The sequence below is a fragment of the Faecalibacillus faecis genome (assembly GCF_003024675.1).
GTDB classification, from domain to species: Bacteria; Bacillota_I; Bacilli_A; order Erysipelotrichales; family Coprobacillaceae; genus Faecalibacillus; species Faecalibacillus faecis.
The window spans coordinates 1-53,739 of record NZ_PYLP01000017.1; the positions used below are offsets into that span (position 1 = coordinate 1).

The window sequence follows — 53,739 nt, forward strand, 5'->3', positions numbered from 1 at the left end:
CACAAGCACACTACAAGACAACAGGACCAGAAATCTATAGCCAAACAGAAGGGAAAGTAGATATCTTTGTAGCGGGAGTAGGAACCGGAGGAACAATTTCAGGGATTGGAAAATACTTGAAAGAACAAAATCCAAATGTAAAAGTAGTGGCGGTAGAACCAGCAAGTTCACCGGTATTATCAACAGGAAAAGGTGGAGCACATAAGATTCAAGGAATCGGAGCAGGATTTGTACCAGATACATTAGATACAAAAATCTATGATGAAATCATCACGGTAGAAAATGAAGATGCGTTTGCTACAGGAAAAGAAGTAGCAAAGACAGAAGGAATCTTAATAGGTATTTCATCAGGGGCAGCAATCCAAGCAGCGAAGGAACTTGCAAAAAGAGAAGAAAATAAAGGGAAGACAATAGTTGTCTTATTACCAGATGGTGGAGATCGTTATTTATCAACACCTTTAATTCAAGATTAGGGAAATTCTTTTCCCTTTTTTAATAGGAGAGATAGGATGAATCGAAAATTTGAATTTAAAGTACAACAAGACGTGCTTGATTTAGGAGTTAAAATTAAAGGTGTAAGAATACATGATATTGATAATACAGTGTATTCTTCTGCTTTAGATGATTATATAGATGTTCATGTAAAACGTCTTTTAGAAAACAATTCATTAGAATCTTTAAAAAAGAATCAAGTGATTCAAGGATTTTATGAATTACATAAAGAAGTTGGTATTCCCAAAAGAAAGAATTTACCAGCAAGTGAAAATCTTTTAAAAAATCTATTAAAGAAACAAGAATTTCATAAAATCAACCCCTTAGTAGATCTCTATAACTTAATATCTATGGATACTAAATTAGCTTTAGGAGCCCATGATTTAGATAAAACAGAGGGAAATATTACTTTAAGACTAACTCAAGGAAATGAAAATTATATTCCTTTAGGGAGTGAAGAAGCTAAAGAGGTCAAAGCAGGTATTTATAGTTATATAGATGATGCCAATGATATTATTTGTTTTAGTGAAATAAGACAAGTAGATAAAACAAAAGTCACAAATGAAAGCAAAGATATTTTCTTTATTGTTCAAGGAAATAAAGAAACCTCTGATAAATATGTAAAAGATATAGCTAAAGAATTAATTATAGTTGTTACTTATTATTTAGGTGGAACTGGGGAAATACTTTAAAAAAAATCAAAATTTAAGGGATGACATGATAAAATACAGGGATCTTACCCAAATTTGCAAAAATATGTCGAATTCGACATGTTTTTGTTGTAATTACATATAAGCGCTTTTATAATTGGGAAAGGGGAATATGTATGAATCAAGAATATCAAGTATTGGTGGCGTTAGATTTGCTGACGACACAGATGAATAAGTATGCCAATAAGAAGCTAAAACCTTATGGGCTTAAATTCAATGAATTAAATATTATTCGTTTTGTAGCACAAACAAATAAAGTGGTTTATCAAAAAACGATTTGTCAAAATTTTCAATTGCCTCATTCGACAGTTGTGGGAATTGTTTTTCGTTTAGAAGATAAAGGTTGGCTTTTAATGGGAAATAGTCATTTTGATAAACGTCATACACGTATTGTTATTACGGATAAAGGAAAAAACTTGATTCAGGAAACAGAAGATATCTATCAAGATATCATGAATAAAATGAAAATGATTTTATCTGAAGAAGAAATAGAAAATTGTATTCATTCAATAGATCAAATTAAAGAATTATTTAAATAGGAGGGTGCTATGGGAACTTTTAAATTTTCAATAAGAATGCTTGTCAAAGACTATAAAAAGAGTTTATTTTATGGAATTACTCTGATATTTGCGGTTACCGTATGTTTTGTGTTTTTCAATATTATTAATAATCCAGATTTAGCTGATCAAGCGATTGCTAAAAGTGGGGGTACATGGAATGAGGTACAAATGCCTTTTTCTTCGATATTGTCTTTTTTAATTATTTGTTTTTGTTGTTTTATGATTTTCTTCGCAAATAATTTCTTTTTATCAAGAAAGACAACAGAACTTGCTATCATGGCTATGTCTGGTTCAGGGTACATTAATTCAACGATGTATGTTTTATATCAAACATTTACTTTGTTGATTCTTGCTACACCTTTAGGAATTTTAATTGGGAGATGTGTGGTTCCCTTTTCGAATGCTTACATGTATCAAATGTTGGATGTTTCTAAAGATCCATCCATTATACCAGGCGAAGCTTATCTTTATTCATTTATCTTAGTTGCCATAGTTTTATCAATGATTTGTGTTTTGACGGCAGGCTTTTTACATAAAAATGATATTCAAACTCTTTTAAGTCAAGAAAAAGAAATGAAAGTTAAAAAAAATACGAAAAAAAGTGTTTCACTTGTTTTCTTTGGAATCTATATTTTTGGAATTGTTATGATGTTTATGAATCCACATGAACCAACCGCTTATATTGCGCCAACGCTTGTAGGGTTATCGGGGGCAGTAGGAGTGATTCGTTATGTGTTACCAGATGTTGTAAGAAATTTAAAAAGAGGAATTTTTCTTACAAAAAGATATGTTCTTATTTCAATTTCTAATTTAAATTATTCGATTCAAAGATCACTTCTTTTATTTTCTTTAATGACGATAGCTGTTACAGGAATGCTTGCCATTCTTGCTTCTAATATTCATTCACCACGTGAATTTACGACAGGAGTTATTGGTTATGTGGTTGTTATTGTTTTACTAGTTGTTTCGATTATTTATAAGTTATCGATGGAAGCTATGACTAGAAAAACACTTTTCTTGAATTTATGGAAAATCGGTTATACCAAAAAAGAACTTAATAAAATAGTACGACAAGAAGTTATTAGTTATTATTTTGTTTTGATTTTAATTCCGCTTATTTATATTGTTTTTATATCAGGACGTTTTATTTATTATGGGGATATGTCATTTCAATTTGTATTTGTCTATATTTTATCGTATGTTATACCAATTATTATTTCAGGATTTATTACTTATGTTCAATATATCGATGCAGTAGTTAAACCAATCAAAGGAGGAAAATAAAATGGAAAAAAAAGAAATACTTGTTGCTGATAAAATTACAAAAATTTATGGAATTGGAACAAAAACACTTTATGAAGCTTTACATGAAGTTTCACTAACAATGTATGAAGGTGAATTTGTGTGTATCATGGGACCTTCTGGGGCTGGTAAATCGACCTTCATTAATAACCTTTCAACCATTGATATTCCTACAAAAGGAAAAGTTTTTATTAATGGTAAAGAAGTACGTGTTATGTCAGAAGGGGAAATTGGTAAGTTTAGATATGAAAATTTAGGTTTTATTTTCCAAGAATTTAACCTCTTAGATAGTTTAACTATTTTTGAAAATATCGCTGTACCACTAACTCTTGCAAATGTGGATAAAAAAGAAATTACCAAAAGAGTCGAAGAAGTTGCTGAAAAACTCGATGTAGCGCAAACTCTTGATAAATATCCTAATGAATGTTCAGGTGGACAAAGACAAAGAGTGGCTATCTGTCGAGCACTTGTTACTAATCCTAAATTGATTGTGGCAGATGAACCAACTGGAAATCTTGATAGTAAAAACTCTCATGAAATTCTTTCTTTATTTAAAGTGCTTAATGAAAAAGAAGGTGTCTCTATTTTAATGGTAACACATGATAGTAAGATTGCTTCTTATTCTTCTAAACTATTATATATTAAAGATGGAATTATCGATCGTACGATTGAAAGAGAAGGATTATCACAAAAAGAATATTTTTATAAAATAGTTGATATTAATTCAAGCGAATCACAAGAACTCTTTGAATAATGGGTATCATTAAACTTGCATTTGTTTCTTTAAAGAAAGATATGTCAAAAAGTATCTTTTACTTTTTGACCTTTCTTCTTACAACTATTTTTATATTCTCTTTTTTTAATCTTACATTTAATCCTTATTCAGGCATTCATTTAGGAAAAGATGATACAACCTTTGTGACACCTATTGCAGTCTTTGTTATTGTTATTGCTATGCTTTGTGTTTTTCTCGCAAATAACTTTTATGTATCTAATAAAGGAAAAGAAATTTCGATTATTTTGATGTCAGGAGCAAGTATTTATCAATTAGGTTTCTACTTATTCTTACAAGTTTTTATAATCATGCTTTGCGCGATTCCTTTAGGTCTTATTTTAGGATATTTACTGATTCCAACAATTAATTCCTTATTTATGATGACTTTTAAATATAGCGGACAGCTTTTCTATTTATCAAGTCAAACCTTTCCAGCAACCTTCATGATTCTTGCTTTTGAAGTCATGTGGTGTTCTATGTTGAATTTAGGTTATTGTGTAAGAAGTACGATCAATTCCATGATACATGATAAAAATAAGATAGATCTAAGTGGTCTAAAAGGTCCACAAATTACGAGTAAAGTTTTTATTGTTTTTTATTTCGTACCTATGTTTTTATTTTTATTTGTGAAAGATTCGACATCTTATATGTTTATTGCTTTATTTGGCTTGATTGGTATATCAGGTCTTATAAAAAAAGTGTTACCAGAGTTTATTCGAAAAAGACAGAGAAATAATTCATTAGAGAATTCAGAAGATTTAATCGCATTAGGTTTTTTTCATAGTGATATTCAAAAAATCTTTGGACTATTGCTGATTTCTTTACTTTCCTCTGTTTTACTTACTTGTATGATCGTTTATACAATAAAACAACCACTTGTTTCAATGGTTGCTTTAATGTCTTATGTTTCAGTGATGATTTTAATGTCATTGACGATTGTTTTTAAAATAGGAATGGAACTTTCTAAAAGAAAAGGTAATTTTGAAAATCTTTGTCGTTTAGGTTTTTCTCTTGGACAATTAAAAAGAATTATAAAAAAAGAAATGATTTGTTTCTATGGTGTTATTCTTTTACTTCCATTATCCTATCAAATCATTATCTTATGTAATTTACTTCTAAGAGCTAAAATTACGTTTTATTTATTTTTAACTATCTTAATTATACAAATTGTTCCTTTATTAATAAGCTATCTATTAAGCATGAAACTTTATAAAGGTATTTTACCAACTTCAATCATTATGGAAAAATAATTATTTAAAGAATCTTTTAAAAAAGGATTCTTTTTTTATTTTTTTAAAAGGATTACAAGGAGAATCGGTCTTTAAATCATAAAATGTGACTTCTTGATTTGTGGTTTCAAATACACAATAAGTAGGATGAGGATACTGACCACGAGGAAAAGTCATACTTCCTGGATTGATAAAAATTGTGTTTTCTTTTTTATAATAAGTTGGATTATGTGTATGACCAAAACAAACGACATCTAGATGATGATTGGAAGCATACGCTTCAAGTTCATAAGGGGATTCATCAATGTGGAAAAGATGTCCATGACAAATAAAGAATTTCAAATGATCAATATCCAGTGTTAAATCTTTTGGTAAATCAATAAAATCATTGTTTCCTCGTACATTATAGAAGTGATCTACTTCTAAAGGAGTATAAGGCATATAGATATCACCACAGTGAATATAATAAGATGCTGGATGATTTTTAATAAATTGTAATAGGGTTTGTTTGGTCATAGAATGACTATCGGATAAAATAATGATTTTCATAAATAACCTCCTTAAATATGTTATAATTATTTTATCATAAAATAAGAAAGTGAGGTATTTTATGTCAGCATTTATACAATTTAAAGATGTGAAAAAAACTTATAAAGTAGGAGATATTGAGATTCATGCCAGTAATGGTGTCAATTTTGAAGTCAATAAAGGTGAATTTGTGGTCATTGTTGGACCGAGTGGAGCAGGTAAAACAACGATCTTAAATCTACTAGGAGGAATGGACCAACCTACAAGTGGTTCGATTATGGTTGATGGTCAAGATGTTGCACGTTATAGTGAAGCAAAACTTACACAATATCGACGAGATGATATTGGTTTTGTTTTCCAATTCTATAATCTTGTTCAAAACTTAACAGCCTTAGAAAATGTGGAATTAGCTTCACAAATTTCTAAAGATCCGCTTGATGAAAAAATGGTTTTGAAAAGGGTAGAGCTTGAAAATCGTATGAATAACTTTCCAGCACAGTTATCTGGTGGAGAACAACAACGTGTGGCTATTGCCCGTGCAATTGCGAAAAATCCTAAACTTCTTTTATGTGATGAACCTACAGGAGCACTTGATTATTTGACAGGAAAAGCGATTTTAGCGTTACTTAGAGAAATGTGTGATAAATATAATATGACCGTAATTGTCATCACTCATAATAGTGCTCTAGCGCCTATGGCTGATCGTGTGATTCATTTGAAAAATGGAAAGGTTGATCAAATGTTTTTAAATGAACATCCTCAACCGATTCAAGAAATTGAGTGGTAGTTATGAAGAAGAAAGCGTATTTAAAAAATCAGGTGCGTATTATTAAAAAAACAAAAGCTCGTTTTTTATCTATTTTTTGTATTGTTTTTTTAGGAGCTTCGTTTTTTGCAGGACTAAGACAAAGTCCGGTCATTATGAAAGAATCTATACACGATTATTTACAAACCTATCAATGGAATGATTTGAATTATATTGCAACATATGGATTTAATGATTCTGTGATAAAAAAGGTACAAAAATTGAAAGAAGTAGAAAGCGTTGATTATGGTTTTCGTTTTGATGCTTTGATGTCTTATGATGAAAAAGCAAATATTGGTATGACGGTTTATAGTGATGATGATTTTAAAACAGGTGTTGATCTTCCTGAACTTTTAAAAGGAAGATTGCCAAAAGAAGAAAATGAATGTTTGATGGATTATCAATATATGAAAAAATCCTCTTTAAAATTAAAAGACAGTGTTACTTTAGAAAGTGATTATGGTAAAAAGAAATATAAGATTGTTGGAATTGTGAATGATAGTCGTTATATTAGTGATTTAGAAAGAGGAACGAATAGCTTAGGAGATGGAAATAACAGTGGTTTTGTTTTTGTTTTAACGAAAGGAAATGAAAACATGGCTGTTCCTCAAGAGTTATTTGATTTACATGGTGAAGAGACTTTTTATAATGATTTGCGTGTTCATTTAAAAAATGGAAAAGATTATTATGAATTTGATGATGATTATGATACGTATGTCAAACCAACCAATAAGGAAATTAAAACGATTTTAAAAAGTTATAATAATGATTTATATGAAAAAAACAAAACAGATGCTTTAAATGAAATTGCAGATGGCGAAAAGAAGTATCAAGATGGTTTAAATGAATATCAAGAGGGTATGGATGCTTATAATCAAGGTAAAAAACAATATCTTGATGGTAAGAAACAATATGATCAAGGATATCTTCAATATCAACAAGGATTAAAAGATTATCAAAATGGCTTAACGAAATATAATCAGGGTTATCATCAATATCAAAGTGGCTTAAAACAATATGAAGAAGGCTATCGTCAATATCAAAGTGGGTATAACACCTATCTTTCATATGAAAATCAAGTAAAACAATATGATGAATCTTTAAAAACGATTGAAGATCAAATCAATCAATTAGGTGGATTAGAAGTTGTAAAAAATATTCCAAGTGAATCACCTTACTATCAACAATGTCAAGTTTTATTACAAGGCTATGATGCTTTGAAACAAAATGAAACACAAATCAATACATTGAAAGCACAGCTTCCAAGTATTCAAGAAGAACTTTCAAAAAATAAAGCGGTTCTTGATTCTTCAAAAGTAACTTTAGATCAAAGTAAGGAACAATTAGATGTATCTAAAAAGAAATTAGATGATTCTAAAGCTCTTTTAGACCAAACAGGAATTAAACTAGCAAATTCTAAAAAACAATTAAATCAAGCAAAGAATGAGCTTGAGACAAACTATCCAAAACTTGAAGAAGCAAAAGTTGATTTAGAAAAGGCTAAAGAAGATTTAGAAGAAGCTAAAGAACAAGTAAATGATTTAAAAAAAGGAAAAATCATTACACTTACGAAAAATGAAAGTGCAGCCATTTTAAGTTTTAGCGGAAACTGTGATTCCATCGATGCCTTATCTATAATTTTCCCAATTCTCTTTTTCTTAGTAGCGGCGCTTGTTTCCATGACAACAATGACAAGAATGGTCGAAGAATTAAGAGTACAAAATGGAACATTTATGGCTTTGGGATACAAGAAAAAAGATGTCATTATGCAATATCTAGTTTATGCCTTTTTAGCGACTTTCTTTGCTTGTAGTTTAGGAATTGTCTTTGGAACCTATTTTTTCCCAAGTATTATTTATTACCTCTATCGTATTATGATGTTTGATGTTGGCGCACCAACCCGAGTTATTTTTAAAGCATCGACATGTATTCAAACCTATTTGATTTCGGTAGGTATTATTTTACTTGTAACTTTTATGGTCTGTTCAAAAGAATTAAAAGAACGACCAGCACAGATTTTAAGACCAAAAGCACCAAAACTTGGAAAACGTATTTTACTTGAAAGAATGACTTTTATTTGGAAACGTTTATCTTTTAATCAAAAGGTAACAATGAGAAATATCTTTAGATATAAAAAACGTTTCTTAATGTCAGTTATTGGAATTGCTGGATGTACCGCTTTAATTGTGATTGGCTTTGGTATTAAATATTCAGTTTCTCCACTTGCAAGTGAACAATATGGTAAGATGTGGATTTATGATGGTGTTGTTAATTATCAAGATGACTTAACGGAAACTGAAGAAAAACAAATTCAACAAGATTTTAAAAATCAAAAACAAGTGAAATCAACAATGGGAATTTTTAATAAAACCACAACAATTGATAGTCAAATGGTCACAATTGAAATACCAAGTCAACCAAAAGAATTTGATAAATATATTCATATGAGTGATTATCAAAGTGGAAAAACATTGTCTTTAAATGATCAAGGTGTTTATATCAATGCGAAACTTGCAGAGCTTTTTGATTTAAAAGTAGGAGATCAAATGACGATTTCTTTAGATAATAAAGATTATAAGGTAAAGATTGCTGGTATTTATAAGCTTTATTTTAGACATTATATGTATATGTCACCAACCTATTATAAAAAACTTACAAATCAAGAAATACACTATAACAGTCAATACTTTAAACTTCATCAAAATGTAAATGAAAAAGCATTAACAAAATATTGTGATCGACAAAAAAATATAACATCCATTCAATATGTAAGTGGTATTTCTGAAGGATTCTATAGTCAAATGGAAAGCTTGGATAGTGTTGTCTTAATTTTAATTGTTTGTGCGGGAGCTCTTGCATTTATTGTTCTTTATAATTTAACGAATATTAATATTCAAGAAAGAAAGAGTGAAATTGCGACAATTAAAGTTTTAGGTTTCTATCCAAAAGAAGTTTATGATTATGTCTTTAGAGAAAATATTATTCTTTCTGTTATTGGATCAATTGTAGGTCTCTTTTTAGGAAAAATAATTCATGGTTATTTGATTCGAACAGTAGAAGTTGACATGGCAATGTTTATTCGTAGTGTCAATTTAAAATGTTATTTCATTGCCTTTATTTTAACAATGATCTTTACATTCTTAATTGATTATTATATGCGACGTGTTTTGAAAAAAATTGATATGGTAGAATCTTTAAAGAGTATTGAGTAATTTCTATCTAGCCAAAATTTGGTTTAGGATATCGTAAAATCAGCAAAATATACGAAAAAAATTAAAAAAAATTAAATCTTTTGAATCCTATGCTAGGGTTGACTTTCAAGAGAATGAGACCTTGTTTAGACATGCTCAAGGGTGGATTTTAGTGTTCATTTACGTTATAATACATTTGTATTTTGTTGAAAGGAGGAGACGAATGGAGAAAAATATTAAGGAAAGAGTTAGTCAAATTGTAAACGATAAAAATGTTAAAGAGAAGTTAACTCAGTTTTTCCAAGAAAAAATTGTAAATAGAAAAGCGATGTTTATCCCTATTGCAGGTGTTGCAACGTTTATGTTAGTTGGTTACGCTGCTGCTGATACAGAAGCACCAGTGATTGTCTCTGATCAAATTGAAGTAACTTATGGTGAAAAATTTGATGTAGATACATTAGATATTACTGACAACCGTGATGAAAGAAGTGACATTCAAGTAAATGCTGATCTTGCATCATTAAATGTTCAACAATTAGGTGATTATAAGATTACTGTAACAGCAACTGATTCATTTAATAATGAAACAACAAAAGAAGTTACAGTAAAAGTGGTTGACCAAGTTGGTCCAAAAATTGAAACTTTAGGTTCGAGTGAAGGATATGTTGTTGAGGTTCCTGTTAAAGGAAGCAATGACTTAGCAAGTTATGTAAAAGCAACAGATGATGTTGATGGTGATGTTACACCATTTATGGAATCTGATAAAGCTTTAGATACTTCTAAGTTAGGTACTCAAACAATTACTTTAAAAGCATCTGATGTTTCAGGAAATGAAACAGAAAGAACAATTGATTTTGCGGTAACAGATACAGAAGCGCCAGTTATTAGTTTAACAAATGGTGCAAATGTTACTGTTAACTATAGTTCTGATTTCAATTTATCAAACTATGTTTCAGTAAATGATAACTATGATGGTTCAATTCAACCTCAAGTTGAAGGAAGTGTTGATACACGTAAAGAAGATGGTACTCAAACATTAACAATTAATGCAACTGATTCATCTGGAAATAAATCAACTGCACAATTAAATGTTAATGTCAAAGATACACAAGCACCAACAATTTCTTTATCTAAATCAGAAGTTACAGTAAATGCAGGAGAAAGTTTAGATTTATCTAAATACTTATCAAGTGCAACAGATAATAAAGATGGTGATTTAAAATCAAAAGTTTCAATCCCATCAGTAAGTACTTCAAGAGCAGGAACATATACTGCAACTTATTCAGTAAGTGATTCTGAAGGAAATAAAGCAACTGCTTCATTATCTGTAAAAGTAAAAGCTATTCAAGCTGCAAGAACTTCTAGAAAATCATCTGTAGCAGTTGGTACAACTTCAAGACCAAACTATTATGGAACTTCGGTAATCGGAGCTGCTTATTCAAGACTTGGATGCCCATACGTATGGGGTGCTGAGGGACCAAATACATTTGACTGCTCTGGTCTAGTAAAATGGTGTTATGCAAAAGCTGGTAAATCTTTACCACATTCATCAAGTGCGATGAAATCATCTGGTACAGTAATCAGCGTATCAAGTGCACAACCTGGAGATATCTTATGGAGACCAGGACACGTAGCAATTTATGTTGGTGGTAACCAATATATTCATGCTCCTCAAACAGGAGATGTTGTTAAAGTATCTTCTGGTGTAGGAAGCTTTAGTTGCGCAATTAGACCTTAATATTAAAAAGTCGTGGAAAAATCACGGCTTTTTTTTACTTTAATTTTAAAAAAAGGTTCAGTAATAGTTTTGAAAATGTAAAAAATAGCGATAAATTCAACACATTTGCATTTTGTTTGAAAATATGTTATGATAAACAACGGTTAAAAAATATCAAAAGGAGAACACTATGAAAACAGACGTACAGACCAGGCTCAAAACATTGTTTGAAGAAACGGTTTTAAAACGTAAAGCAATGTTTATTCCAATACTTGGTGTAGCTACTTTTATGCTAGTAGGTTATGCTGGTGTGGATCATGAAAAGCCTGAAATACTATCGAATCATATTGAGATACCTTATGGTGAAAAGTTTGATACAGATATGATTGATATTATTGATAATCACGATGAAAGAAGTGAATTAGTGGTCAACGCTAATACACAATCTTTAAATGTGAATCAATTAGGAAGTTATCAAGTGGAGGTAGAAGCAACAGATCAATTTAATAATGTTGCCGTTAAAACAATTCAAGTAGATGTTGTTGATGACGAATCTCCAAAAATTAAAACTGTTGGAGCAAGTAATGGTTATTATATTGAAGTTCCTGTTTTTGGAAGTTCAGATTTATCATCTTACTTAAAGGCAACAGATAATGTAGATGGAGATGTTACACCATTTATTGAAAGTGACAAGAAGTTAGATACTTCAAAACAAGGAACACAAACAATTGAAGTATCAGTAAGTGATAATAGTGGAAACACAACAAAAGAAACCTATAAATTCTTCGTTGCAGATATGCAAGCACCAGAAATTACTCTAAAATCAGGAAATGATATTACAGTAAATTATGGCAGTGAATTTAAATGGCAAGATTACATGACAATCAAAGATAACTTAGATGTTAATGTTGAACCACAAATTGAAGGTAAAATTGATACAAAACAGTTAGATCAACAAACAACATTAACAGTAATCGTTAAAGATAGTGCCGGAAACACTTCAAAAGAAACCTTAAATGCGACAGTAAAAGATGTTACTGGTCCAGAAATTGTTTTATCAACAAATAAGGTTTCTCTTGATAAAGGAGCACAAGTTGATTTAAAGTCGTATATTACATCTGCCGTAGATAATTTAGATGGAGATATGAAAGATAAAATTACTTTTAATACTATCGATACATCAACTACAGGAAATAAAACAGTCACATATACAGGTATGGATACAGCAGGAAATAAAACAGAAGTACAATTACAAGTAGAAGTCACATTCTCTGGAGAAAGAATTGTAAATACTGGTTTATCTAAACGAGGATGTCCATATGTATGGGGTTCAACAGGACCTAATTCATTTGACTGTTCAGGGTTTACTCAATGGGTATATCGTCAAAATGGAATTTCTATTCCAAGAACATCTGCTGAACAAAGAGCGTCCGCTAAGAAGATTGTAAGTTTATCAGAACTTGAAGTTGGGGATATCTTATGGCGTTCAGGGCATGTTGGTATTTATATTGGAAATGGACAATATGTGCATGCTCCTCATACAGGAGATGTTGTTAAAGTATCTTCTGGTATTGGAAGTTTTACATGTGGACTTAGATATCAATAGAAAGGTTACGTAAGTAGCCTTTTTTTTTATTCTTTAAAAAGCTATAATAGGGAAAAGGGGTGGTATTGTGTATATTGCGACAAGTAAACAATTAAAAAGATATGATCGAGCATTATTGGATTATGGTTATTCTATAGAAGAATTAGTAGATAAAGCGAGTGATTGTTTAATTAAACATTTTCATCATTATCGAAAGGTCATGATTGTTTGTGGTCCAGGAAATAATGGAGCTGATGGGATTTCTTTGGGGATTAAACTTTTTAAGGAAGGAAAAGAAGTTTTACTTTGTTATAGCGGACTTCCTGAAAAATTATCACAGGCAAATAATTATTATGTTCAACAGGTAGATAATTTAGGAATTGAAACTTTATTTTTAGACGAAGAATCTTTAGATGAGTTTCAAAGAAGAATGAATGATTATGATGTTGTCGTTGATGCCTTATTTGGCTTTGGACTTAATAGTGATCTAAGAGGAATTGTAAAGTATGTCGTTGATGCTATTAATAATACAATGGAAAATGATGTGATTTCTATTGATATTCCCACAGGTTTAAATCCAGATACAGGAAATCCGTATAATAGTTGTATTTGTGCTTTGCAGACTATTACCTTGACAGCCTATAAACTTGCGTTTTTAAATCCTGATAGTAGTCTTTATACAGGCAAAATCAGTTTAGAATTATTAGATGCTAAATCGTTTCATGAAGAAATGTTATTTTCACAACCAATTGATTATAAGTGGGCAAAATATCATTTAAAAGAAAGAGTCTATGATGGTCATAAGGGTACTTATGGAAAGATTATACACGTTACAGGCTGTTATCATTATCGAGGAGCGGCTTTACTTGCTTCTAAAGCAGCTCTTTATACGGGAAGTGGTTTAGTCACTGTTTGTTCAAATGAAAAAGTCATTGATGCTTTAAGTTTATATTGTCCAGAAGCAACATCAATGGTTAGAAATACATATCTTGACGAAAAAGTATTTCATGATAAAGATGCTTTGCTTCTAGGCAGTGGTTTAGGACTAAATGAAGAAAATGAACAACTTATGTGTCGTCTTTTAAAAAATATCAAAATACCTACCGTTATTGATGGAGATGCTCTTACGATTCTTTCTAAACATTTAGAATTATTAGAAAATCATGAAGGACCATGGATTTTAACACCACATCATGGTGAATTTAAACGGTTTGTGAATTTTTCAAATATTTCAGAAATGATTGATCAAGCCAATGTATTTGCAAAGAAGTATCATATCATTCTTGTTTTAAAAGGGCCACACACTTTTATTAGTGATGGTTATGAAACGTATCGTATTGATTCAGGCAATAGAGGAATGTCTTCGGCGGGAATGGGAGACACACTTGCCGGTATCATTAGTAGTTTTTTAGGACAAGGCTATCTTCCTAAAGAAGCAGCCCTTTTAGGAACTTATCTTCATGGTTTATGTGGTGATGAAGTATATAAGGAAAACTATACAGTGATAGCTTCTAAGGTGATAGAAAAGATTCCGATGATGATGAAAAAACTAAAGGAAGACTAATTACGAAACGAAGGTTTCGTAATTTTTTTACTTTTTTGAAAAAATAAAAAGAAAAAAGGAATAAAAAAGACAATATATATAGTGATGTGATAAATATGGATGGTGTTATAGAAAATACATCAACAGATAAGATTATTATGATTGATAAACTTTGTAAAAGAATCCTAGGACATCCAGAAGTGCTAGGAAGAATCATAAAAGGCTTTATTAAAGAAGCAGAAAATTTATCTTTAGAAGAAATCATGGAACTTATTAAAGTGAAGAAAGATCATGAAGGAAACTATTATTTTCAACAGCTCAATAATGTAAGTGACATTCCTCATCATAGAAAAGTAGAATTTGACTATTTTTGTTGTATCAATCTTCCTCAAAAAGAAGGTACAACAAAAAGAATCTATTCAGATATGGAAATACAAAATGTAGAAAATTCAGGGTATAGCTTAGTTACAAGAGGTCAAGATTATCTTTCAAGAATGGTTATCTATCAAAATGGAAGAGAATATGATTATCGAAATTATAAGAATATGAAAAAAACTATGTCCTTCTCCAGGCAGCTAAAAAAAGAGATGGGCATATGAACCGTTATAAAACAACTGAACAAAATATCAATGGAACGACTATTGAAAAATTAGAAAATTATGATAAAGGGGAACAGATTATGATATACTTGAATAAAGATCATGATATAGAAAACAAGTATGACAGGGTTGATTGGGTATTAACACCTTTGGTTGTGTTTTTTAATAATACGTTAGATTTATTAGGAAAGAAAAATATTGAACATGTAAGAAATTTAATGAATGAACTTCCATGTTCAATGCAAAGAGCGATGGATATTTTAAAACTAACAACATATGAAAGAAAAGAAATTGAAAAATATTTCCAAGCTTAAATTATTATTTTTTGAATTGAAATATGATAGGCGATATGAATTTCATACCGCCTATTTTCTTTTGATGATTGTAACATTTCTTTGTCCATCATGATTAACACGATGAGAAAAGAACAAATCATTATTTTCATTTGTACAATAAGGTGTTACTTGAATATTTTCTTCTAAAACTCCTAAATTTAATAATTGCTGTTTGTTTAATCCTTTGTTATCTAATAAATAATGCGTTTCATCAACTTGTTTATAAAAAGGTGTTGTATCAAAATTCATTTGTTTGACTTGATCAATGACATCATCTTGTACTTCTAAATGATTTTTAGAAAGACAAGGGCCAATTAAACAATACATATCTTTTGGATTACAGTTTTCCTTTTCAATTAAATAACGAATTGTATGATCTACGATTTGACGAACAGTTCCTAACCAACCAGAATGAATAGCACAAACAATGCCTTGATCTTTACAATAAACAAGGATAGGTGTGCAATCTGCATGGAAAGATAGTAAATAAAGATCTTTATCTTTTGTATATGTTGCATCCACTTCGTATAAAGTATCCGTTTGTTTTAACATATTAGTTCCACCGTCTTTTAAATAAACTTGTTTAAGGTTTGTGGAATGGGTTTGACGAGGTGCAACCATGTGTTCTAAATCTGTATTTAATAAAGAAGCAAGTTCTTGTCTGTTTTGTAATACTTGAAGGATATTTGGATTATTTAAGGAAATATCTCCAAGCTCTTTAGTTGTTGTATAGGCTTCAACATCATCGTGAATATGCCATGGAATAAGTTTCATTTTTTGTTTCTCCTTTATAAAAGTCCAATTCTTTTTTATTAATAGCCATACCTTATATTAGGAGGTGTTTTTATGAGTTGTAATTGCCAACAATCATCATGTGGTAATGACTATGGTTCTTATTTTCAAACAAATATGAACAATGGGGGAGGTTGCATGCAACCTCAACCAATTGTTGCTCCTAAAAGAGTATGTACAACTTTTCAAAATCAATATGTAGAACAACCTATCATTTGTCCAATTGAATGCCGTCGTGTCAATAACATTATCTATGTACCACGTTATTATCCACGTTATGAACAAACTTGTTATACACAAGTAAATAGGTAGTAAAGAACTCTGACAGATGTCAGAGTTTTTGTGTAAGTTCTTTTAAAAATTCATCATCAGGATCAATATAGATTGTTTTATAATTATCTAAAATTACTTTTCCAGGTTTACTACCAGTTGGTTTTTTAAGTGTTTTAACGAGTGTATAGTTGACAGGAACACTGCTGGAATTTTTTCCTTTTGAGTAATAAGCTGCAATTTTAGCGGCTAAACGAATTGTATATTCATCTAAATCTTGAGCTTTGACGATGACATGACTTCCAGGCATATCTTTAGCATGGAACCACATATCATAACGATGAGCATATTTGAAAGTTAAATAATCGTTTTGTAAGTTATTTTTACCAATATCGATTTCAATGCCGTCTTTAGTAAGATATTTTTGAAATTGAGGGATTTTTTTCTTACGAATCGTATTTCTTTGTTTTTTCTTTTTTAAATAACCTTCATTTTCTAATTCTTCTTTAATTTCTAAAGCATCATAATAGGATGCTTGAGACATAGCTGTTATTAAAGAATCAAAATAATCAATTTCTTTTTCAGTAAGTTCAATTTGTTGGTGAAGAACATCAATTGAATTCTTTGCTTTTTGATATTTTTGATAATACTTTTGGGCATTAGCTTTAGGATCTAATTTAGGGTCTAAAGTAATCTTCATCTTTGTATTATCATAATAATTATCAACTTCTACAGAAATCATTCCTTTTTGCATTAAGTGCAAAGAAGCATAGAGAAGATCACCTTTAATACGATAATCATCACTATTTTCAGAATCTTCTAGTGTTGCTTTTAGTTTCTTTAGTTTTGTGGTGTTTTTTTGATATTCATTTTGAATGAATTTTAATAAATTACTTGTTTGTTGTTTAATTCTTTCTTTTTGATCAATTTCATTAAAATGAAGATCTAAACCATCAAACAAAGCATGCTTTGTTGTAATTCCTTGTAAATGAGTCAATTCAATGACATGAAAATATTCTTTATCATTTATTTTAGTAATATAAAGATCTTGAGATTTATCGATTTGTTTCATGATTTCTTTAAAATCTTCACCTTGATCAATACGATAAAGAATTTCTTTAGAAAGAATGGGAGCTATTCCTTGATAAATCTTTGTAAGTTGAATATCTTCAACAAAATCGCTTGTAAAAGGGTTAAGCTTTTCTACCATAGGTGGTAATTGATAAAGTGCTCCTGGTTGTAAAAAACGTTCTGTATTCATACTTGGTGAAATATGTTTAATACAATCAATAATTTTATTATTTTTTCCAACAAGAATAATATTAGAATGTTTCCCCATGATTTCTATATATAAAATATATTCAATCGCATCACCTAATTCATTGTGACAAGCAAATGTGATTTTTAAAATACGATCCAAGTCAATTTGTTCGATTTCTTTAATATAACCACCTTCTAATAATTTACGAAATAACATCGTAAGAGGATTAGGGGCTTCAGGTGTTGGATAAGTTAAAGAAGTAAGCTGTACACGCGCGTACATTGGATGACTGGAAATAAGTAATTGATAGTTTTTTCTATTGGCACGAACTTGAAATAAAAGCTCGTATTTGGAAATTTGATAGATTTTATTGATACGTCCACTTTGGATGGTATCAATTAATGATTTTTTTACTTGATGCATCATAATGCCATCATAAGCCATATTTATCACCCCAAAATACTATAACATATTTGAAATTAATTGACATTATCTCTTTGTTATTGTAGAGTAATTTTTATAAAAAAGGGGTGTGGAAAAATTGAAAAGAGGAATGTTGATCATTCTCAGTGGGCCTAGTGGTGTTGGTAAAGGAACAGTAAGAGAAGAATTATTCAAAGATGAAAGTTTAAATTTAAGTTATTCTATTTCAATGACAACAAGAAAACCTAGACCTGCCGAAACAGAAGGTGTAGATTATTTCTTTGTTGATGAAAAAACGTTTGTAGATAAAATTGCTCAGGGTGGATTATTAGAATGGGCAAGATTTGTAGGTAATTATTATGGTACCCCTAAAGATAATGTAGATCGTTTATTAGATGAAGGAAAAAATGTTGTTTTAGAAATTGAAGTACAAGGTGCATTACAAGTTATGAAAAAGTGTCCAGATGCCCTTACGATTTTCTTGGTACCACCTTCATTAGAAGAATTAGAAAGACGTATTCGTGGTAGACGTACAGAAAGTGAAGATATTGTGAAAGAACGTCTTGATAAAGCACGTAAAGAAATTCAAACAAAAGATGAATATAAATATGTTGTTGAAAACGATGATGTTCATCTTGCTAAAGATAAGATTGCTAAAATCATTAGAGAACATAAAATATAGATGTTACGATAGTTATTCGTAACATCTTTTTGATAGATAAAAGGAAAGAATATGTGTTTTATTCTTTCCTTTTACTAACGTTATTTAATTGTTTGCTTCCCAATAATTTTGAATTTGTAGAAGTTCTTCTAAATTAATTCGCAAGATATGCTCTTTGATATTATTAATAAAATCATCTCTTAATCTTGGACTTCCAAAATAATGGGGTTTACCATGAATATGGTCATTATCTAAAATTTCAATAAACATTCTAGAATATTCTACTTTGTAAATTTTAGAAGGATAATCATTATGATCTTTTGTACGCATATCTTTGAAATATAATGTGTTTTCCATGTTAAAAATTTCACCTCGATACACACAATTGTATCAAGAAAGAAAAATAATTGTAGTCTTGACATTATTTTTATTCATGTTTCAATAAAAACATAAAGTATGACCGATTTCTTGTCGTATTTTTTTTTACATTGTTGTGGTAAAATACATTCAAAGGGGTGAGGGTATGTATATTTTAAAAGTTCTTGTTGAACATTCTTCTTATCAATTAGATCGTACTTTTGATTATCTATCCAATGATTATGTGGAAACAGGGTGTCGCGTAAGTATTCCTTTTGGTAGACAAAAAATCATTGGTTATGTCACAGAATGCTATCAAACAGATAAAACAAAACACCAATTAGAAGAAGAAAAAGGTTTTCGTTATTCTTTTATTATTCAAATTATTGATCAAAAGCCTTTGTTAAATAAAGAACTACAAGAACTGGCTAAGTATATGGCAAAGCAAACCTTATCGACCCGAATAAGTTGTTTACAATGTATGCTTCCGATTCAATTAAAACCAAAGAGTCAAAAGACAGTAGGTATTAAATATGAAAAAGTTATTTCTTTTATTAAAGAAATTCCTTTAAAAACGCCTAAACAACAAGAAGCATTAAATTATATAAAAGAACATCCTTTACTACCTGTAAAGGATTGCCCATATTCTTTAGTGGTTTTAAATAATATAGAAAAACAAGGGGCTATTCAAATCATTCAACAAGAAGTTTATCGTGATCCCTATCATGAAAATATTCAACAAAATGATTTTCCTTTAACACCTATGCAACAAAAAGTTGTTAATGAAATTTTGTTATGTCATGATTTTCAAACCTATTTACTTCATGGGGTGACAGGCTCAGGAAAAACAGAAGTCTATCTTCAATTATCAAGACATATTATTGAACAAGGAAAAACAGTGCTCATGATGGTTCCTGAAATAGCATTAACACCAATGATGGTTGCTGCTTTTAAAAGTCGCTTTGGTAAACAAGTGGCGATTCTTCATTCTAAACTTTCTTCAGGAGAACGCTATGATGAATACCGTCGTATTGTAGAAGATGAAGTGAAGATTGTCGTGGGGGCGAGAAGTGCCGTTTTTGCGCCTCTTGAAAAAATAGGACTCATTATTATGGATGAAGAACATGATGCAAGTTATAAACAAGAAAGTAATCCACGTTACTTAACTTCTCAAATAGCTAGATGGCGTGGTAAGTATCACGAATGTCCGGTGGTTTTAGGAAGTGCAACGCCTTCGTTAGAAAGTTATAGCCGTGCTTTAAAAGGAGTTTATCATTTATGTTCATTACCTAAACGAATCAACCAAAAGCCTCTACCTACAATTGAAATGATTGATATGGTAGAAGAAATCAAACATCATAATTATGACCTTTTATCAAATAAAATGAAAACAAAAATTCAAGAAACGCTTGATAAAAATGAACAAGTGATGCTGTTATTAAATAAAAGAGGGTATGCAAGCTATATGCGTTGTTTATCTTGTGATGAAGTGCTAAAATGTCCTCATTGTGATGTTTCTTTGACGTATCATAAAGATAGCAAAACAATGCGTTGTCACTATTGTGATTATCAGATTCCCTTTATAAAAAAATGTTCACATTGTGGAAGTACTAATGTAAAACTTATTGGTAGTGGTACGCAAAAGATTGAAGAATATTTAGAAAATAATTTTTTAAATGCCCGGGTAATTCGTTATGATGTAGATTCAACCCGAAAAAAAGATGGACATCATGAATTACTCAAACGTTTTGAAAATCAAGAAGCGAACATTTTAGTAGGAACACAAATGATTGCGAAAGGGTTAAACTTTGAAAATGTGACTTTTGTTGGGGTCATTAATGCAGATCTATCATTAAATATTCCTGATTTTCGTGCCAATGAAAGAACTTATCAGCTTTTAGAACAAGTCTCTGGTAGAAGTGGTAGAGGTAAGAAACAAGGAACGGTCATGATTCAAACGTATAACCCTGATCATTTTGTTTTACAATGTGTTAAAAATCATGATTATCAAATGTTTTATAAAAAGGAAATGGAAATAAGGCAACTAGCGAAATATCCACCATACTGTTATTTGATTAGTGTTTTAGTACAGGGGAAAAAGGAAGAAGAAGTGATATGGAATGCTAAACAAATGAAAGAATATTTGAAAAAGCAACTTCCACATGTTGGTGTTTTAGGACCAGCACCGTGTACGATATATAAGATGAGTGATATCTATCGTCAAAGAATGACACTCAAGGTCACAAAGACAGATCATCTTTATGAAACATTACAGATGATGATGGATTATTATAATAAAAAAGGAAAGGTAAATGTGATATGTGATTTTAATCCATACACAACACTCTAGTTATGGCAAGAATACATGCGTATAGAATATTAAATCAATATTTTGAAGATGAAAGTTTTTTAAATATTGCATTAAATGAAGAATTAAAGAAAAGTGAATTAAAAAGAGAAGATAAAGATTTATGTACGACCATTGTTTATGGAACAATTCAAAATCTTTTAGCGATTCAATATCAATTACAACCTTATATCAAAGGAAAAAGAGTTAAAAAGAAAATAAAGACACTACTTTATTTATCTTTATATCAACTGATGTATTTAGATAAAATACCTGAATATGCAGTTATTAATGAAGCAGTAAATATCGCTAAAAAACAAGGCTATCAAACAAGTAAGTTTGTTAATGCGGTTTTAAGAAATTTTGTAAGAAATGAAAGAAGATCTTTAGAAGGTTTAGATGAATTAGAAAGAATTTCAATTGAAACATCACATCCTTTATGGATGGTTAAAATGTTTAATAAACAATATGGTTTAGAAAAAACAAAAAAGATTTGTTTAGAAGATAATACACCTCCTACTAGAAGTGGACGTGTCAATACTTTAAAAGCAAGCAAAGAAGAATTATTAAAAGAAGGATGCTTTAAAGAAGGAACTTTATCTAAAGATGCACTTCTTTATGATAAAGGAAATCTCGCTTTAACTTCTTATTTTAAAGAAGGAAAAGTAACAATTCAAGATGAATCAAGTCAGCTTGTTGCTAGATTACTTGATCCTCAAAAAACAGATTATGTTTTAGATATGTGTAGTGCACCAGGGAGTAAAACAACTCATTTAAGTGCTTTAATGGAAAATCAAGGAAAGATCGAGGCTTATGATCTTTATGAACATAAAGTAAAACTTGTAGAATATAATTTAAGACGTTTAGGTGTTAAAAATGTACACATTCAAGCAGGAGATTCAACGAAGTTAAAAGAGGTTTACTCAGAAAAAACATTTGACCGTATTTTATTAGATGCTCCTTGTTCAGGATTTGGTGTTTTAAAACGTAAACCAGAGATCAAATATCACGATTCTTCTATCATGGATGGGCTTGTTTCTTTGCAGGAACTTTTATTGGAAAATGCATATTATTTATTGAAAAATGATGGTACAATGGTATATAGTACATGTACAATCAATAAAAAAGAAAATGAATTAATGATTCAAAAATTTATTGAAAAACATCCAGATATGGAAGTTATTAAACAACGTACAATATTAAATTATGAATATCACACAGATGGATTTTTTATGTGTAAGATGAAAAAGGGTTAAAAGATGGAACATTTATATAATTATTCGTTAGAAGAATTAACAGAATATTTTCAATCAATTGGGGAAAAAGCATTTCGTGCGAAACAAGTTTTTCAATGGCTTTATCAAAAAAATGCTTATGATTTCCAAGAAATGTCTAATATTTCTAAAGATCTAAGAGAAAAATTAGAAAAGAATTGTGTTATTGATCAATTTGAAATCAAAGAAAAACAAGTATCCAGTGATGGAACAATCAAATACTTATTTTCTTTAGTTGATGGTAATTTAATTGAAGCAGTTTTAATGCAACACGATTATGGACAATCATTATGTGTAACAAGTCAAGTAGGATGTAATATGCAATGTGCATTCTGTGCCAGTGGTTTGTTAAAGAAACAACGTAATCTAACAGCGGGAGAAATGGTCAACCAAGTCATGGCCGTAAGTAAAGATACAGGAATTCGTATTTCTCATGTAGTTGTCATGGGTACGGGAGAACCTTTTGATAACTATGATGAAGTCATGAAATTTGTTAGAATTATTAATCATCCTCATGGGCTAGCCATTGGAGCAAGACATATTACGATTTCAACATGTGGACTTGTGAATATGATTGAACGTTATAGCAATGAAGGAATTCAAACAAACTTAGCGATTTCTTTACATGCTCCAAATGATGAAATTCGTGATCAATTAATGCCAGTTAATAAAGCTTTTAATATGGATGTTTTAAGAAAAGGTATCCAAGATTATATTGAAAAAACAAATCGTCGTGTCACATTTGAATATATTTTATTAGATGGAGTGAATGATTCACTCACACATGCAAGACAACTTGCTCATTATATGAGAGGTTTAAATGCCTATGTGAATTTAATTCCATATAATAGTGTTGATGAACATGGTTTCCAACCAAGTACAAATGTTGAAGCTTTTAAAGATGAGCTTTTAAGATTACATATCAACTGTACGGTTAGAAAAGAACATGGTAGAGATATTGATGGTGCTTGTGGACAATTAAGAGCAAAACGCAGTGGGGTGATATAATGGAGTATTATGCATTGACAGATATTGGTAAGATAAGAGAAAAAAATCAAGATCAAGCAGCCACGGCTATTAATTTAAAAGATCAGGTTTTAGGTGTTGTTTGTGATGGTATGGGCGGACATAAAGCAGGAGAAATTGCTTCTCATGTTGTAGAAGAACATGTTTTAACATGCTTTAAGGCAAATCCACCTTTTATTGATGATGATGAAGTTAAAAATTGGCTTATGGATACGGTTTTAGAAGCTCATCAAATCGTTAAAAGAATGGCAAATATGCAAGAAAATACCAAAGGTATGGGAACTACTGTTGCCATTTGTGTGGTAAGTGGGAATGATGCTTTTTTATGCCATGTAGGAGATAGTCGTATTTATCTTTATGATGAAGAAGAAATTACACAAATGACGAAAGATCATACACTTGTCAATGAACTCATTGAACGTGGAGCTATTACGAAAGAAGAAGGAAAGAATCATCGCCAGAAGAATGTTTTAATGCAAGCAATTGGTGTAGAGATGGATATTGTTCCCTCTATTCAAAAAGTTGAATTAAATGGTAAGAATATTTTAATATGTAGCGATGGATTATTTAATTCATTAGAAGATCAAAAAATCTTAGAAATTGTGAAAAAAGAAATGGATATAAAAGAAAAAGTTCATCTTTTAATAGAACAAGCAAATGAACATGGTGGACGTGATAATATTGCAGCTGTGTTAATAGAAGGAGGACGTTAGGATGAATAAAATCATTGCAGAACGTTATGAATTATTAGATGTTATTGGTAGAGGTGGAATGGCAGATGTTTATCTTGCAAATGATACGATTTTAAATCGTACAATTGCGATTAAGATTTTAAGAACTTCGCTTGCTAAAGATCCTGTTTATATTGCAAGATTCCAAAGAGAAGCGAGTGCAGCTGCGGCTTTGTCTCATAAAAATATTGTTGAAATCTATGATGTTGGAGAAGATAATGATCAATATTACATTGTTATGGAATATGTTCCAGGACGTACTTTAAAAGAATTGATTGCTAAACGTGGGGCTCTTCATGTCATGGAAGCTATTGATATTATGAAACAAGTTCTATCAGGAACAGCAAGAGCACATCAAATGGGAATTATTCATCGTGATTTAAAGCCTCAAAATATTTTAGTTACAGATTCAGGAACAGCAAAAATTGCGGATTTTGGGATTGCTTCTATTCAATCTTTAACACAATTTACTCAAACAGATGTGATTATGGGTTCTCTTCATTATTTAGCACCTGAACTTGCACGTGGTGAAAAAGCAACAGTTCAAAGTGATATTTATGCGTTAGGAATTGTTTTTTATGAATTATTAAGAGGACAAGTTCCTTTTAATGGTGAATCTCCAGTAAATATTGCTTTAAAACATATGCAAGAAGAATTACCTTCATTAAGAGAATTTAATCCTTCTATTCCTCAATCAGTAGAAAATATTGTTATCAAAGCAACTGCTAAAAATTTAAATGATCGTTATAAAAATGCCAGTGAGATGTTAGAAGATCTTCAAACATGTCTTTCTCGTGGCGATGAAGAAAAACTTGTTTTTAATCATGACGGTGAAAGTGATCCAACAATTGTCGTTAATCCTCGTCAAATCTTTGATAATAATGAAGAGGAACCAAAGGAAGAAGTTGTTGAAGAAAGAAGTACGCGAAAACCTAAAAAAGCATCAGCACCGAAAAAGAAATTAGATCCAAAAATTATTGCTGGAATTGTGGCAGGCGTTGTCGTTGTTTTAGGATTGATTTTCTATTTTGTATTCTTATCACCTGGTAAAACTGATGCAAGTGTCATGCCTGATCTTGTTGGTATGACTCAAAAAGAGGCAAAAACATTATTAGAAGATTATGGTGTAACGATTAATGAAGATATGGTTTATAAGGAATTATCGGATACTTATAAAAAAGGTCTTATTACCAAAACAGATCCTAAAAAAGGTTCTTCTATAAAAAAAGGAGATGTTGTTACAATTACAGTATCTAAAGGTAAATATATTGTCTTAGATAATTATGTGGGAATGTCTTATGAAGATGCTAAAGATGTTTTAGAAAATCAATATGGATTTACCGTTGATGAAAAATATGAAGTTTCTGATGAAGAAGCAGGAACAGTTATTGAGCAAAGTTTAGATGAAGGTTATAAACAAGATCCTACTGATAAAAGTCGTTCAATTACACTTACAGTTTCTAAAGGTTCTTATGTTATTTTAGAAAATTATGTAGGAATGAAATATGAAGAAGCGGAAAGTAAGTTAAAAGCATTAGGATTTAATGTCACAAAACGTGAACAAAGTTCTGATGAAGATAGTGGTACAGTTATTGATCAAAATCTTGCTAGTGGTTATAAAGTAGACCCATCAGAAAAAAATAGAAATATTACTTTAACTGTTTCAACAGGTTATAGTCAAACAGTACCATCGGTTATTGGTTTATCGCCAGATAGTGCTAAGACAAATCTTACAAACTTAGGTTTTGTTGTTTCAATGGTTGGGGAACAATTCCCAGAAGATGGTAGCGGTGATGAAAGATACATCGGTGCTGTTTATAAACAAAGTATTGATGCAGGAACAACAGTTACAAAAAAACAAACGGAAATTACAATTTACTATTATGAAGACTGATGAAAAAGGAAGAATTATAAAAGCACTTGCGGGTTTTTATTACATTGATGATGGAAAAACCATTCATCAATGTAGAGCTCGTGGAAAATTTAGAAAAGAAGATATAAAACCAGTTGTTGGAGATTTTGTGGAATTTCAAAGTGGAAGTCACGATGACGGTTATCTTTTGAAGATTCTTGAAAGAAAAAACGTTTTGAAAAGACCACCTGTTGCCAACGTAGATCAAGCATTACTGGTATTTTCAAGAAAAGAACCAGATTTTTCAACAACACTTTTAGATAAGTTTCTATTGTTGATAGAATATTATGATATTGAACCAATTATTGTGATTTCAAAAATGGATCTTGAAAGTGATGATCATATTCACCAGTATATTGATGAATATAGAAATGCAGGATATAAAGTTATTGAAACAAGTTCTAAACAAGGAAAAGGAATTGAAGAAATTAAAGATATCTTTAAAGATAAGGTAACTGTGATTACAGGACAAAGTGGTGTCGGTAAATCAAGTTTATTGAATGCTTTAGATATTTCACTTAATCTAGAAACAAATCAAATTTCCAAAGCTTTAGGAAGAGGAAAACATACGACGCGACATGTTGAACTTTTAAAGATGTATGATGGTTATGTAGGCGATACACCTGGGTTTTCATCATTAGAATTAGAAATGGAACCAACAGAAGCAGCGAGAGCTTATCATGATTTTGATGAACTTGCTTATGATTGCAAGTTTAGAGGTTGTCTCCATGATAGTGAACCTCATTGTGCTGTAAAAGAAGCTGTTGAACAAGGAAAGATTTCTAAAGAACGTTATGAACATTATTTAATAATGCTTAAAGAATTAAAAGAAAAAAAGGAGAAAAAATATGGTTAAAGTTGCACCCTCAGTGTTATCCGCAAATTTTGCACATTTAAAAGAAGATATTGAAAAAATAGAAAAAGGACAAGCTGATTGGCTTCATTATGATGTTATGGATGGTCATTTTGTTCCAAATATTTCTTTTGGATATAGTATTTTAAAAGATGTCTCAAAAGTTACAAACTTATTTTTAGATGTTCATTTAATGATTAGTGAGCCACAAAAATATTGCGATGAATTTATTAAAAGTGGGGCAAATCTTATTGTTTTCCATATAGAAGCTATGGAAAACAAAGAAGAAACACTTCAACTTATTTCTCATATCAAAGAACAAAATGTTCAAGTAGGAATCAGTATTAAACCAAACACACCCGTTGATGCCATCAATGATTATTTAGCCTTACTAGATGTTGTTTTAGTTATGTCTGTTGAACCAGGCTTTGGTGGACAATCCTTTAAAGAAATTGCCTTAGATAAAATCAAAGATTTAGCTTCAAGAAGAAAGGATAATAATTACAATTATCTCATTGAAGTTGATGGTGGAATCAACGAAACAACAGGAAAACAATGTAAAGAAGCAGGTGTTGATGTTCTTGTTGCAGGAAGCTATGTTTTTAATAGTGAAGATTGTTCACAAAGGATTGCTTCTTTAAAATGAAAATAGCGTTATGTGCCACACATTTAGAAAAGATGATACTTCCTCAAGACAGAGAATATATTGGGGTGGATCATGGTGTGGAAGAATTATTGAAACAAGGAATTACACCAAAGTTTGCCATCGGTGATTTTGATTCCTTACAAAATAGACAGACATTAGAAAATTTAAATATTCAAATTTTACCAGAAAGAAAAGATGTGACAGATACTCATGCTGCTATTGATTATCTTTTATCAAAAGGCTATGATGAAATTGAAATCTATGGTGTAACAGGAGGACGTCTCGATCATTTTTTTGCGGTCATGTGTTTATTAGAAAAATATCAAGATATAAAGTTAAAAGTCATTGACCAACAAAACTGTATTCAATTATTAAAACCAGGTATTTATCATATAGAAAATAAGGATTATTATTATTTTTCTTTATTTGCCTTGAATGAAAGTAGTTTATCTATTAAACAAGCAGAATATACTTTAGATCATTATCTTTTAAAAAGAGAAGATCCTCTTTGTGTTTCTAATGAAGTCAAAGGTGAATATGCTATTATTGAAAATAGTGGAAATATTTTATTAATTCAATCAAGAGATGCTTAAGCATCTTTTTTGTATTATAATAAAGAAAGATACAAATTATGAGTTTAAAACCATTGACATAAGAAAATAATATGCTATAATTAAATAGTAATCATTCCTAATAAGGAATTATAGAAAAGGAGAAAAGAAATATGGCTAAATTTGTATGTAAAGTATGTGGATATGTTTATGAAGGAGATGCAGCACCAGCTGAATGTCCAGTATGTCATGTAGGGGCTGACATGTTTGAAGAAGTAAAAGGTGAAATGAAATTAGCAGCAGAACATGAATATGGAATCTATGCTAAAACTGTAAAAAATAATCCTGATATCAGTGATGAAGATAAAAAATATATCTTTGATCAATTAAAAGCTAACTTTGAAGGTGAATGTTCAGAAGTTGGTATGTATTTATGTATGGCAAGAATTGCTCATAGAGAAGGTTATCCTGAAATTGGATTATATTGGGAAAAAGCTGCTTATGAAGAAGCAGAACATGCAGCTAAATTTGCTGAAATGTTAGGAGAAGATTTAGAACCAAATATGAAAGCAACAACTAAAGATAATTTAGCTTGGCGTGTTGATTGTGAATTTGGAGCTACTGCTGGTAAAGTTGAACTTGCTACATGTGCTAAAAAGAATAATTTAGATGCAATTCATGATACTGTTCATGAAATGGCTAGAGATGAAGCTAGACATGGTAAAGCATTAAAAGGTTTATTAGATAGATATTTTGGAAAATAATAGAATTATTGAATTATAGAAGGGCTCAATTGAATTGAGTTCTTTTTATCTACAGTAGTAATTAAATTCTCAAAAATTAAAATATTATAATCAAAAAAATGTGAAAGATATTTATTGAAGTATGATAATATTAAGTTGCTAGATATAAATATTTAGCAACGCCTTTTTTTATTATTACTATACACTATCTTAATTATAACTTTAAATAAACATGCACCCTTCCCACCTGCAGCGCATTTAAAGTTAGGTATGAAGTACATTTAATTATGTACTTTTTATTTTGGTAAAAGTGAAAAGTTAAATTCCACTTTAAAAAAAGAAAAAATAAAAGTAGAATTAAGTCTTTCATAAAGTAGAAATCATAAGGATATTAGGAGCTTTTCCTGATATTCTTTTTATTTTATAGGTTGAATTAAGTTTTTCAAATGTAAAAAATAGCGAGATTAGTAGAAACTGAAACTATTTTTGAGCACATTAAAGCTATGGAATTTCATCATTTTTTTCGAGGTGTAAGACTAAATTCCACTTGGATAATACGTTGGATTGTCAATCTGCTACCTTGTTTCATACATTCTCTGAATGATTTTATTTTTTATCTTTTAATAAGTAGGGTTTTAAAACAATTTGATCTCTTTCGATTTTTTCAATTCCATATTCAATGAATCTTTTATAAAGTTCAGAATTCAAAAACTCCATCATTTCTAAAGGTGATTTTGCCTTTAGATTTTCTTTTGACTGAGAGTTGATATGTGAAACCATGAGATTCGCTTTTTCTTGACAGTTCAATCCCAGTTTTTTCAAATCTGTTTCTTTAGGACAAATATAACGGATTTTCTTATGCTTTTTTTCTAAACTTCCTTTTTGACCGGATGCCATAGGATCACAATAGAAGACACAAGTTCTTCTTGAACCATCTTCTTCTTTTTCAAAACCATCTGCATCTATAAATTCACTGCCACGATTCGTTTTTAAGACTTCAACTTCTTTGTAAAATAAATTTTTTCCTAAAATTGTTTCCAAAAGATCAAGTCCTTTTAGCATGGTTTTGATGTTTTTTCTTCATGATATATAATAAACATGAAAGAGTAAGACCGAAATTTAAATGTTTGTATAAAGGGATCGGTAGACCCGTTATTATAGACGGTACCATTTCGACAATGCTGAGATTGTCGTTTTCATTTACATAGTTGATGAAGTCATCATATGTACGTCCTTTAAGATATTTTCTGTCTTCTCTTTTTTTGCATTTGTTTGAAGCTTTTTTCGTAATTCTTCTTTTTGTTTTGATTCTCAAATCAACACCAAGAAGACCAAATTCTCTAAAGCTACCATTTTCAATGTAGTTATAGAGAGTTTTTTCTGAAATGTTTAATTCGGGATGATTTGTAATGACCTGATAGGGAGACTGTCCGGCCTTGATGAGAAGGACAACAACATTCGCTAAAGCTTTAAGCTCTTCGTAGGTCATATTGATACCGATTCTAGCATCAACAAGTTCTTTTCTATATTCTTTGTGGGCCAAATCGGCAGAATATCTAAACTTGTCATAGCGGCAATGGTTATATTTGGAACAGCCATTGCAGGCACCAGGAGATCTGTCTCTGCAAAGCAGGACAACCGGAACACACGTGATTGTGAGAACATTCATCCTTATTTGCACATACAGGATTATAAGAAGATTTGTAAGTTTGAACTTTGCGAGATTTATATTATCATACTATAGTTTGGAAAAATATAAAATTATATTTCATCAACGTTTCATCAACGTTTCATAAATGATGTGTATAATATTATTGAAAGTAGTTATGAACGGCTATTGTTTAAAAAATAAAGGAATAAAGGAGGAAAGAATTATGGAAAAAAAAGTATCAAGAGGTGCATTCCTATTACTTACGTTATGTTTGAGCTTAAGTACAGTTGGGTGTAAAAAAAGTAATGAAAGCAATAAAATTAAAGAAGGACAATCAATAAGTTCTAAAGAGAAGGGTATGTCAACTAAAGAAAAGGATAAAAATGAAACATTTAAGCCATCAGATTATACTTTAAAAACAAAAAAAGAATATGTTTATGAATATTTAGGTCTTAAATTTAAACTTTCAAATAAATTTAAAAAGTATATGAATGATAAAAAGATAGCGATGTTAGATGATCAAAGTCCTATAGATAAGGAATTAAAATATGCTTTTTTAACTTTTAATAAAATGACTAAAGAGCAAAAAAAAGCAGTTGTTAATAAAAAGGAAGGTGGTTATGAAAAATGGGAAAATGGGCTTAAAAGAATTGGAACTATTGGTATATTTGAAAAAAATACATCAGAAGAAAAAATATCTAAATTGACAAAATGTGATACTCATACTAAAATAGGAGTTTCAAGTGATGGAAAATACGATTGCTATTTTAGCACAAACAGTGGATCTGAAATTAACCTTCTAAATGAATTTAAAAAAACTGAGATTCAAATTATAGAAAAAAAAGAACGTCCTAAAAATGGTTTTGTTCTATCAGAAAAAACTGATTTAGAAAATACAGAAGCATTTAAAAAATAATCAGTTAGGAATTTACGTAAACTATTACCAAAAGACATAAATGGTTAGGATTTTACAAGTAAATATTTTGAGAAGTATGGTAAACGTATTTACAATTTAGCGTAAAGTTTGTGTAAAAGAGATTCCAAATTTAGTTGAGGTTTAGAACAAAATAAAAATTAAGTGTTTTAATATTGTTAGTGTTGTTACAGATAATGGTGAAAACAAGGGAGTAATTGTCTTTATTAATATGACTATGACTTACTATGGATATAGTCATGGAGCGACTAGAGTTGAATTGGAGAAGGTAATAAGAATTTGCTTGGAGTGTGTTGGAATTGGATAGAATTAAAAAAATTGAGACATTTAAGTTTGATAAGAATTTGAGAAAATTGAAATATATAATATTGATTGTATTTGTAATAATACTTCCTCTATTTTTAGTTGATATTTTTGTAAGCTTATTAGTCCAATAGGTATGCTTGGACTTTGGGAGCTATTTATTCAGTTATTAGCCCAATTTCAGTATTCAGATATAGACTAGACGAAGAAAAGTGCAGAATGTGAAAAAGTTTGCCAAATGAATATAGATCCAGTTGAAAATTGCAATCATCTAGAATGTATCAGATGTGGACGATACAAAAATGTTTGTCCTGTGGATACATTTAGTTGTGGAATAAAAAAAGAGAGGAGCGTATTAGAAAAGTGATAAAAAATGCAATAGCATACATTACAAGAAAAAAAAATAGAACATTTATTATTTTTGTTATTTTAACAATAGTTCTTTCTTGTTTGTATTCTTGTTTAACAATAATGAAATCAAGCAATGAAATAGAAAAGACTTTATATGAAAGTTCTAATTCTTCAATATCAATAACAAAAAAAGATGGTAAATATTTTAATGTTAATCAATTTAAGGATATTGAAAAATTAAAAGAAATTGAAGAAATAATAATTCAATATGATGGATTAGCAAAACTAAAAGGTGCTAAAGTAGTTAGTGGAGAGCAAAAAATAAATAGAGAAGATTTATCTGATGAATTTAAGAATGTTGTTTCACTCGAAGCTACAAATAATACTAAAAGAAACATTTTATTTAATAGTGAAGTATTTACAATTAAAGAAGGTAAAAATATAGAGAAAAATGATAAAAACTCAATTATTGTTCATGAAGAATTCGCTAAACAAAACAATCTAAAATTAGGTGATGAAGTTGATCTTGAATTACTAGATACTGAAAAAAGTGGAAAAATAAAGAGTCATAAATTTGAAATTATAGGAATATTTTCTGGTAAAAAACAGGAAACATATACAGGTCTATCTTCTGATTTTAGTGAAAATATGGTTTTTGTGGATTATTCAACAAGCCAAGAGATATTAAATAACTTAGAAAATAATAAAATTGCAAATAAAATTTTAATGTATTCTGGTAGTTTAGAATCTACAGACTTAGTCTTAAATAAGTTGAAAGAGCTTAAAATTGATGAATCAATGTATTCCATTGAAAAAGATTCTAATGTATTTGAGGAGTCTTTAGAGTCAGTAAGTGGAATAAAACATATAATAAAAGTAATGACTTATTCTATTATGTTAGGAGGAATGATTGTTCTTTCATTAATCTTGGTTCTATGGTTAAGAGAAAGAATTTATGAAATAGGTATATTTTTATCTATTGGAACATCTAAGATGCAAATTATAATGCAATTTATACTCGAGTTAATATTCATATCGATGCCAAGTATAATATCTTCCTTACTTTTAGGAAATGTGTTACTAAAAGTAATTGTAGATGGATTCATTAACTCAGAGGATTCAATAATTTCCGGTGGAAGTTTAATAAATAATAGTGGTTTTATGTTAAATATAGGAGCACTTGGACAAAGTTATTTAATATTAATAAGTATTATTGTTTTATCAGTTGTATTTGCTTCTTCATTAATATTAATCAAGAAGCCTAAAGAAATATTATCAAAAATAAGTTAGGAGAAAATAATGGATATATTAGAAATAAAGAATGTGGCATATAATTATGTAAATTCTAAAGAAAAAATTTTGTCAGAAGTAAATCAAAAATTTGAACTTGGGAAGTTTTATGCGATAGTAGGAAAGTCAGGAACAGGAAAAACTACACTTCTTTCCTTACTTGCTGGACTTGATAAACCTAAAACAGGAAAAATATTGTTTAATAATGAAGATATACAAAAGAAAGGATATAACAATCATAGAAAAAATAATATATCTTTAGTATTTCAAAACTACAATTTAATAGATTATTTAACACCGATTGAAAATATTAGATTAGTAAACAAATCAGCAGATGAAAGTATCTTGTTTGAACTGGGTTTAGATAAAAAACAAATAAAAAGAAATGTTATGAAATTATCTGGTGGACAGCAACAAAGAGTAGCTATTGCTAGAGCATTGGTATCAAATGCGCCAATAATACTAGCTGATGAACCTACTGGTAATTTAGACAGTGTTACTGCTGGAGAAATAATTGCTATATTAAAGACGTTGGCTAAAGACAAAAATAAATGTGTAATAGTTGTAACACATAGTAAGGAAGTAGCAGATTCTGCGGATATCATTTTAGAACTAAGTGGTAAAAATTTGAAAAAAGTAAATAAAATGAATTTGGAGGTTGAATAATGATAAAAAATGCATTTGCTTATGTAACTAGAAAAAGCTTAAAATCATTAATTATTATGTTAGTAATTTTATCTATGTCAGTTTTAAGTTTTATTAGTTTATCTATTAAAGATGCTACGGACAGAGCTTCAAAAGGCACATTGGCTAATATAACAAATAGTTTTTCTATGGAGATAAATAGACAAGTAAATCCAGGAACACCTAGAGGTGGGGGAAATGTAAAAGGTGAAGATATTAAAAAGATATCTCAAACAGATAGTATAGACTCCTATGTAAAAAGAATAAATAGTGTTGCGGATTTAGTCGATTATGATATTATTGAAACTCAAGAGACTCTTGCGAATCAATCTCCTGAAAGAGCGAAAAATTTCAAAAGAACAGTTATGTTAACTGGGGTTAATGACTCATCAAAAGAAACAAAATTTGTATCAGAAGCATATAAATTAGTAGAAGGAAAGCATTTAGAAAATGAAGATAAAAATAAAATATTAATGCATAAAGATTTAGCTAAAAAAAATAATCTTAAAGTTGGAGATAAGATAAAATTAAAATCTAATTTATTTGACGCTGATAATGAAAAAGGTGCAGATGAAACAGTAGAAGTAGAAATTAAAGGTCTATTCGATGGGCATAATAGTGGTGGAGTAAGTGCAGCACAGGAACTATACGAAAATACATTAATCACTGATATTGATACGGCCGCTAAAGTTTATGGTAATACAGAAGATACAGCTGTATATCAAGATGCAACATTCTTTGTAAAAGGTGATAAGAATCTTGATAGTGTGATAAAAGATCTTGGGAAATTAGATATAAATTGGAGAGAATATAATTTGATTAAAAGTTCATCAAATTACCCTGCATTACAACAATCTATATCAGGTATCTACTCAATTTCAAATAAATTATTTGTAGGTTCATTAATTTTTGCAGGAGTTGTAGTTTCATTATTACTATTCTTATGGATGAATGCTAGAAAGAAAGAAATAGCGGTATTACTATCATTAGGTATATCAAAATTAGAAATTTTTGGTCAATTCCTAATTGAGATGATATTTATATCAATCCCCGCATTCGTTGGTTCTTATTTCTTAGCTCAATACACAGCTAGCAAACTTGGAAATAATATATTGAATAAGGTTACTGGTGATATAGCTAAACAAATAGCTCGACAATCTGCATCTAGCCAATTAGGGGGTGGGGCAGAAGCTGAAGGATTTAATAAGACATTATCAAGTTTAGATATAAATGTAGTACCTAAGTTTATAATTTATGTAGTTATATTTATGAGTTTAGTATTGCTTGTTTCATTGATTGTTTCTTCACTCCATACATTAAGAAAAAACCCAAAAGAATTATTAATTGATAATAATTAAAAGTTTTGGTGCTTTGACTTTATGAAATAACATGATATTTTTAAAACGAAGCTAATTAGATTACACGAGGTTTTTTCTATGGAGGAGACCTCATGTTTTTATATGCTCTATTATTGATGTCTTGCCATAGTCCAGATATTTTTTACTTAACATTGGTAACACAATAAACGGTAAACCTACTCAAAAATTAGTGTATTAAAAGAATAGCTGACAACTAATAATAATATTCTTTAATTAAAATTCAAATAAGTAATTGATTTAAAAATACATTTAATAAGCTTAAGAATAGAAAAATGACTATGACAAAGATAAATAAGAAAAGACTTAATGAAAAGAGAAAAATTAAAAATAACTATATCTAATTCTTTAATATCCCATAACTTATAAATTGTAAACAGCTAATCCATTAGCGTTAGTTATTATTATGAAAAAGAGCAAACTTCATATAACAGAAAAGGCTCGCTTTTAGTTTTAGTTATTAAAACCGCAAGATTTTGAAAAGCAGTTTCAAATATCATGACATAAAATAAAACCGGTGCTTTCTAGCACCGAAATTTTTTTGACTTTTAAATATCAAATAATATTCTGTATAATATAAGTGTATAGATTTAAGTGGAGGTATATATGAAAATATTAATTGTTGAAGATGATAATATGATCAGAGAGGGAATAAGTGAATATCTTTTGGAATTTGGATATACTGTTATTCAAGCTAAAGATGGAATAGAAGCTTTGTCAAAATTTAATAGCGCTATAAATTTGGTTATCTTAGACATTCAGATACCTTTTATAAATGGTTTAGAAGTGTTGAAAGAAATTAGAAAGAAAAGCAATTTACCAATTCTAATCTTGACTGCATTTAGTGATGAAGAATATAAAATTGATGCATTTACTAATTTAGCAGATGGATATGTAGAAAAGCCATTTTCATTGCCAGTCTTAAAGGTTAGAATAGATTCTTTGATTAAGAAGAATTATGGACATTTAGAGAAGTTTGAATATAAGGATTTATCGGTTAACTTTAATAGCTATACAGCTAAAATAAATGATGAAGAAATAGATGTAAATGCAAAAGAACTAGATGTATTAAAGTGTCTATTGGATAATAATGGACAAGTATTAACTAGAATGCAAATTATTGATTATGTATGGAAAGATAGCGAAGAAATTCCTTACGATCGAGTAATAGACGTATACATAAAAGAACTTAGAAAAAAATTAAAATTAGACTGCATAACCACTATAAGAAATGTGGGATATAAATTGGAGATAAAATGAGAAAATGAAAAAATTAAAGATATTTCCCAAAATGTTCATACAAATATTTTCTGTTCTTGGAATAATAATTATATTAGTTCATTTATTAGTTTTCTTTATTTTTCCTAAAACATATTTGGAGACCAGAAAAGAAGAGGTCTATAGTAAAGCAAATGAAATTTCTAATATTATGAATGGAAAAGAAATAAAATATATAGAACAAACCTTGGAACTTTATTCTAAAAGTAGCGAAATAAAGGCATTTATAAAAGAAAGAAATAATAATAATAATGAAATAAAAATCAAAGATAATATAGATGCTAATTTAGAAAGTAATAGTAATTCTTTGATAATTGAAGAAAGAGAAATAAAGCTTAATAATGGTAAAAAAACATATCTACAATTTGTCTCTACAGCCGATATGCAAAAAGATGCAAAAGATTTAAGTCTTAAATTTTTACCATATTCTTTGTTAGTATCAATTTTATTTTCTTCTATTATTTCTTTAATTTATGCAAAATTAATAAAAAACAATATACAAGAAATACAAATTGTTACTGATAAAATGATGAAACTTGATAAAAAAATACGTCTAAAAGTTAGCTCTAATGATGAAGTTGGAGAATTAAAACAACAAATTAATGATTTGTATTCTACTTTATTAAGAACAATTGACGATTTAGAATTTAAAAATAAAGAAATTTTAAAATTAGAAAAGTTAAAATATGACTTTTTTAAAGGTGCATCCCATGAACTTAAAACTCCTCTTGCTAGTCTTAAAATAATACTGGAAAACATGAAATACAATATTGGAAAATATAAAGAAAAAGATATTTATATTAATGAATGCATTGAAATCGTTGATAGTTTAACAAAAAATATTTCTCAAATATTATCAGTTCATTCTATAGAAAATTTGAATAATGATGAAGAATATTTGAAAATAAATGATACATTAGAAGATGTATTAAAAAAGTATGAAATATTAGCACATCAAAAGAAAATAACTGTCAATAATTATATATTAGATGAGAATGTTTATATAGGAAAAACAGCTTTAAAGATTATTTTATCTAATTTGATTAGTAATGCGGTAAAATATACTGATGTAAATGGGGTAATTAATATTGGGATGGTTAATGATTGGTTATATATAGAAAATTCATACGGTAACAATAAAATTTCGAATATGGATGAAATATTTGATGTTAAATTTGATTTAAATAAGGAAAATAGTAATGGATTAGGTTTATATATTGTAAGTAATATTCTGAATAATTACAATATAGAATATAAAGCATTGCAGGATGAAGAATTTTTTATCTTTAAAATTAAAATTATATCTTAAGTAAGATATAATTTTTTAATAGTTATTGAAAAATAGAGATTTATTATTAATTGTGGAAATAAAAACTTTTTTCTTATTGAAAGTGAAAAGAAAATAATTGATAAATGATTATTCCACTCTAATTGATCACTTATTCCGATGGGGTTGATCGATCATTACGATGAACCTGACCATCTAAAAGTTTTGGTTATTAGATATCAGCTAAAGCACTTATACAAAAGTTTACTAAGCTATCCTGTACTAATAAATTGAGAACATAGACTTGCTGAGTTGAATGTTACGCTAGAAAAGTCCATTCAATACGTTGAATAAGTCCACTTTACCAAAATATTGAATATGTTTATAAAGTCAAAAGGATTTAATATATTCTTCTTGCAATAATTTCTATATTAAAATTTGAGAGGGACTGTTTATTTTGGTATTCTCAAAAAATTAAATAGATAAATAAAAAATATGGGAAAAAATGCATAAAATTGTATGCTATCATACCATCAAGTTATAAATAGATGTATTCAAAATATTATAGCATTTATTGTAGCTTAGGTAAGCTAAACTTAATCGGTTCAGTTTGCTATCTAAAGCAGTTAATTATTAATGAATAGGTACAAGCTCGTTTTTTAATACTTCTTTAAATTTCTATTACATATAAACCTTATTCATTAAAAATATTTATGGGAGGTGATACAACACAAAATAATGAAAGCTTTTAGATTTTAATAGCAATCTAAAAAGCTACCACTCTATAAAACTTAATATTATAAATCGCTTGTTAATCTTAGATAGAGGGTAGACTTATAAGTTAATATTCTAAAAGTTAAAAATAAGATTATTGTTAAAGATATCTAGATAAAAATCAATTTTGGTACATTGCACAATTATAGATATTATAATCCATTTAATGATCCTAGCTCTTAAATTTATAGACAGGTAGCATTCTCTAATAAACATTAAGTGTTTAAATAACAATTCTTATTTAATATTGAGTAGTTGTAAAAAAAGAATTTAAGTAGAATGAATAAATTTATAAAAGAAATAATAGGGTGTATCTATGAGAATATGATATTAGGTATTTTCATTTTAATAATAACTTCCCAAAAAATATTAAAACCTCATAAAAAAGATAATTTTACTGTAAATCATTTCTATACATGCTTAATCATTATATTTTATGCACACATAAATACGTACTTTTATAAATTGGTAACTTAATTCTAAGTAGTTTAAAGAATTATAACTTTTGATCAAAAATAAAATTCATTCTCCCAAATGAAAAACGTAACAATTCCGAATCAAATTTTATAATTCTTTTTTTCATTTATATAATAAGGAGGCATTTATGATTCATTCAGTAAAAGATTTTGTAGATAAAAAAATGAATAATAAATTAATTTGTTTTAATAATGTTTCAGATGATTATTTATTTTTTTAGAAAATAAAAAAATAGGGAGCTGATGACTATGAAACTAGAAAAAGTAAACGACTCACAGAAAAGAATTACAGAGCTTTTAAGGAACTTCTAAAAATTATCAAGCACTATTTTCCAAATTTCAATAAGTTGCTTTCTTCAGTAAGTGATCCAAGACACAAAAGCTATATAACCTATACACAAGAAGAAATTCTTTTCTTTAGAATATTGAGCTACTGCTATCATTTTAAAAGCATGAGGGAAATTACAAGAGAACTCAATAATGATCATGGCATTCAAACAAGCAGATTACTTTTTGGCGATGAACTGGAAGAAGTTCCTCATGGTGATACGATAAACAGTTATCTTGAAGAGGTCAGCATTGATCAATTAAGACACATACTTCGAGAAATGCTGAGAGAGTTGATGAAGAAAAATTTTTTGATGGATTTAAAATAAACAACAGGTATTATCATATGATAATAGATGGAGTGGAAATATTTTCATTTAAAAACAAAAAAATAGAGAGCAGTATATAGAAAGAACATGCAGATGGTCCAAGATATTATACGATGATGCTGGTAGCTGTCATTGAAAGGGACAATATAGTCATACCAATAGAATTTGAGCCGATAGAAAACGAAGGTTTGAAATATGGCAAACAGGACTGTGAACATGAAGCAGCTAAAAGATTGATGAAAAGAATAAAACCATTTTAAAAGAATGGAAATATGTGTTTCAGGAGATGCACTTTATTTTAGTGAGCCAATGTTGAAAGAAATAAAAGAAAAGAATTGGAAATATATCGTCACATATAAAGAAGGTCGTGCACAAAGCGTAGCAGAATACTATAATATGGAACATGCATACAGCTATCATGAAAATGCAGTAAAAGGACACTTTATCTTACTGACGATTGCACATATAATCATGCAGCTGATGGAGATGCATGAAAGGAACATAGGAATATTTGAAACGATACATAAAATATCGCAAAGAATAAAAGAAGCACTTAGGACACAACCCCTAAGTGCAAGCGATGTATTGGATATATCCACGTCGTTTCATTTAAGCAGAATATCCCTGTAGATATTATAACATGACTACCTTGAAAAGTGTGAAAAAAGATAAAAAATTCGTAGGTACTTTTTGAACAAAAAAAGGACATTGAATATGTCATATCATAAAAGTTGAAGAGATTATTATAAATCACAATAAAAAATGCTTAAAATTAAAAATTTACTCTTCATTGCTGATACAAAAAGAATCATTCTTGACAGGGGGGTACACTTTACAATAAAATTAATAATAGAGATTATTGATTGTATCAGTTTTTTTCATAGAAACTTACCATTTTTTTTAAATCATTTCACGTGTTCTCAAATATATAGGTAGGTGTCAAAGTAAACAATAAATTAAATATTTTGCATATACAAATTTATATACAATTTTTATTGAATTCCTACTTATTTTGTAAGAAATATAAATGCTGTTTGTTAGATAGAAGATAATGAATCGGAGTGCATATAGAAAGTGAAACAATAACAAATCATTGTCTTGTTAATTTAATAAATAATTGTAAAATAAAGAAGGAATATTAAAAATATAGAGAACACACCTTAGTAGAAAAAAATATCTATGTTGATAAGAATTTAACTGAACTAGAGAAAAGTAGGTTTTTATATGATCTGTACCTGTTTTTATTAATGGTAATGAAACCTTTATGTAAAGCAACAGACAATACAATCGACAAAGAGTATTTTTTATAGATTTATGAGACAGATAAACTTAAGTTTATAAGTTTATTTGCTTTCGGTAAAGGAGATAAATGCATGAGAAAAAAATCAAAGAAAATAATAAGTAGTATTTTAGGTTTAGTTGTGTTGTTTCAAATGGTATGTCCAGTTTCTTCCTATGCAGTAGAAAATGGTGGACAAGAAACGACGAATGAAAGCTTAGTGATGGATGAAAACACTGGTAAAGACGAAGATAACAGTGCTCAGGACTCTTCAAAAGATGAAGAAAATATCGTTGTTATGGCTGCTCACGAAAGCGAAGACTATAAATATCTTTCTGATTTAGATTATATTACAGAAAATAATTGGTCTTATGCAGGATGGGGAGAAATCAAAAAAGACAAGAATATTGAAAATGGACAAATCAGTTTACTTGTTGATGGAACAAGGATCTATTTCAATAAAGGTATGGGAGCGCATGCTTCTTCACAACTTACCTATGATGTTTCTGGTTTTTCAGGTACATATACCCGATTTGTTTCTAAAATGGGAGTCGATGCTTCTAAAAATGGTCTAGGAGAAGTTTGGTTTAGAATTTCTGCTTCAAAGGATGGAACAAATTGGGATGAACTTTATAAATCAAATACAGTAACTTCAAAAGACAATGCCTTAGATGTAGATTTAAATATTAAAGATTATAAATATTTAAGATTATATGCAGATAAAAATGGCTCAAATGCAGTAGATCATGCTGTTTATGCAGATTCGCGAATTGTAAAAGAAAACTATGATCTTTCATCAGAACTTTTTGATGATATTAAAAAGGTATCTTACTATGATGAAATTCTTTCTAAAAATACAGTAGAAGAAAACTATAATAATCATTTCGATACAGTATTAAAAAGAGAATTTGTCAATCGCATGGGTTATTGGAATTTACAAAACAGTATCAAAGACGATGATACTGGTGAAGCTAAAGAAGCTATTAAATGGATTTTTAATGACCAAAAAAACTTACAACTATTTATTGAAACTGGAAATGTAGGAGATTCTTTAAAATGTGTTAGTCTATTAAAAGAATTATATAGTAAGCACAAAGATGATCTTAATGATCAAACACAAGGTGATGTTTATAAAAAGATGATGATTGCCTTAGCAATTGCTTATAGCACAGATAAAAACGGTTCACCGTTGAGTTTCAATATGCAACCGAATTCTTATGATGCTTTAAAAAGATATGAAATTATAAAAGATCTATACGATTCAGGTCTGTTTGCTAGAAAAGATGAATTTAGTACATACAACATGGAACTTATTCGAATGGTAATGAATGATTCTATTAGTAATGATGAAATCTATTGGTTAAGACATTACTCACAATCACGTCATGGAACGGATCTCAATAAAGCTCTAAACCCTTATAATTATATGCGTTATGTTTCACCAAACTATGCTCAAGATAAATTTTATGATGCAAACAATAAAGAAACATATGATACGAAGTATCAATTAAGTAAATATAACATTCCTTATGGATTAAATAGTGATGGAACAAAGACATCAAGAACATGGATGGTTATGGAAGCTGGAGGTATTTGTTGGAATATTTCAAGATTAGGACAAAACTTAAATCGTGTTTATGGAATACCAACAGTAGGTATCTATCAACCAGCTCATGAATCTTATTTTACTTATTCACAAAATAGTGATGGTAAAGGTATCTGGAGTATTGGAAACAATATTTTTGGTTGGGGACAAAGTTCGTCAAAATGGTATGGTGGAAATGGAACACGTTTATTATTAAATTGGAATAATAAATCATTTACACGTCCACATATGGGATTAAAGGTTGATCTAGGTAATGGAGTGAAATCGGATGTAGGAAATAACGGTGGATATCAATTATTAGGACAAGCTGCTTTAAATAACTATGAAGCTTATCAAAAATCACTTTATTATAACTTAATTGCTAATTCTTATGAAAGTGCAACAATAAAAGAAGAAGTTTATAATAAAGCACTAGAAGTTTTAGATATCAATTTAGACAGTTTTGAAGCAATACTTAATCTTTATAAACAAAAAGGTGATCAAGTAACAAGTGCAAATTGGTTAGAATTCGCTAAAAGAGTGATTTCAACATATACCTACTATCCAATGGCTATGACAGATTTATTAAGAGTGATTAATCCTTATTTGAATAGAGAAGATACACTAGAAGTTGATATGTTAAAAACAGAAGCTTTGAATAAAGCTTTAAATGCGACAGATGATGAGGTATTACAATCAGGAGCATGTAGAGAAATTGCCCGTGCACTCCTAGGCAGTGACAAAGTCGATTTAGCTTCATTCTCTTTTGATGGAGAAAATGCGGGTAAGATCGTTATGAATTCAAAATATGATGATTATGATTTCCAAGTCCAATATAGTTTGGATGGGGGAAATACTTGGGAAACCTCATTAGAACATAAAATAGTTTTATCTAAAAAACAAATCGAAAGTATTACTGCTGATAATGATATCCAAGTTAAAATATCAGGATCAAATCAAATATTTACGATTGATATTTTAAAAGGTGAAAATATTTCTTCAAAAACACTTGCGATGAATGATGATGAAGATTCCTTTGTTGGAAAAATAGAATTTTTAGAATATAGTATAGACAATGGAAAAACATGGAAGGCTTTTGATAGTGATACGAGAATTACAGGAAATCAAAAAGTGCTTGCTCGATACAGAGCACATGGGGTGTATTTAAGTGGAGATAGTACAGAATATAACTTTACTGAAAATAACGATAAAGAGAAAAAATATGTTTACGTTAAAGATATTTCTTACGTATCTTCTGGAAGTTCTCAAAGTGGATATGCTGCAAAAAATATGATCGATGCCAGTCCATTTACAACATGGCATACAACGTGGGGACAAGTTGCTAAAGATAAAACCTATGTCGTAAGCTTTAATGAAGTAAAATATTTATCACAAATTTCCTATGATCCTGCGGGATTAAATGGAAGAATCAAATCAGCAAAGGTTTATGTTAGTCTAGATGGGCAAGAATGGACCTTAGCGGGAGAAAAAACAAATATGGCAAATAACACCGCCAGAAAAGAACTTGTTTTAGATGAATCTCTTCCAGCAAAATTTGTGAAAATCGAAGCAACGGAAACTTATGGAAACAACGAAGGACCAAATAAATATGTAAGTGGAACTCGTTTTAATTATTATGAAGACACCACAAAAGTTTATAAGGATCCTAGTGTCGAATATTCAGTAACTTCACTTACTAATAAAGATGTTGTAGCGACTTTACAACTTCCTTCAGGATTTAAAGCTGTTGGTGAAAGTACATATACATTTGATAAAAATGGTGAACATACATTCACTTATAAAGATTTAAATAATAAGGAAAAAACAATCGAAGCCAAAGTTTCATGGATCGATAAAGAAGTTCCAACTGCAACAGTAGAATATGATATTACAGAAAAAACAGAATTTGCGGTGAAAGCAACTTTAAAAGATTTTTCAAAAGAAAATGTAAAAGTGCTTAATGGTGATGAAGATGGTAGTCATACTTTTACAAAAAATGGCGAATTTACTTTCATGATTCAAGATGAAGCAGGTAATATTGGTTATGTTACCGCAAAAGTAACATGGATTACAGCTAAAGATACTGAGGTGGACGATGATTTATATGTTAAATCAGATGATTATGTTGTTAAAGATGATGTAATTAAAAATATTGATGCAAATACTTCATTAGAAGAATTAAAATCAAAATTAAATACAAATGCGAAACAATTCAAACTTATTAAAAATGGTCAAGAAGTTGATATAATTTCAACAGGAACAATTCTTGTTCTTGATAATGATAGAAGTTATACATTAGTTGTAACTGGAGATATTAATGGTGATAGTTTTCATAATCAATTAGATCTAACTCTTTTAATTAATCACTTGTTAGATCGTACTTTGATTCAAAATGAAATAGAATCAATGGCATCGAATATGAATGATGATGGTGAAATTGATATTGTCGATCTTTCAATAATGAACAAGAAAACACTTAATTAGTGGTAAAAGAAGGAGAAAAAGATGAAAAGAAAAATTATCTCAGTTATAACAACTTTTGTATTAATACTATCTTCTCATTTTTCAATGATTTACGCATTGGATAAACCTCATTTAAATTTAAATGAAAAAGAAGATTCAGTAGAAGTAACACTGAATCTTCCCAAAGTAGAAAATGGGTTAGATGCTTTCTCTGGTAAAATTGATTATGATCAAAATAAATTAGAACTTGTTAAAGTAAAACAGGTATCAAAAAAATTAAAAACACCAGAGTATAATGAAAATAACGGAAAATTTATTTTATTGATCAATTCTAAAACCATTAATGAATCAGTTGATGCAGTATGCTTTACATTTAAAGTTAAGAAAAATGTTGCAGGGGATACAACGGTAAAAGTAACTAAATTAACAGGAGCTACTTCAAAAAATCAAAAGATTAATTTAGATGATGTACAAACTGTTTTTACAACAGACAAGAAAGAAAACAATTCCAATACGGGTAACGGTTCTAATAGTTCAGATACATCTAAAGACAATGATTCAAAAAATGATACGAATAAATCAAATACAACCACTAAACCAAATGATTCTCATAAAAATAGTGATGAGAAAAACATAAGTAAACAAAATAAGGTTAGTTCAGATGATAGTTTAAGTAAAAAGGAGACAAAAAAAGAAATTATTTCAGCAAATAAAACGAATCAAAAATCATCAGTAAATGAAGCAACAAAAAAAGATACCGATGCTAATAAAACAACATCTTCAGAAGATAAAACTTCTTCAAATGAAGATGAAACAAGCGTTTTACAAGATGGCAGTAAACAAAAAAAGGAAAAAGGAAATAAAAAAAATATTAATGGAAAACTGATTGTTGAAAAAAAAGAGCTAATCTATCCAAAAATCTTGATAGTCGTTGCACTTTTGATTTTATTGTTACTACTAAAATTAAGAAAGAAAAAATAGATAAAAGAAAGGGTAACCAAATAATTTAGAGGATAAGCCAAATTATTTAGGGGACAACTTTAAGGCTGATTAAGAAAACTCTGTTGAAAGTTAGGGGTTCTTTAGGTAGCTAACCTAAAATACTAAAATAAAATTTATGAAAAAGAGAGCAAATAGGGAATGTAACTGTTGGCACCTTCTATTTTGTCATAGCCGTTAGTTCCATAATAATTTTGCTTATATGTACGATTGAGTCTTTCTTCAATCTGTTTGAATGGTCTATATTTTTGGCTTTATGAAATAACATGATATTTTTGAAATAGAACTAATGAACAACCATGAGGCAAATCTCAAATGAGACACCTCATGGTTTTATATTTCCTAAAAATCTACATGTCTGAGTTCGAAAAGTTTATCTAGGATATCATAGTTTTTCAAAGCTATATTCTTTATGCCTTCCAACTCTTTGTTTAGGGCCTGTATTTTTAAATCAATTTCATCTAGCGTTATATTACAGTTTTCATTAAACGCCTGATAATCTTCATCTACAATCACTGCATATTTTTTCATGTTTTCCAATAAGCAGAGCATGAGTCTTGCCGCATGCGGCACAAATAATACGCTGAATGGAAACTTTGATTTTTCTTCCAAGAAAATCATAGCAGCGAGAATAGGAAGAATGCATATGCCAGTTATGACTGCCACAGGTGCATTCAATAGAAGATAAAGAAAATGAAAAAAGGAAATCAGAATATAGTTTTCTGAATTTGATAAGAGCATCAAAATCATTTTTAGCTTTGGAAGTATTGAGTTTTATAGAGTAATCAGTTATTATAATCATGTCTTTAACGAGAGCTGATACACCATTGACATAGTTTATGATGGTCTGGTGAGAAATACGCACACCATGTATCTGTTTCATGATGAGAGCTGTTTTTCTGGCACTAAGGCCATAATTGACGTAATACGTCAGAATAAGACCAAGAACTTTATGATCAAAATGAATTCTTAAATATTGAATCCTGTATTTAAAGATTGAGATGTCTTTTTAAGAGGGTCCATATCAAATTTGAACTCACGATAATGATATCTGAGACGATACTGATTGCTAGAAGTAAGAAGAGAATCCCTGTCATCACTATCTAAAATTTCTTTATTATGTTTGTAATAGGGACAGTCTTGATTCATGCAGACATAAACAAAATAGCCATTGCGATCATGGTGTAAAGTAAGTTTTCGTTTGCAGTGAGGACAGTAGATACCAATATCATATTTAATTGTCGTTTTAACGGTAAAAGTATTCCTGCAAGCTTTGCATTGATATTGACCTTTGCCTTTATTGTTGTCGTAAATATATTCTTTAGGAGCACCACAATAAGGACATACACCATCAAATGTAAAAGATTTGGAATTTCTTCGTCTAACAGGCCCAATATTCTTTTCATTGATGATGTCTTCAAAAGAAAGCTGTTCAACTAGTTCGTTTTTGAATAGAGGCGGTTCATCGACCTTGAAATCAGCATAGGAAATTTGGACATCTTTGTTTTTAGAAGATTTAAGATGAGAGATTTCTTTTTTGGTAACAGGATTGATATTGTCTTCAAAGAACTTGTTGGGTCAGTTAATATGTTCAGAGGCCTCATCAAGATGATAGATAAAATCAATATCGTTCAAATGATCAGAAATAGAGTTAGGGATCCTGTTTAAGAGGTTTAAAGGTTGAAAATATTGAGAGAATTTAAAATTTTGTTTAGAAGAAGATTCAATAGAATCAATTAAATGTGTTATACTTTGCATGATGAAATATCCTTTCGTTAGATTTTGATTAGCACTTAAAAGTATAACAAGGAATTTCATCTTCTTTAGTATAAACGAAAAAAGATGATTACTAAGATATACTCAGTAATCATTTTACTGTTAATATAGATAAATTGGAAGGTAGTGTATTTACGCTATTAATATAGATTTTTGACCTACCAAAATAAAAAGGAAAGTGTTATATGAAAAATCATGTAAAAGTGAAGATTGATGGAATATTAAATAATAGTTTATTTAAGATTACAATGATTGTTCTATGTTGTTTGATATTGTCTACTTCTATTATTAGAACGGATAATTTTATAAATTGTATGTTTAATGGGTTAGTCATTTTTGCTTTATTAATAAATATCTATCATTTACCAATAGTAAATGATTATATAAAGAAGTGCAAAAAGAAATGTGGACTTATAATATTATTAATAGGATGTATTGTTTTTGGTTTTTGGTATTATTTTGAAATTGGTGGATTAGTAGGTTTTACGATCATTTGTATTTCCTTTTATTTGATTATATGGGGTATATTAAATACTTTTAAAATTAAAGAATTGTTTTACATGTTGTTAAATCTTATATAGATCTAACAATTTTTTTATATGTTGGTGTACATAATTTTCTATGTGCAACTCATTTATGTTTTGTTATAATAGGGCAGAAGGTGGTGATTTTATGCCAGTTGGCGTTCTAACAAATGTATGTGCTGTCTTTATTGGCACATTTGTCGGAGGATTTATTAAAAAAATATTACCAAAACATCTTATTGAAGAACTTCCAAAAGTATTTGGGATTTGTTCAGTAACGATTGGGATTACTTCTATTTTAAATGTAAAAACATTACCTATGGTTATTATGGCTATTATTTTAGGTTTTGTTATTGGAGAACTTTGTCATCTTTATGATCATGTTCATCATATTTTTGCCTATTTGCTTGATAGGTTGCCTTTTAGTATAGAAGGTAATCAAGAAGAATATATGCAACTCTATTTATTAGTTGTTTTAATGTTTTCTATGTCAGGAATGGGTTTATTTGGAGCTTTGACTGAAGGAATGTCAGGGGATGCTTCTGTTTTAATTTCTAAATCTGTTTTAGATTTTTTCACAGCTATTTTATTTGGGGCAGCTTTAGGTTATGCTCAAAGTTTGATTTGCGTTCCACAACTTATTATTTTACTCGCTTGTTTTTTCCTTGCTAAAGCAATCTTACCATTTGTAAATGCAACAATGATTGCAGATTTTAAAGCGTGTGGGGGTGTTATTACGATGATTACTGGTCTAACTGTTTCTAAAATACTTGATGTACGTGCGATGAATCTTGTACCAGCCCTTATTTTAGTAATACCTTTTGTAGGAATTTATGCAATGTTATAGGATGGATTATGTTAAAGAAAGTAACTTTAAAAGATTTAGATCTTATTGATTCTATTGAAAAAACATGTTTTCCTAGTCAAGAGGCAGCAAGTAAGGATTCTTTAAAAGGACGTTTAGAAGTTTATCCAGAAGGCTTTTATCTTTACTATGTAGATGAAACACCTATTGGATATATCGGTGGTTTAAAAAACAATCAATGTGAATTACCAGATGAAATGTATGAAAATGCTTCTTTGCATCATCCAAATGGTGATTATCAACTTATTTTTTCAGTCTGTATCTTGCCGGATTATCGTCATAAGGGTTATGCAAGAAAGATGGTTAAAGAATACGTTTCTTTAAAAGAAAATGAAGTAAATGGATTTGTTTTAACATGTAAAGATCATTTGATTCCTTTTTATGAAAGCTGTAGCTTTCATTTTAAAGGAGTTTCAAAATCTGTTCATGGAAATGCTAAATGGAATGATATGGTAAGAATAAATGAAAGAGAAAGATAGTATTTCTCTTTTTTTGTACTATTTAGCCAATGACTAAAATACTATTTCGTTTTACAATGAAAAAAAGGAGAAATTGTATGGATGAATGTTTAGAAATAGTGTATCAAGCAGGATTTTTATATAAACATAAGGAAATTTATGGAAATGAAGAATTAGAAGTTTTAGAAAGAGCTAAAGATTTAAAACGAATGAATTATAGTTTATTTGAAAATTGTGAATTAAATAAAAGTTTTTTATTTTATAAAGTATGTGAGGTTTTAGAAAAAAAGAATAACCAAATGGATCTATTGACAACGGGTTGGTTGAATACTATTTTAGGTAAAAAAGAAAAAGGAATTCAAAAAGAACTTGAGGTTGATGATTGGGATGATTGTTATTTGTCTTATGAATATACTTTTCTTTCAATTGTAGAAGTTTATTGTATGACACATACAAGAAAACAGTTGGATGCTTTTTTAGAAGATGTTTCAATTGAAATGTTATATCAATTACAAGGAATAGAATTAATGATTAAAGAATATCAAAGTCATTGTAAAGAAATACAGTATGAAAATCTTAAAAATATTTTGGTTGATTTATTTAGTGATGGATTACATAAAGTAGAAATGGAATATCCTGAAGAAGTTTATGAAATTATTAGAAATTGTTTGGAATTAAAGTCTTTTATTTTACCTTTTTATTTACTTTGTTTTTGTTATCAAAAAGATTTTAATAAAGAGTGGAGAGCTGTAAAGAATTTAATTGATCGAAATTATTTAAAAGAAGAAATAGAAATAATTCCCTATATAAGTACAAAGGATTATTTTCAATTAGAAGAAGGAAAAGATCTTTATTATAAAGAAAACATCAAAGAACTTCCATTAGGTTTTCATCAATATTTTAAAAACCTCTATGAAGAATATCAAAGAATATCAATCATCTCCTCTTTATATAATAAACAAAGAATCTTTTCTATTTTTAAAAAAATGGAAATACAATATCAACTCTATCCAATGAAAGAATTTGTTGATGATTTTTATTTATTCTGTAATAAAGAAAAATATTGTTTAATGAAAGTTTTAGAACAGGTCCTAGATGATTGTTTAAAACAAGAATATGGAAAAGCTACCGTTGAAATAACACTTTCTTTGATAATGAATCAAAAATTAAGACTAGCAGTTTTTGGATTTTAGATAATGTGATACAATAGAGACAATAGGAGGGGAATAAAATGGAAATAAGATATTACAATGAATATAGCCAATGTTTAAATAGAGATATGGATTTTATTGTCTATGGTCATACAGGAATTCCAATTTTAGTATTTCCTGCTCAAGATGGACATTGTCAAGACTATGAAAACTTTGGAATGGTAGATACCATCAAAGATAAAATTGAACAAGGGCTTGTACAACTTTTTTGTGTAGAAAGTGTGGATGAAGAAAGTTATTCAGATGAAATGGGAAATCCTGCTCATCGTAGCTATATACTTGAACAATTTTATTATCATATTTGTGATGAAATGGTACCACGTATTCATGAAATCAATGGCACAGGGAAGATGATTTATACAACAGGATGCTCTTTAGGAGCAACACATGCCGCTAATATGATGCTTAGAAGACCAGATTTATTTATGGGATGTATTGGATTAAGTGGATATTATGATACGGATTTATTCTTTGGACAATATGTAGATGAAAATATTTATAATAATAGTCCTTTGAAATACTTAAATGGAATGTCATCAAATCATCCGTATGTTGCTCTTTATAATCAAAGAAAAATTATTCTTTGTTGTGGACAAGGTGCATGGGAAGATGAAATGGTTAAATCAACAGGCTTGATGAAAGAAACATTTGATCGTTTAGGGGTTCATGCATGGACAGATTTTTGGGGATATGATGTTAACCACGATTGGGATTGGTGGAGACAACAATTACCTTATTTTTTAGGACATATATTATAGGGGGATTTGAAAAATGAATTTAGTATTTATTTCTCCTAACTTTCCAACATATTATTGGAATTTTTGTAAATCATTAAGAGAAAGAGGAGTTACTGTTTTAGGAATAGGGGATGCTCCTTATGATGATTTAGTAAGTGAAACAAGGGAGAGCTTAGTAGAATATTATCGCGTTAATAATTTACAAAATTATGATGAAGTTTATCGTGCAATGGGTTTTTTTATTGGTAAATATGGTCGTATAGATTATATTGAATCGCAAAATGAATTTTGGCTTGAACTAGAAGCAAAATTAAGAGAAGATTTTAATATTCATCATGGAGTAAGACCTAAAGAACTTGAAGTGATGAAATATAAATCAAAAATGAAAGAAATCTATAAAAAAGCCAATGTGCCTACTGCAAGATATAAAGTCTTTAAAAATGATGAAGAACTTTATGAATTTTGTAAGGAAGTTGGTTTTCCAATTGTCGTTAAACCTGATAATGGAGTAGGGGCTACTTCAACTTATAAATTAAAAAATAAAAAACAAGTAAGTGAATTTTTAACAAGTTGGGATCGAGCTGTTTCGTTTATCGCAGAAGAATTCGTCAATGGACATGTTGAAACATTTGATGGAATTACGGATAGTAAAGCAAATATTTTGATTTGTACAAGTCATGTGATGATGCAATCTATTATGGATATTGTCAATGAAGGTGGAGATACTTCTTTCTATGGACAAATTGTAGAAGGTAGTGATATTAAAGAAGTTGGAACACGTGTTGTAAAAGCTTTTGATGCAAGACAAAAATTCTTCCACTTTGAATTCTTTAGATTAGATAAAGATAAAGAAGGCTTGGGAAAAAAAGGAGATCTTGTTGGTCTTGAAGTCAATATGCGTGCTCCAGGTGCTTATATTCCTGATATGATGAATTATTCTTATAATGCTAATGTTTATGATATCTTTGCGGATATGTTGATTTATGATCATTGCTTTATTGAACCTAAACAACAATATTGTATTGGTTATGCTGGAAGACGTAATGGCTTGAAATACAAACATCATAGTCAACAAATTCGTATGAAATACAAGAATCAATTGATTTCTTATGAAATCGTACCTGAAGCTTTAAGTGCAGCTATGGCAAATCAAGTTTATTTACTTAGAGCAAAGAATGAACAAGAAATCAAACGTATGATTCGCTATGTTTTAGAAAAGGATAAAGAATAAGGGATTTTGTGTGAAAACACAAAGTCTTTTTTTAATTCACAAGAAATTAATATAGTAAGCGCCAAATAAAATAGTGGATAAAAATATAGAATTTTAAGAACTACAATATAGAATGTGGAGACTCCATAAACTATATTGTAGTTTTTATATTCTCCAAAAACTATATGGAAAGGAAGAGAGACTATATGACAGTACAGGAACTTACCGAAAATGAAAAATATAAATTTTGGTATTTTAAAATCAAAGAATGCAAGGAAAGTGGTTTATCTGTCAAAGATTTCTGTGACAAAAACAATATCAAGCCGTCGACTTATTATAATTATCAACAAAAAATCAGAAATATTTTATGTGAT

At 29.2% G+C, this 53,739-nt stretch carries 50 protein-coding genes; 42 read left to right on the plus strand and 8 right to left on the minus strand.

The window, feature by feature from the left end:
• From C7U55_RS10775 to C7U55_RS10800, 6 genes are all read left to right on the plus strand, one after another.
• The coding region (locus C7U55_RS10775) for a PLP-dependent cysteine synthase family protein (protein WP_146139622.1) at nt 1-473 on the plus strand (473 nt) is incomplete at its 5' end.
• 36 nt (nt 474-509) lie between these two features.
• Nucleotides 510-1,184: a B3/B4 domain-containing protein gene (locus tag C7U55_RS10780; protein WP_106988564.1), complete on the plus strand. Its 675-nt coding sequence runs from the start codon at nt 510-512 to the stop codon at nt 1,182-1,184.
• Between the two features lie 134 nt (nt 1,185-1,318).
• Entirely contained in the window at nt 1,319-1,741 is a 423-nt protein-coding gene (locus C7U55_RS10785) for a MarR family winged helix-turn-helix transcriptional regulator (protein ID WP_106988565.1), read from the plus strand.
• Between the two features lie 9 nt (nt 1,742-1,750).
• Nucleotides 1,751-3,046, plus strand: a complete 1,296-nt coding sequence (locus C7U55_RS10790) for an ABC transporter permease family protein (protein WP_106988566.1) — start codon at nt 1,751-1,753, stop codon at nt 3,044-3,046.
• Between the two features lies 1 nt (nt 3,047).
• Nucleotides 3,048-3,818, plus strand: coding sequence for an ABC transporter ATP-binding protein (locus C7U55_RS10795; RefSeq protein ID WP_106988567.1), 771 nt, complete (start codon nt 3,048-3,050; stop codon nt 3,816-3,818).
• A complete protein-coding gene (locus C7U55_RS10800; protein WP_106988568.1) occupies nt 3,818-5,089 on the plus strand; it encodes an FtsX-like permease family protein in 1,272 nt (423 codons plus the stop codon). Before C7U55_RS10795 ends, C7U55_RS10800 begins: the two co-directional genes overlap by 1 nt.
• Here the strand turns inward: C7U55_RS10800 and C7U55_RS10805 are convergent, their stop codons facing one another.
• The gene (locus C7U55_RS10805; protein ID WP_106988569.1) at nt 5,090-5,617 is read right to left on the minus strand and encodes a metallophosphoesterase family protein; all 528 of its coding nucleotides are present in this window, start codon (nt 5,615-5,617) and stop codon (nt 5,090-5,092) included.
• Between the two features lie 61 nt (nt 5,618-5,678).
• Here C7U55_RS10805 and C7U55_RS10810 point away from each other — a divergent pair, with 61 nt between their 5' ends.
• The 7 genes from C7U55_RS10810 to C7U55_RS10840 all read left to right on the plus strand — a co-directional run bounded on the left by C7U55_RS10810 (nt 5,679) and on the right by C7U55_RS10840 (nt 15,350).
• Nucleotides 5,679-6,383 carry an ABC transporter ATP-binding protein gene (locus tag C7U55_RS10810; protein ID WP_106988570.1) on the plus strand — a complete coding sequence of 235 codons (705 nt, stop codon included), beginning with the start codon at nt 5,679-5,681 and terminating at the stop codon, nt 6,381-6,383.
• Nucleotides 6,384-6,385: 2 nt separating this feature from the next.
• Nucleotides 6,386-9,613 (plus strand): ABC transporter permease, encoded by a 3,228-nt coding sequence (locus tag C7U55_RS10815; RefSeq protein WP_106988571.1) that lies wholly within the window; start codon nt 6,386-6,388, stop codon nt 9,611-9,613.
• A 202-nt stretch (nt 9,614-9,815) separates the two neighbouring features.
• Nucleotides 9,816-11,330 (plus strand): C40 family peptidase, encoded by a 1,515-nt coding sequence (locus C7U55_RS10820; protein ID WP_227280036.1) that lies wholly within the window; start codon nt 9,816-9,818, stop codon nt 11,328-11,330.
• A 169-nt stretch (nt 11,331-11,499) separates the two neighbouring features.
• A complete protein-coding gene (locus C7U55_RS10825; protein ID WP_106988572.1) occupies nt 11,500-12,915 on the plus strand; it encodes a C40 family peptidase in 1,416 nt (471 codons plus the stop codon).
• Nucleotides 12,916-12,982: 67 nt separating this feature from the next.
• Complete coding sequence (locus C7U55_RS10830) at nt 12,983-14,458, plus strand: NAD(P)H-hydrate dehydratase (RefSeq protein ID WP_106988573.1); 1,476 nt, start codon at nt 12,983-12,985, stop codon at nt 14,456-14,458.
• Between the two features lie 95 nt (nt 14,459-14,553).
• Nucleotides 14,554-15,036, plus strand: a complete 483-nt coding sequence (locus C7U55_RS10835) for a hypothetical protein (RefSeq protein ID WP_106988574.1) — start codon at nt 14,554-14,556, stop codon at nt 15,034-15,036.
• Nucleotides 15,033-15,350, plus strand: a complete 318-nt coding sequence (locus C7U55_RS10840; protein WP_106988575.1) for a hypothetical protein — start codon at nt 15,033-15,035, stop codon at nt 15,348-15,350. The genes C7U55_RS10835 and C7U55_RS10840 overlap by 4 nt, the downstream gene beginning before the upstream one ends.
• 51 nt (nt 15,351-15,401) lie before the next feature.
• Here C7U55_RS10840 and pgeF read toward each other — a convergent pair whose 3' ends face one another.
• Complete coding sequence (gene pgeF / locus C7U55_RS10845) at nt 15,402-16,145, minus strand: peptidoglycan editing factor PgeF (protein WP_106988576.1); 744 nt, start codon at nt 16,143-16,145, stop codon at nt 15,402-15,404.
• A 72-nt stretch (nt 16,146-16,217) separates the two neighbouring features.
• On the opposite strand from pgeF, the gene C7U55_RS10850 reads away from it, so the two are divergent.
• A complete protein-coding gene (locus C7U55_RS10850) occupies nt 16,218-16,475 on the plus strand; it encodes a hypothetical protein (protein ID WP_048924333.1) in 258 nt (85 codons plus the stop codon).
• 19 nt (nt 16,476-16,494) lie between these two features.
• Here C7U55_RS10850 and C7U55_RS10855 read toward each other — a convergent pair whose 3' ends face one another.
• Nucleotides 16,495-18,138, minus strand: coding sequence for an Rqc2 family fibronectin-binding protein (locus tag C7U55_RS10855; protein WP_106988577.1), 1,644 nt, complete (start codon nt 18,136-18,138; stop codon nt 16,495-16,497).
• 97 nt (nt 18,139-18,235) lie between these two features.
• Between C7U55_RS10855 and gmk the strand changes: the two genes are divergently transcribed.
• Nucleotides 18,236-18,799 (plus strand): guanylate kinase, encoded by a 564-nt coding sequence (gene gmk / locus C7U55_RS10860; RefSeq protein WP_048924335.1) that lies wholly within the window; start codon nt 18,236-18,238, stop codon nt 18,797-18,799.
• An 84-nt stretch (nt 18,800-18,883) separates the two neighbouring features.
• Here the strand turns inward: gmk and C7U55_RS10865 are convergent, their stop codons facing one another.
• Entirely contained in the window at nt 18,884-19,135 is a 252-nt protein-coding gene (locus C7U55_RS10865) for a hypothetical protein (protein WP_048924336.1), read from the minus strand.
• 166 nt (nt 19,136-19,301) lie between these two features.
• Here C7U55_RS10865 and priA point away from each other — a divergent pair, with 166 nt between their 5' ends.
• The 9 genes from priA (at nt 19,302) to C7U55_RS10910 (ending at nt 29,239) form a co-directional block, all read left to right on the plus strand.
• Nucleotides 19,302-21,485 carry a replication restart helicase PriA gene (gene priA, locus C7U55_RS10870; RefSeq protein ID WP_106988578.1) on the plus strand — a complete coding sequence of 728 codons (2,184 nt, stop codon included), beginning with the start codon at nt 19,302-19,304 and terminating at the stop codon, nt 21,483-21,485.
• A gap of 2 nt (nt 21,486-21,487) precedes the next feature.
• On the plus strand, nt 21,488-22,738 hold the full coding sequence (rsmB, locus tag C7U55_RS10875) for a 16S rRNA (cytosine(967)-C(5))-methyltransferase RsmB (RefSeq protein WP_106988579.1): 1,251 nt from the start codon (nt 21,488-21,490) through the stop codon (nt 22,736-22,738).
• Nucleotides 22,739-22,741: 3 nt separating this feature from the next.
• Nucleotides 22,742-23,764, plus strand: a complete 1,023-nt coding sequence (gene rlmN / locus C7U55_RS10880) for a 23S rRNA (adenine(2503)-C(2))-methyltransferase RlmN (protein WP_106988580.1) — start codon at nt 22,742-22,744, stop codon at nt 23,762-23,764.
• Nucleotides 23,764-24,495 carry a Stp1/IreP family PP2C-type Ser/Thr phosphatase gene (locus C7U55_RS10885; RefSeq protein ID WP_106988581.1) on the plus strand — a complete coding sequence of 244 codons (732 nt, stop codon included), beginning with the start codon at nt 23,764-23,766 and terminating at the stop codon, nt 24,493-24,495. Before rlmN ends, C7U55_RS10885 begins: the two co-directional genes overlap by 1 nt.
• 1 nt (nt 24,496) lies before the next feature.
• On the plus strand, nt 24,497-26,407 hold the full coding sequence (gene pknB, locus C7U55_RS10890) for a Stk1 family PASTA domain-containing Ser/Thr kinase (protein ID WP_106988582.1): 1,911 nt from the start codon (nt 24,497-24,499) through the stop codon (nt 26,405-26,407).
• On the plus strand, nt 26,397-27,281 hold the full coding sequence (rsgA, locus tag C7U55_RS10895) for a ribosome small subunit-dependent GTPase A (RefSeq protein ID WP_106988583.1): 885 nt from the start codon (nt 26,397-26,399) through the stop codon (nt 27,279-27,281). The genes pknB and rsgA overlap by 11 nt, the downstream gene beginning before the upstream one ends.
• Nucleotides 27,274-27,924, plus strand: a complete 651-nt coding sequence (gene rpe / locus C7U55_RS10900; RefSeq protein WP_106988584.1) for a ribulose-phosphate 3-epimerase — start codon at nt 27,274-27,276, stop codon at nt 27,922-27,924. Before rsgA ends, rpe begins: the two co-directional genes overlap by 8 nt.
• Nucleotides 27,921-28,517 carry a thiamine diphosphokinase gene (locus tag C7U55_RS10905; protein ID WP_106988585.1) on the plus strand — a complete coding sequence of 199 codons (597 nt, stop codon included), beginning with the start codon at nt 27,921-27,923 and terminating at the stop codon, nt 28,515-28,517. The genes rpe and C7U55_RS10905 overlap by 4 nt, the downstream gene beginning before the upstream one ends.
• Nucleotides 28,518-28,648: 131 nt before the next feature.
• Entirely contained in the window at nt 28,649-29,239 is a 591-nt protein-coding gene (locus C7U55_RS10910; protein ID WP_022000839.1) for a rubredoxin-like domain-containing protein, read from the plus strand.
• Nucleotides 29,240-29,824: 585 nt separating this feature from the next.
• Here the strand turns inward: C7U55_RS10910 and C7U55_RS14015 are convergent.
• Complete coding sequence (locus tag C7U55_RS14015; RefSeq protein WP_239985199.1) at nt 29,825-30,259, minus strand: transposase; 435 nt, start codon at nt 30,257-30,259, stop codon at nt 29,825-29,827.
• Nucleotides 30,260-30,263: 4 nt separating this feature from the next.
• Nucleotides 30,264-30,887 carry a hypothetical protein gene (locus C7U55_RS14020; protein ID WP_106988587.1) on the minus strand — a complete coding sequence of 208 codons (624 nt, stop codon included), beginning with the start codon at nt 30,885-30,887 and terminating at the stop codon, nt 30,264-30,266.
• A gap of 205 nt (nt 30,888-31,092) precedes the next feature.
• Here C7U55_RS14020 and C7U55_RS10925 point away from each other — a divergent pair, with 205 nt between their 5' ends.
• The 11 genes from C7U55_RS10925 to C7U55_RS10975 all read left to right on the plus strand — a co-directional run bounded on the left by C7U55_RS10925 (nt 31,093) and on the right by C7U55_RS10975 (nt 46,566).
• Nucleotides 31,093-31,785 carry a hypothetical protein gene (locus C7U55_RS10925; protein ID WP_239985200.1) on the plus strand — a complete coding sequence of 231 codons (693 nt, stop codon included), beginning with the start codon at nt 31,093-31,095 and terminating at the stop codon, nt 31,783-31,785.
• A gap of 223 nt (nt 31,786-32,008) precedes the next feature.
• Nucleotides 32,009-32,110 (plus strand): CD1871A family CXXC motif-containing protein, encoded by a 102-nt coding sequence (locus C7U55_RS14180; RefSeq protein ID WP_431834333.1) that lies wholly within the window; start codon nt 32,009-32,011, stop codon nt 32,108-32,110.
• A 359-nt stretch (nt 32,111-32,469) separates the two neighbouring features.
• Nucleotides 32,470-33,747 carry an ABC transporter permease gene (locus C7U55_RS10935; RefSeq protein WP_106988588.1) on the plus strand — a complete coding sequence of 426 codons (1,278 nt, stop codon included), beginning with the start codon at nt 32,470-32,472 and terminating at the stop codon, nt 33,745-33,747.
• 9 nt (nt 33,748-33,756) lie between these two features.
• The gene (locus C7U55_RS10940; protein WP_106988589.1) at nt 33,757-34,413 is read left to right on the plus strand and encodes an ABC transporter ATP-binding protein; all 657 of its coding nucleotides are present in this window, start codon (nt 33,757-33,759) and stop codon (nt 34,411-34,413) included.
• Nucleotides 34,413-35,789, plus strand: a complete 1,377-nt coding sequence (locus C7U55_RS10945; RefSeq protein ID WP_106988590.1) for an ABC transporter permease — start codon at nt 34,413-34,415, stop codon at nt 35,787-35,789. Before C7U55_RS10940 ends, C7U55_RS10945 begins: the two co-directional genes overlap by 1 nt.
• A gap of 624 nt (nt 35,790-36,413) precedes the next feature.
• Nucleotides 36,414-37,067, plus strand: coding sequence for a response regulator transcription factor (locus C7U55_RS10950; RefSeq protein ID WP_106988591.1), 654 nt, complete (start codon nt 36,414-36,416; stop codon nt 37,065-37,067).
• A gap of 4 nt (nt 37,068-37,071) precedes the next feature.
• A complete protein-coding gene (locus tag C7U55_RS10955; protein ID WP_106988592.1) occupies nt 37,072-38,394 on the plus strand; it encodes a sensor histidine kinase in 1,323 nt (440 codons plus the stop codon).
• Between the two features lie 1,555 nt (nt 38,395-39,949).
• Nucleotides 39,950-40,258 carry a transposase family protein gene (locus C7U55_RS14275; protein WP_162297442.1) on the plus strand — a complete coding sequence of 103 codons (309 nt, stop codon included), beginning with the start codon at nt 39,950-39,952 and terminating at the stop codon, nt 40,256-40,258.
• A 309-nt stretch (nt 40,259-40,567) separates the two neighbouring features.
• Nucleotides 40,568-40,888: a hypothetical protein gene (locus C7U55_RS10965; protein WP_106988594.1), complete on the plus strand. Its 321-nt coding sequence runs from the start codon at nt 40,568-40,570 to the stop codon at nt 40,886-40,888.
• Between the two features lie 743 nt (nt 40,889-41,631).
• Nucleotides 41,632-45,606: an NPCBM/NEW2 domain-containing protein gene (locus C7U55_RS10970; RefSeq protein WP_162297443.1), complete on the plus strand. Its 3,975-nt coding sequence runs from the start codon at nt 41,632-41,634 to the stop codon at nt 45,604-45,606.
• Nucleotides 45,607-45,627: 21 nt separating this feature from the next.
• Nucleotides 45,628-46,566: a hypothetical protein gene (locus tag C7U55_RS10975; RefSeq protein WP_106988595.1), complete on the plus strand. Its 939-nt coding sequence runs from the start codon at nt 45,628-45,630 to the stop codon at nt 46,564-46,566.
• A gap of 360 nt (nt 46,567-46,926) precedes the next feature.
• On the opposite strand, the gene C7U55_RS13460 is transcribed toward C7U55_RS10975, so the two are convergent.
• Both C7U55_RS13460 and C7U55_RS10990 read right to left on the minus strand, forming a co-directional pair.
• Nucleotides 46,927-47,250, minus strand: a complete 324-nt coding sequence (locus C7U55_RS13460) for a hypothetical protein (protein WP_146139623.1) — start codon at nt 47,248-47,250, stop codon at nt 46,927-46,929.
• A gap of 479 nt (nt 47,251-47,729) precedes the next feature.
• Nucleotides 47,730-47,990, minus strand: coding sequence for a hypothetical protein (locus C7U55_RS10990; RefSeq protein ID WP_106988597.1), 261 nt, complete (start codon nt 47,988-47,990; stop codon nt 47,730-47,732).
• Between the two features lie 555 nt (nt 47,991-48,545).
• Between C7U55_RS10990 and C7U55_RS10995 the strand changes: the two genes are divergently transcribed.
• The 7 genes from C7U55_RS10995 to tnpA form a co-directional block, all read left to right on the plus strand.
• Nucleotides 48,546-48,941 carry a hypothetical protein gene (locus tag C7U55_RS10995; RefSeq protein WP_106988598.1) on the plus strand — a complete coding sequence of 132 codons (396 nt, stop codon included), beginning with the start codon at nt 48,546-48,548 and terminating at the stop codon, nt 48,939-48,941.
• A gap of 91 nt (nt 48,942-49,032) precedes the next feature.
• Nucleotides 49,033-49,731, plus strand: a complete 699-nt coding sequence (locus C7U55_RS11000; RefSeq protein ID WP_162297444.1) for a DUF554 domain-containing protein — start codon at nt 49,033-49,035, stop codon at nt 49,729-49,731.
• 8 nt (nt 49,732-49,739) lie between these two features.
• A complete protein-coding gene (locus C7U55_RS11005; protein WP_106988600.1) occupies nt 49,740-50,228 on the plus strand; it encodes a GNAT family N-acetyltransferase in 489 nt (162 codons plus the stop codon).
• 77 nt (nt 50,229-50,305) lie between these two features.
• Complete coding sequence (locus C7U55_RS11010) at nt 50,306-51,400, plus strand: hypothetical protein (protein WP_106988601.1); 1,095 nt, start codon at nt 50,306-50,308, stop codon at nt 51,398-51,400.
• A 38-nt stretch (nt 51,401-51,438) separates the two neighbouring features.
• The gene (locus tag C7U55_RS11015) at nt 51,439-52,176 is read left to right on the plus strand and encodes an esterase family protein (RefSeq protein ID WP_106988602.1); all 738 of its coding nucleotides are present in this window, start codon (nt 51,439-51,441) and stop codon (nt 52,174-52,176) included.
• Nucleotides 52,177-52,189: 13 nt separating this feature from the next.
• Entirely contained in the window at nt 52,190-53,386 is a 1,197-nt protein-coding gene (locus C7U55_RS11020; protein WP_106988603.1) for an ATP-grasp domain-containing protein, read from the plus strand.
• A gap of 185 nt (nt 53,387-53,571) precedes the next feature.
• Nucleotides 53,572-53,739, plus strand: a 168-nt coding sequence (gene tnpA / locus C7U55_RS14280) for an IS66 family insertion sequence element accessory protein TnpA (RefSeq protein ID WP_396130022.1), incomplete at its 3' end; no start/stop codon positions are given.

Bases quoted from the DNA above. Each gene is read 5' to 3' on its own strand.
- C7U55_RS10780 (WP_106988564.1), top strand. From the start codon at position 510: ATGAATCGAAAATTTGAATTTAAAGTACAACAAGACGTGCTTGATTTA.
- C7U55_RS10785 (WP_106988565.1), top strand. From the start codon at position 1,319: ATGAATCAAGAATATCAAGTATTGGTGGCGTTAGATTTGCTGACGACA.
- C7U55_RS10790 (WP_106988566.1), top strand. From the start codon at position 1,751: ATGGGAACTTTTAAATTTTCAATAAGAATGCTTGTCAAAGACTATAAA.
- C7U55_RS10795 (WP_106988567.1), top strand. From the start codon at position 3,048: ATGGAAAAAAAAGAAATACTTGTTGCTGATAAAATTACAAAAATTTAT.
- C7U55_RS10800 (WP_106988568.1), top strand. From the start codon at position 3,818: ATGGGTATCATTAAACTTGCATTTGTTTCTTTAAAGAAAGATATGTCA.
- C7U55_RS10805 (WP_106988569.1), bottom strand. From the start codon at position 5,617: ATGAAAATCATTATTTTATCCGATAGTCATTCTATGACCAAACAAACC.
- C7U55_RS10810 (WP_106988570.1), top strand. From the start codon at position 5,679: ATGTCAGCATTTATACAATTTAAAGATGTGAAAAAAACTTATAAAGTA.
- C7U55_RS10815 (WP_106988571.1), top strand. From the start codon at position 6,386: ATGAAGAAGAAAGCGTATTTAAAAAATCAGGTGCGTATTATTAAAAAA.
- C7U55_RS10820 (WP_227280036.1), top strand. From the start codon at position 9,816: ATGGAGAAAAATATTAAGGAAAGAGTTAGTCAAATTGTAAACGATAAA.
- C7U55_RS10825 (WP_106988572.1), top strand. From the start codon at position 11,500: ATGAAAACAGACGTACAGACCAGGCTCAAAACATTGTTTGAAGAAACG.
- C7U55_RS10835 (WP_106988574.1), top strand. From the start codon at position 14,554: ATGGATGGTGTTATAGAAAATACATCAACAGATAAGATTATTATGATT.
- C7U55_RS10840 (WP_106988575.1), top strand. From the start codon at position 15,033: ATGAACCGTTATAAAACAACTGAACAAAATATCAATGGAACGACTATT.
- pgeF (WP_106988576.1), bottom strand. From the start codon at position 16,145: ATGAAACTTATTCCATGGCATATTCACGATGATGTTGAAGCCTATACA.
- C7U55_RS10850 (WP_048924333.1), top strand. From the start codon at position 16,218: ATGAGTTGTAATTGCCAACAATCATCATGTGGTAATGACTATGGTTCT.
- C7U55_RS10855 (WP_106988577.1), bottom strand. From the start codon at position 18,138: ATGGCTTATGATGGCATTATGATGCATCAAGTAAAAAAATCATTAATT.
- C7U55_RS10865 (WP_048924336.1), bottom strand. From the start codon at position 19,135: ATGGAAAACACATTATATTTCAAAGATATGCGTACAAAAGATCATAAT.
- priA (WP_106988578.1), top strand. From the start codon at position 19,302: ATGTATATTTTAAAAGTTCTTGTTGAACATTCTTCTTATCAATTAGAT.
- rsmB (WP_106988579.1), top strand. From the start codon at position 21,488: ATGGCAAGAATACATGCGTATAGAATATTAAATCAATATTTTGAAGAT.
- rlmN (WP_106988580.1), top strand. From the start codon at position 22,742: ATGGAACATTTATATAATTATTCGTTAGAAGAATTAACAGAATATTTT.
- C7U55_RS10885 (WP_106988581.1), top strand. From the start codon at position 23,764: ATGGAGTATTATGCATTGACAGATATTGGTAAGATAAGAGAAAAAAAT.
- pknB (WP_106988582.1), top strand. From the start codon at position 24,497: ATGAATAAAATCATTGCAGAACGTTATGAATTATTAGATGTTATTGGT.
- rsgA (WP_106988583.1), top strand. From the start codon at position 26,397: ATGAAGACTGATGAAAAAGGAAGAATTATAAAAGCACTTGCGGGTTTT.
- rpe (WP_106988584.1), top strand. From the start codon at position 27,274: ATGGTTAAAGTTGCACCCTCAGTGTTATCCGCAAATTTTGCACATTTA.
- C7U55_RS10905 (WP_106988585.1), top strand. From the start codon at position 27,921: ATGAAAATAGCGTTATGTGCCACACATTTAGAAAAGATGATACTTCCT.
- C7U55_RS10910 (WP_022000839.1), top strand. From the start codon at position 28,649: ATGGCTAAATTTGTATGTAAAGTATGTGGATATGTTTATGAAGGAGAT.
- C7U55_RS14020 (WP_106988587.1), bottom strand. From the start codon at position 30,887: ATGAATGTTCTCACAATCACGTGTGTTCCGGTTGTCCTGCTTTGCAGA.
- C7U55_RS10925 (WP_239985200.1), top strand. From the start codon at position 31,093: ATGGAAAAAAAAGTATCAAGAGGTGCATTCCTATTACTTACGTTATGT.
- C7U55_RS10940 (WP_106988589.1), top strand. From the start codon at position 33,757: ATGGATATATTAGAAATAAAGAATGTGGCATATAATTATGTAAATTCT.
- C7U55_RS10945 (WP_106988590.1), top strand. From the start codon at position 34,413: ATGATAAAAAATGCATTTGCTTATGTAACTAGAAAAAGCTTAAAATCA.
- C7U55_RS10950 (WP_106988591.1), top strand. From the start codon at position 36,414: ATGAAAATATTAATTGTTGAAGATGATAATATGATCAGAGAGGGAATA.
- C7U55_RS10955 (WP_106988592.1), top strand. From the start codon at position 37,072: ATGAAAAAATTAAAGATATTTCCCAAAATGTTCATACAAATATTTTCT.
- C7U55_RS10965 (WP_106988594.1), top strand. From the start codon at position 40,568: ATGTTGAAAGAAATAAAAGAAAAGAATTGGAAATATATCGTCACATAT.
- C7U55_RS10970 (WP_162297443.1), top strand. From the start codon at position 41,632: ATGAGAAAAAAATCAAAGAAAATAATAAGTAGTATTTTAGGTTTAGTT.
- C7U55_RS10975 (WP_106988595.1), top strand. From the start codon at position 45,628: ATGAAAAGAAAAATTATCTCAGTTATAACAACTTTTGTATTAATACTA.
- C7U55_RS10990 (WP_106988597.1), bottom strand. From the start codon at position 47,990: ATGAAAAGAATATTGGGCCTGTTAGACGAAGAAATTCCAAATCTTTTA.
- C7U55_RS10995 (WP_106988598.1), top strand. From the start codon at position 48,546: ATGAAAAATCATGTAAAAGTGAAGATTGATGGAATATTAAATAATAGT.
- C7U55_RS11000 (WP_162297444.1), top strand. From the start codon at position 49,033: ATGCCAGTTGGCGTTCTAACAAATGTATGTGCTGTCTTTATTGGCACA.
- C7U55_RS11005 (WP_106988600.1), top strand. From the start codon at position 49,740: ATGTTAAAGAAAGTAACTTTAAAAGATTTAGATCTTATTGATTCTATT.
- C7U55_RS11010 (WP_106988601.1), top strand. From the start codon at position 50,306: ATGGATGAATGTTTAGAAATAGTGTATCAAGCAGGATTTTTATATAAA.
- C7U55_RS11015 (WP_106988602.1), top strand. From the start codon at position 51,439: ATGGAAATAAGATATTACAATGAATATAGCCAATGTTTAAATAGAGAT.
- C7U55_RS11020 (WP_106988603.1), top strand. From the start codon at position 52,190: ATGAATTTAGTATTTATTTCTCCTAACTTTCCAACATATTATTGGAAT.